At 72.0% G+C, this 54,524-nt stretch carries 57 protein-coding genes and 2 pseudogenes (1 of these 59 running past the window's edge); 29 read left to right on the top strand and 30 right to left on the bottom strand.

Annotation, left to right across the window (positions count from 1 at the left end; genetic code table 11):
- Positions 1-19 carry the 3' end of a succinate dehydrogenase/fumarate reductase iron-sulfur subunit gene (locus tag ACFVST_RS00295; protein ID WP_390145267.1) on the top strand. It extends 770 nt beyond the left edge of the window, so the window shows 19 of its 789 coding nt (coding positions 771-789); the start codon falls outside the window, past its left edge; its stop codon occupies positions 17-19.
- A 37-nt stretch (positions 20-56) separates the two neighbouring features.
- On the opposite strand, the gene ACFVST_RS00290 is transcribed toward ACFVST_RS00295, so the two are convergent.
- Positions 57-710, bottom strand: a complete 654-nt coding sequence (locus tag ACFVST_RS00290; RefSeq protein ID WP_390145265.1) for a maleylpyruvate isomerase N-terminal domain-containing protein — start codon at positions 708-710, stop codon at positions 57-59.
- A gap of 59 nt (positions 711-769) precedes the next feature.
- Complete coding sequence (locus ACFVST_RS00285) at positions 770-1,432, bottom strand: nucleoside/nucleotide kinase family protein (protein WP_390145263.1); 663 nt, start codon at positions 1,430-1,432, stop codon at positions 770-772.
- Between the two features lie 314 nt (positions 1,433-1,746).
- Between ACFVST_RS00285 and ACFVST_RS00280 the strand changes: the two genes are divergently transcribed.
- Positions 1,747-2,445: a VWA domain-containing protein gene (locus ACFVST_RS00280; RefSeq protein WP_390145261.1), complete on the top strand. Its 699-nt coding sequence runs from the start codon at positions 1,747-1,749 to the stop codon at positions 2,443-2,445.
- 11 nt (positions 2,446-2,456) lie between these two features.
- Here the strand turns inward: ACFVST_RS00280 and ACFVST_RS00275 are convergent, their stop codons facing one another.
- Positions 2,457-2,837, bottom strand: coding sequence for a fic family toxin-antitoxin system, toxin component (locus ACFVST_RS00275; RefSeq protein ID WP_390145259.1), 381 nt, complete (start codon positions 2,835-2,837; stop codon positions 2,457-2,459).
- Positions 2,838-3,471: 634 nt separating this feature from the next.
- Between ACFVST_RS00275 and ACFVST_RS00270 the strand changes: the two genes are divergently transcribed.
- From ACFVST_RS00270 to ACFVST_RS00260, 3 genes are read left to right on the top strand one after another with little or no spacing between them, the layout of a single operon-like run.
- Positions 3,472-5,019, top strand: coding sequence for a sodium:solute symporter (locus tag ACFVST_RS00270; protein ID WP_390145257.1), 1,548 nt, complete (start codon positions 3,472-3,474; stop codon positions 5,017-5,019).
- Positions 5,016-5,633, top strand: coding sequence for an RNA polymerase sigma factor (locus ACFVST_RS00265; RefSeq protein WP_390145255.1), 618 nt, complete (start codon positions 5,016-5,018; stop codon positions 5,631-5,633). Before ACFVST_RS00270 ends, ACFVST_RS00265 begins: the two co-directional genes overlap by 4 nt.
- Positions 5,620-5,874, top strand: coding sequence for a hypothetical protein (locus ACFVST_RS00260; protein WP_390145253.1), 255 nt, complete (start codon positions 5,620-5,622; stop codon positions 5,872-5,874). Before ACFVST_RS00265 ends, ACFVST_RS00260 begins: the two co-directional genes overlap by 14 nt.
- Before the next feature lie 67 nt (positions 5,875-5,941).
- Here ACFVST_RS00260 and ACFVST_RS00255 read toward each other — a convergent pair whose 3' ends face one another.
- Complete coding sequence (locus tag ACFVST_RS00255; protein WP_390145251.1) at positions 5,942-7,363, bottom strand: aminotransferase class V-fold PLP-dependent enzyme; 1,422 nt, start codon at positions 7,361-7,363, stop codon at positions 5,942-5,944.
- Positions 7,364-7,444: 81 nt separating this feature from the next.
- Positions 7,445-7,975: a RidA family protein gene (locus ACFVST_RS00250; RefSeq protein WP_390145249.1), complete on the bottom strand. Its 531-nt coding sequence runs from the start codon at positions 7,973-7,975 to the stop codon at positions 7,445-7,447.
- Positions 7,976-8,199: 224 nt separating this feature from the next.
- Between ACFVST_RS00250 and ACFVST_RS00245 the strand changes: the two are divergent.
- From ACFVST_RS00245 to ACFVST_RS00230, 4 genes and pseudogenes are all read left to right on the top strand, one after another.
- Positions 8,200-8,439: pseudogene (locus ACFVST_RS00245) on the top strand (aldo/keto reductase); the annotation flags it as partial.
- A 124-nt stretch (positions 8,440-8,563) separates the two neighbouring features.
- Entirely contained in the window at positions 8,564-9,631 is a 1,068-nt protein-coding gene (locus ACFVST_RS00240) for a DUF2993 domain-containing protein (RefSeq protein WP_390145247.1), read from the top strand.
- Positions 9,632-9,724: 93 nt separating this feature from the next.
- On the top strand, positions 9,725-10,291 hold the full coding sequence (locus ACFVST_RS00235) for a Chromate resistance protein ChrB (RefSeq protein ID WP_390145246.1): 567 nt from the start codon (positions 9,725-9,727) through the stop codon (positions 10,289-10,291).
- Positions 10,288-11,451: an MFS transporter gene (locus ACFVST_RS00230; RefSeq protein ID WP_390145244.1), complete on the top strand. Its 1,164-nt coding sequence runs from the start codon at positions 10,288-10,290 to the stop codon at positions 11,449-11,451. Before ACFVST_RS00235 ends, ACFVST_RS00230 begins: the two co-directional genes overlap by 4 nt.
- Before the next feature lie 8 nt (positions 11,452-11,459).
- Here ACFVST_RS00230 and ACFVST_RS00225 read toward each other — a convergent pair whose 3' ends face one another.
- The gene (locus ACFVST_RS00225) at positions 11,460-12,401 is read right to left on the bottom strand and encodes a M56 family metallopeptidase (RefSeq protein ID WP_390145242.1); all 942 of its coding nucleotides are present in this window, start codon (positions 12,399-12,401) and stop codon (positions 11,460-11,462) included.
- Positions 12,402-12,417: 16 nt separating this feature from the next.
- Positions 12,418-12,810: a BlaI/MecI/CopY family transcriptional regulator gene (locus ACFVST_RS00220; protein WP_390145241.1), complete on the bottom strand. Its 393-nt coding sequence runs from the start codon at positions 12,808-12,810 to the stop codon at positions 12,418-12,420.
- Between the two features lie 201 nt (positions 12,811-13,011).
- Here ACFVST_RS00220 and ACFVST_RS00215 point away from each other — a divergent pair, with 201 nt between their 5' ends.
- Together ACFVST_RS00215 and ACFVST_RS00210 are read left to right on the top strand one after the other, a co-directional pair.
- Positions 13,012-14,283, top strand: coding sequence for a glycosyltransferase family 4 protein (locus ACFVST_RS00215; protein WP_390145239.1), 1,272 nt, complete (start codon positions 13,012-13,014; stop codon positions 14,281-14,283).
- 97 nt (positions 14,284-14,380) lie between these two features.
- Entirely contained in the window at positions 14,381-15,388 is a 1,008-nt protein-coding gene (locus tag ACFVST_RS00210; protein WP_390145237.1) for a hypothetical protein, read from the top strand.
- A gap of 78 nt (positions 15,389-15,466) precedes the next feature.
- Here ACFVST_RS00210 and ACFVST_RS00205 read toward each other — a convergent pair whose 3' ends face one another.
- The gene (locus ACFVST_RS00205; RefSeq protein WP_390145235.1) at positions 15,467-16,207 is read right to left on the bottom strand and encodes an HAD family hydrolase; all 741 of its coding nucleotides are present in this window, start codon (positions 16,205-16,207) and stop codon (positions 15,467-15,469) included.
- A gap of 336 nt (positions 16,208-16,543) precedes the next feature.
- On the opposite strand from ACFVST_RS00205, the gene pgm reads away from it, so the two are divergent.
- Positions 16,544-18,184, top strand: coding sequence for a phosphoglucomutase (alpha-D-glucose-1,6-bisphosphate-dependent) (pgm, locus tag ACFVST_RS00200; protein ID WP_390145234.1), 1,641 nt, complete (start codon positions 16,544-16,546; stop codon positions 18,182-18,184).
- Between the two features lie 39 nt (positions 18,185-18,223).
- Here pgm and ACFVST_RS00195 read toward each other — a convergent pair whose 3' ends face one another.
- The 3 genes from ACFVST_RS00195 to ACFVST_RS00185 form a co-directional block, all read right to left on the bottom strand.
- A complete protein-coding gene (locus ACFVST_RS00195; RefSeq protein WP_390145232.1) occupies positions 18,224-18,457 on the bottom strand; it encodes a hypothetical protein in 234 nt (77 codons plus the stop codon).
- Between the two features lie 7 nt (positions 18,458-18,464).
- Positions 18,465-19,223 (bottom strand): TNT domain-containing protein, encoded by a 759-nt coding sequence (locus ACFVST_RS00190; RefSeq protein WP_390145230.1) that lies wholly within the window; start codon positions 19,221-19,223, stop codon positions 18,465-18,467.
- A gap of 137 nt (positions 19,224-19,360) precedes the next feature.
- A complete protein-coding gene (locus ACFVST_RS00185) occupies positions 19,361-19,942 on the bottom strand; it encodes a GNAT family N-acetyltransferase (RefSeq protein WP_390145228.1) in 582 nt (193 codons plus the stop codon).
- 194 nt (positions 19,943-20,136) lie between these two features.
- Between ACFVST_RS00185 and ACFVST_RS00180 the strand changes: the two genes are divergently transcribed.
- Entirely contained in the window at positions 20,137-20,580 is a 444-nt protein-coding gene (locus ACFVST_RS00180; RefSeq protein WP_390145226.1) for a hypothetical protein, read from the top strand.
- A gap of 95 nt (positions 20,581-20,675) precedes the next feature.
- On the opposite strand, the gene ACFVST_RS00175 is transcribed toward ACFVST_RS00180, so the two are convergent.
- Positions 20,676-20,993: a DUF3040 domain-containing protein gene (locus ACFVST_RS00175; protein ID WP_390145224.1), complete on the bottom strand. Its 318-nt coding sequence runs from the start codon at positions 20,991-20,993 to the stop codon at positions 20,676-20,678.
- A 300-nt stretch (positions 20,994-21,293) separates the two neighbouring features.
- On the opposite strand from ACFVST_RS00175, the gene ACFVST_RS00170 reads away from it, so the two are divergent.
- Positions 21,294-22,106 (top strand): response regulator, encoded by an 813-nt coding sequence (locus tag ACFVST_RS00170; RefSeq protein WP_390145222.1) that lies wholly within the window; start codon positions 21,294-21,296, stop codon positions 22,104-22,106.
- An 87-nt stretch (positions 22,107-22,193) separates the two neighbouring features.
- A complete protein-coding gene (locus ACFVST_RS00165; protein ID WP_390145220.1) occupies positions 22,194-23,495 on the top strand; it encodes a hypothetical protein in 1,302 nt (433 codons plus the stop codon).
- 7 nt (positions 23,496-23,502) lie between these two features.
- Here the strand turns inward: ACFVST_RS00165 and ACFVST_RS00160 are convergent, their stop codons facing one another.
- From ACFVST_RS00160 to ACFVST_RS00140, 5 genes are all read right to left on the bottom strand, one after another.
- Entirely contained in the window at positions 23,503-23,661 is a 159-nt protein-coding gene (locus ACFVST_RS00160) for a hypothetical protein (RefSeq protein WP_390145218.1), read from the bottom strand.
- A 133-nt stretch (positions 23,662-23,794) separates the two neighbouring features.
- Positions 23,795-24,745, bottom strand: a complete 951-nt coding sequence (locus ACFVST_RS00155) for a cytochrome c oxidase assembly protein (RefSeq protein WP_390145216.1) — start codon at positions 24,743-24,745, stop codon at positions 23,795-23,797.
- A gap of 116 nt (positions 24,746-24,861) precedes the next feature.
- Complete coding sequence (locus ACFVST_RS00150) at positions 24,862-25,887, bottom strand: 6-phosphofructokinase (protein ID WP_390145214.1); 1,026 nt, start codon at positions 25,885-25,887, stop codon at positions 24,862-24,864.
- Positions 25,888-26,030: 143 nt separating this feature from the next.
- Positions 26,031-26,759 (bottom strand): type 1 glutamine amidotransferase, encoded by a 729-nt coding sequence (locus ACFVST_RS00145; protein ID WP_390145212.1) that lies wholly within the window; start codon positions 26,757-26,759, stop codon positions 26,031-26,033.
- A 30-nt stretch (positions 26,760-26,789) separates the two neighbouring features.
- Positions 26,790-28,028 carry a MurT ligase domain-containing protein gene (locus ACFVST_RS00140; protein WP_390145211.1) on the bottom strand — a complete coding sequence of 413 codons (1,239 nt, stop codon included), beginning with the start codon at positions 28,026-28,028 and terminating at the stop codon, positions 26,790-26,792.
- A gap of 176 nt (positions 28,029-28,204) precedes the next feature.
- On the opposite strand from ACFVST_RS00140, the gene def reads away from it, so the two are divergent.
- A complete protein-coding gene (def, locus tag ACFVST_RS00135) occupies positions 28,205-28,756 on the top strand; it encodes a peptide deformylase (protein ID WP_390145209.1) in 552 nt (183 codons plus the stop codon).
- Positions 28,757-28,774: 18 nt separating this feature from the next.
- On the opposite strand, the gene ACFVST_RS00130 is transcribed toward def, so the two are convergent.
- Positions 28,775-29,419 carry a TetR family transcriptional regulator gene (locus ACFVST_RS00130; RefSeq protein WP_390145207.1) on the bottom strand — a complete coding sequence of 215 codons (645 nt, stop codon included), beginning with the start codon at positions 29,417-29,419 and terminating at the stop codon, positions 28,775-28,777.
- A gap of 175 nt (positions 29,420-29,594) precedes the next feature.
- Here ACFVST_RS00130 and ACFVST_RS00125 point away from each other — a divergent pair, with 175 nt between their 5' ends.
- The gene (locus ACFVST_RS00125) at positions 29,595-30,812 is read left to right on the top strand and encodes an acyl-CoA dehydrogenase family protein (protein ID WP_390145205.1); all 1,218 of its coding nucleotides are present in this window, start codon (positions 29,595-29,597) and stop codon (positions 30,810-30,812) included.
- A gap of 24 nt (positions 30,813-30,836) precedes the next feature.
- Here ACFVST_RS00125 and ACFVST_RS00120 read toward each other — a convergent pair whose 3' ends face one another.
- The 7 genes from ACFVST_RS00120 to ACFVST_RS00090 all read right to left on the bottom strand — a co-directional run bounded on the left by ACFVST_RS00120 (position 30,837) and on the right by ACFVST_RS00090 (position 38,092).
- Complete coding sequence (locus ACFVST_RS00120; RefSeq protein WP_390145203.1) at positions 30,837-31,397, bottom strand: cupin domain-containing protein; 561 nt, start codon at positions 31,395-31,397, stop codon at positions 30,837-30,839.
- A 49-nt stretch (positions 31,398-31,446) separates the two neighbouring features.
- Positions 31,447-32,700, bottom strand: coding sequence for a cytochrome P450 (locus ACFVST_RS00115; RefSeq protein WP_390145201.1), 1,254 nt, complete (start codon positions 32,698-32,700; stop codon positions 31,447-31,449).
- Positions 32,697-33,782: a type III polyketide synthase gene (locus ACFVST_RS00110; protein ID WP_390145199.1), complete on the bottom strand. Its 1,086-nt coding sequence runs from the start codon at positions 33,780-33,782 to the stop codon at positions 32,697-32,699. Before ACFVST_RS00110 ends, ACFVST_RS00115 begins: the two co-directional genes overlap by 4 nt.
- Positions 33,783-33,974: 192 nt before the next feature.
- On the bottom strand, positions 33,975-34,214 hold the full coding sequence (locus tag ACFVST_RS00105; protein WP_390145197.1) for a DUF6213 family protein: 240 nt from the start codon (positions 34,212-34,214) through the stop codon (positions 33,975-33,977).
- Between the two features lie 270 nt (positions 34,215-34,484).
- On the bottom strand, positions 34,485-35,876 hold the full coding sequence (locus tag ACFVST_RS00100; protein ID WP_390145195.1) for an NADP-dependent succinic semialdehyde dehydrogenase: 1,392 nt from the start codon (positions 35,874-35,876) through the stop codon (positions 34,485-34,487).
- A 210-nt stretch (positions 35,877-36,086) separates the two neighbouring features.
- The gene (locus ACFVST_RS00095; protein WP_390145193.1) at positions 36,087-36,563 is read right to left on the bottom strand and encodes an NUDIX domain-containing protein; all 477 of its coding nucleotides are present in this window, start codon (positions 36,561-36,563) and stop codon (positions 36,087-36,089) included.
- The gene (locus ACFVST_RS00090; RefSeq protein WP_390145191.1) at positions 36,560-38,092 is read right to left on the bottom strand and encodes an ATP-dependent DNA ligase; all 1,533 of its coding nucleotides are present in this window, start codon (positions 38,090-38,092) and stop codon (positions 36,560-36,562) included. Before ACFVST_RS00090 ends, ACFVST_RS00095 begins: the two co-directional genes overlap by 4 nt.
- Before the next feature lie 190 nt (positions 38,093-38,282).
- Between ACFVST_RS00090 and ACFVST_RS00085 the strand changes: the two genes are divergently transcribed.
- The 4 genes from ACFVST_RS00085 to ACFVST_RS00070 all read left to right on the top strand — a co-directional run bounded on the left by ACFVST_RS00085 (position 38,283) and on the right by ACFVST_RS00070 (position 40,610).
- The gene (locus ACFVST_RS00085) at positions 38,283-38,780 is read left to right on the top strand and encodes an FBP domain-containing protein (protein ID WP_390145704.1); all 498 of its coding nucleotides are present in this window, start codon (positions 38,283-38,285) and stop codon (positions 38,778-38,780) included.
- A 172-nt stretch (positions 38,781-38,952) separates the two neighbouring features.
- Positions 38,953-39,387 carry an MgtC/SapB family protein gene (locus ACFVST_RS00080; protein ID WP_390145189.1) on the top strand — a complete coding sequence of 145 codons (435 nt, stop codon included), beginning with the start codon at positions 38,953-38,955 and terminating at the stop codon, positions 39,385-39,387.
- 337 nt (positions 39,388-39,724) lie between these two features.
- On the top strand, positions 39,725-39,880 hold the full coding sequence (locus tag ACFVST_RS00075; protein ID WP_390145187.1) for a hypothetical protein: 156 nt from the start codon (positions 39,725-39,727) through the stop codon (positions 39,878-39,880).
- A 178-nt stretch (positions 39,881-40,058) separates the two neighbouring features.
- Complete coding sequence (locus tag ACFVST_RS00070; protein WP_390145185.1) at positions 40,059-40,610, top strand: isochorismatase family protein; 552 nt, start codon at positions 40,059-40,061, stop codon at positions 40,608-40,610.
- A 74-nt stretch (positions 40,611-40,684) separates the two neighbouring features.
- Here ACFVST_RS00070 and ACFVST_RS00065 read toward each other — a convergent pair whose 3' ends face one another.
- Positions 40,685-41,674, bottom strand: coding sequence for an acetylxylan esterase (locus ACFVST_RS00065; RefSeq protein ID WP_390145183.1), 990 nt, complete (start codon positions 41,672-41,674; stop codon positions 40,685-40,687).
- A gap of 184 nt (positions 41,675-41,858) precedes the next feature.
- On the opposite strand from ACFVST_RS00065, the gene ACFVST_RS00060 reads away from it, so the two are divergent.
- The 3 genes from ACFVST_RS00060 to ACFVST_RS00050 all read left to right on the top strand — a co-directional run bounded on the left by ACFVST_RS00060 (position 41,859) and on the right by ACFVST_RS00050 (position 43,859).
- Positions 41,859-42,332 (top strand): hypothetical protein, encoded by a 474-nt coding sequence (locus tag ACFVST_RS00060; protein ID WP_390145181.1) that lies wholly within the window; start codon positions 41,859-41,861, stop codon positions 42,330-42,332.
- A gap of 343 nt (positions 42,333-42,675) precedes the next feature.
- Entirely contained in the window at positions 42,676-43,260 is a 585-nt protein-coding gene (locus ACFVST_RS00055) for an RNA polymerase sigma factor (RefSeq protein ID WP_390145179.1), read from the top strand.
- Positions 43,251-43,859 (top strand): Asp23/Gls24 family envelope stress response protein, encoded by a 609-nt coding sequence (locus tag ACFVST_RS00050; RefSeq protein ID WP_390145177.1) that lies wholly within the window; start codon positions 43,251-43,253, stop codon positions 43,857-43,859. The genes ACFVST_RS00055 and ACFVST_RS00050 overlap by 10 nt, the downstream gene beginning before the upstream one ends.
- A 139-nt stretch (positions 43,860-43,998) precedes the next feature.
- On the opposite strand, the pseudogene ACFVST_RS00045 reads toward ACFVST_RS00050, so the two are convergent.
- Positions 43,999-45,140: pseudogene (locus ACFVST_RS00045) on the bottom strand (acyltransferase family protein).
- Between the two features lie 177 nt (positions 45,141-45,317).
- Positions 45,318-46,508, bottom strand: coding sequence for a D-alanyl-D-alanine carboxypeptidase family protein (locus ACFVST_RS00040; RefSeq protein ID WP_390145175.1), 1,191 nt, complete (start codon positions 46,506-46,508; stop codon positions 45,318-45,320).
- 548 nt (positions 46,509-47,056) lie between these two features.
- Here ACFVST_RS00040 and ACFVST_RS00035 point away from each other — a divergent pair.
- Together ACFVST_RS00035 and ACFVST_RS00030 are read left to right on the top strand one after the other, a co-directional pair.
- Positions 47,057-47,845 carry a L,D-transpeptidase family protein gene (locus ACFVST_RS00035; RefSeq protein ID WP_390145173.1) on the top strand — a complete coding sequence of 263 codons (789 nt, stop codon included), beginning with the start codon at positions 47,057-47,059 and terminating at the stop codon, positions 47,843-47,845.
- Positions 47,846-48,017: 172 nt separating this feature from the next.
- Positions 48,018-49,121 carry a PP2C family protein-serine/threonine phosphatase gene (locus tag ACFVST_RS00030; protein ID WP_390145171.1) on the top strand — a complete coding sequence of 368 codons (1,104 nt, stop codon included), beginning with the start codon at positions 48,018-48,020 and terminating at the stop codon, positions 49,119-49,121.
- A 7-nt stretch (positions 49,122-49,128) separates the two neighbouring features.
- Here ACFVST_RS00030 and ACFVST_RS00025 read toward each other — a convergent pair whose 3' ends face one another.
- On the bottom strand, positions 49,129-51,057 hold the full coding sequence (locus ACFVST_RS00025; RefSeq protein ID WP_390145169.1) for a galactose oxidase-like domain-containing protein: 1,929 nt from the start codon (positions 51,055-51,057) through the stop codon (positions 49,129-49,131).
- A gap of 350 nt (positions 51,058-51,407) precedes the next feature.
- Between ACFVST_RS00025 and ACFVST_RS00020 the strand changes: the two genes are divergently transcribed.
- Positions 51,408-51,950, top strand: a complete 543-nt coding sequence (locus tag ACFVST_RS00020; RefSeq protein ID WP_390145167.1) for an RNA polymerase sigma factor — start codon at positions 51,408-51,410, stop codon at positions 51,948-51,950.
- The gene (locus ACFVST_RS00015; protein WP_390145165.1) at positions 51,934-52,791 is read left to right on the top strand and encodes a DUF4232 domain-containing protein; all 858 of its coding nucleotides are present in this window, start codon (positions 51,934-51,936) and stop codon (positions 52,789-52,791) included. Before ACFVST_RS00020 ends, ACFVST_RS00015 begins: the two co-directional genes overlap by 17 nt.
- A 97-nt stretch (positions 52,792-52,888) precedes the next feature.
- On the opposite strand, the gene ACFVST_RS00010 is transcribed toward ACFVST_RS00015, so the two are convergent.
- Entirely contained in the window at positions 52,889-53,716 is an 828-nt protein-coding gene (locus ACFVST_RS00010; RefSeq protein ID WP_390145164.1) for an endo alpha-1,4 polygalactosaminidase, read from the bottom strand.
- Between the two features lie 209 nt (positions 53,717-53,925).
- On the opposite strand from ACFVST_RS00010, the gene ACFVST_RS00005 reads away from it, so the two are divergent.
- Positions 53,926-54,387, top strand: a complete 462-nt coding sequence (locus tag ACFVST_RS00005; RefSeq protein ID WP_390145162.1) for an ATP-binding protein — start codon at positions 53,926-53,928, stop codon at positions 54,385-54,387.
- Positions 54,388-54,524: the final 137 nt, after the last annotated feature.

Genomic DNA, 54,524 nt, shown 5'->3' with positions numbered 1-54,524 from the left:
CAAGTCCGTCGCCCGATAAGGGCAGTTGGCAGCAGCCGGTCGAAAAGGTTCGCCGATCAGCCGATGGAGAACGGCACTTGGGCGCCCATCGTCCGGAGCCCGGCCGCCTGCTCCGGGTCGGGGGTGCGGCGGCCGGTGCCGAGTAGCAGGGCGTCCCGGTCGGAGAACGCGGCCGGGAAGGGCGCCCCGGCGATCGCCTCCAGCAACTCCCTTGACCGGCCCAGCCCTTCGGCGGGCGGCGGCGGCACCTTCGGCAGTTGGGCCTGGAGGTCGAGGTGGTGCAGGGTGCACTCCAGTACATACGCGGTGAGGTAGTCGCCCGCGGTGAGCACCTGGTCCTGGGTGCTGACCGGCGCGGCGGGATCGGCCAGACCGGCGGCCCGGCCCGCGGCCGAACCGACATCGTCCAGATGGAACAGCAGCAGCCGCGGATCCTGATACGCCGCCGCCAGCCGCACCGTCAGCGCGTCCAGCGGATCCTCCCCGGTGGGCTCCGGCACGATCTGCCAGTACGACACGGCGTCCCGGGTGGGTGCGGTGTCCGCGGGGGTGGCGAGGGTGATGAGGACGTCCTGGGCGTCGATCACCAGATGGCACACCAGGTCGCGCACCAGCCATCCGGCGCATCCGGAGGGCCGCCCGAAGTCCTCGTCGGACAGCTCGGCCACCGCGGAGAGCAGCGCGTTCCAGGAACGGGAGAAGGGATTCACCCGTGCAAGCTAACAGCCCCCCGCTCCCGCCCGCGACCGCGATCTCCGCGCACCGCCTATCACGGTGCGGGTGCCGGGCCGGGCTCGAACTCCACGACGAGATCGGCGAGTTGACGTCCCGGGGCGACCCGGCGCGCATTGGCCTCGTCGGAACGCAGTACAAAACCGCGGGCCTCACCGGGCGGCTTGCCGAACCGCTCGTGGCGGGCGATCAGCCGCCGCACCCGCTCGGCGTCGGGCAGCTCGACCCACCACACCTCGTCCAGGAGGGGACGCAGCATCGGCCACGGTTCCTCGTCGAGCAGCAGGTAGTTGCCCTCGGTGACGATGAGCGGGGTGCCGGGGGAGACGGGCAGCGAACCGGCGACGGGCTGCTCCACCTCCCGGTCGAAGGCGGGCGCGTAGACGGTCTCGCCCGGGTGCGGGGTGCGCAGCCGGTGCAGCAGCGCGGCGTAGCCATGGGCGTCGAAGGTGTCCGGCGCGCCCTTGCGGCCCAGGCTGCCGTGCGCGCGCAGTACCGCGTCGGCGAGATGGTGCCCGTCCATCGGTACGAGCGCCGCCCGCGGGCCCAGGGCGGCGGTGAGATGCGCGGCCAGGGTGGACTTGCCGGCGCCGGGCGGACCGGCGATACCGAGGATGCGGCGACCACCCTCCCGTTCCGCGGCATCCGCCAACCCACGGGCGCGTTCCACCAGTTCGTCCGGGGTGAGGGGAGAGGTCATCTGGTCCCTTCGGCTCAGGTGATGTGAGATGTGTGCGGTGCGGGTCAGGGGCGGCGGCCGGTGGCGGCGGCGATCCGGTCGATGAGCGGGGGTCCTCGCCGAGGTGAACGGGCGTGCCCCACGGCTGCGGCAGCGGTGCCCTGGGCGCGAAGTCGAGCACATGCGTGCAGGCCGTGTCCCATCCTCCAGTGCAGACAAAACGGATCCCGGTAACTCATCGCGGTCACCCGGCCGTCCCGTCGCGTGGCCGGAAACGTACGGTGGGCGCAGGGCAGCCTGTACCGGAGGGCGCGCCGGGCGAAGGAGACATGATCATGGCCATCAGCCTCGACAAGGTGCCCGAGGGGCTTGTGTCCCTGGTGAAGACCGCCGCAGTCAGCTTGGAGAAGCGGGGCCTGAGCGGGCAGCGGGCCGCGGTCTACCTGGTGCTCGACCGCTCCTTGAGTATGAGCAAGTTCTACCGCAATGGCAGTGTGCAGCACCTGGCCGAGCAGACCCTCGGCCTCTCCGCGAATCTCGACGACGACGGTGTGGTGCCTGTGGTCTTCTTCGACACCGACGCCTATGAGCCGGTGGACCTCCAACTCGACGCCTACCAGGGCCGGATAGCCGCCCTGCACAAGTCCTTCGGCAGGATGGGCACCACCAACTACGCCGCCGCGATGGACGAGGTCATCACCCACTACCTGGACAGCGAGGCGGCGGACCCGGCGTTCGTGGTGTTCCAGACGGACGGCTCGCCGGACTCCCGCCGGGCCGCGGAGCAGATGCTGTGCAAGGCGGCCGGGCTGCCGATGTTCTGGCAGTTCGTCGGCTTCGGCCGGGACCGCTTCGACTTCCTGCGGAAACTGGACGAACTGGCGGTGCCGCAGCGGCGTGTGGTGGACAACGCCGGTTTCTTCGCCGCGGGCCGCAAGCCGAGCGAGCTGTCCGACGCGGAGCTGTACGACGCGCTGATGAACGAGTTCCCCGACTGGCTGCGGGCGGCGCGAACGGCCGGGATCCTGCGGTGAGTTGACCTGGGTCAGGTGGTCCAGGTGCGGAGTCGGCGGGCGATCCCGGGGACTCCGAGTGCCGCCTCGGCCGCGTCGTGGACCAGGGCCACCGCGTCCTGTGGCGGATAGCGCAACCGCAGGCCCTGGAGGGACAGATAGGCCTCGCAACTGTGCCAGGCGAAGGCCGAGTTGGAGTGTTCCAGCGCGGGCAGCCGTACCAGGTGGTGGAGGAGTGCGGCGGCCTTGAGGTGGGGCGAGCCGTAGACATCGCGGCCCAGGGCGTGGGCGTTGACCCGGGCGACCGCCGCGTAGAGCAGCCCGTAGTCGTCGACCTGCGGGTCGCCCTGGAGCAGCTCGGCGGCGTGCAGCAGGAACGGCACGTCGAGTCGGCGGGGCTCGGGATGGTTCACTCGGCGCGCCCTTGTCTGTGTCCGGATGCCGGTCCGTGGCCAGGGAGTTGACGATCCCGGCCATCGGACTCGACATGGTACCCGTGGTACCACGCCCGGTCGGCCCGGTACCCGGCGGCGCCTGGTATCAGACGCCTCTCGCAGGTGAAGTAGGCCGTGATGCCGGCGAACCCGGCCCAGGCCGAGAGATACGGATGCCGCCGGAGGGAGCCCCGGAGCGCGGGCGGAATGCGCGGGTCGGTCGGGGACGGCCGGTGCTGTATCGCCCGGGTGCGGTCAACTGACCGCGCGCCAAGACCGCTTGGGTCCGGGGAAGGCCAACCGGCGGCGCTCCCAGGCCAGTCCGCCCCGAGTGCGTGCGAACCTCCCGGCGCCACCGGTCTGTTCAAGCCACGCAATGCGTGGTTCACTCCTCAACGGTCCACGCTGACCGCACTGAAGACGCCTCACCGGCCCGGCAGCGGCCTCCCCGGCACGGGGGCCGTACCGGGTAGTTGCGGACGACCCCACGAGGGTTTACCGCGGCGGCCGGTTTTTTCCACCCCCCTCGAACGGTGCTGACCGCTGCCCTCAAGCGCGGGACGTACCGGCACCGAACGGATGGATGACGGACGGCATCAAGTGTGGAGGAGCCATGGACAACCTCGCCCCCGTGATCACCTGCGCGACCGTCGTACTCCTCGCCTCGGCCATCGCGCTGACCGGCGCCCGCAGGGGGCCGCGCCGCACCGGGGCCAGGGCGGATCTGGAGGACTGGGCCCTGGCCGACCGCAGGCACGGCAGCGGACTCGTCTGGTGCCTCCTCGGCGGCACCATCTACACCGCGTACACCTTCACCGCCGTCCCGGGCGCCGTCTTCACCTCCGGCGGTATCGGCTTCTACGCCCTGCCCTACACCACCGTGGTCTGCGCCGTCGCCTTCGTGCTGCTGCCCCGGCTGGCGGCGACCGCGCGCGCCCACGGGCACATCACCGTCGCCGACTTCATCCGGGTCCGCTACGGCTCACCGCTGCTCGCCCTGGCCGTGGCGCTCACCGGGATCTTCGCCACCATGCCCTACCTCGCCCTCCAACTCCTCGGTCTGCGGGCAGTACTCGGCGTGCTGGGCCTCAAACAGGACGGCATGGCGGGCGACTTGGCGCTCACCGCCGTGTTCGCGGTACTCGCCGTCTCCACCTACCGCTACGGGCTGCGCGCCCCGACCGCCGTCTCCGTCGTCAAGGCGGTGCTGGTGGTCGGCTCGACGATCGCCCTCGGCTGGCTCGTCCTCAGCAGGACCGGCAGCCCGGCGGACCTCTTCCACCGCGCCGGCGCCGCGCTGGAATCCACCGGGACCACCTCGGCCCTGGTCCCCGACCCCGCACTGGCGCCCGCCTACGCCTCCCTGGCCGTCGGCTCGGCGCTCGCCCTCTTCGCCTTCCCGCACGTCCTGCTCACCGCCTTCGCCGCCCGCAGCGGTGACGTACTGCGCCGCACCTCCGTCACCCTGCACGGCTGGACCGCGATGCTCGGTGCCTTCGCGCTCTTCGGGCTGGCGGCACTCGCGGCCGGGGTACGGCCGCCCCCGGGCCGCAGCGAGCGCGCTATCCCGCTGCTCGTCCTGGACCTCGCCCCCGGCTGGGCGGCGGGCCTGCTGCTGGGGGCCTTCGTGGTGGCGGCGCTGGTACCGGCCGCGGTGATGTCCATCGGCGCCGCGACCCTCTTCGCCCGCAATGTGTACCTGGAGTTCGTCAACCCCACGGCCACCGAGGCACAGGTGACCCGGATGGCGCGGCTGATGTCGCTGGTGGTGAAGATCGGTGCGCTGGCCTTCGCCCTCGGGCTGCACGACCAGGCCGCCATCAACCTCCATCTGCTGGGCGCCGTATGGGTGTTGCAGATCCTGCCCGCCATCGCCCTCGGCCTGCTGCACCGCGCCCCGCACCGCCTCGCGCTGCTCGCCGGCTGGCTCCTCGGCATGGTCGCCGGTACCGCCCTGGTCAGCCACGGCGGCTTCGCCCCGCTGGTACGGCTGCCGTTCGGCCACATCCCGCTGTACGCGGGGGTGGTGGGCCTCGCCGTCAATCTGGCGGCGGTCGCGGTGGCGGGCCCGCTGCTGGACCGGCTCGGAGTGCCGCGCGGGCTCGCCGGGGTGCTGCTGCCGGCGGGAGCGGGACGCGGCAGAGAGGCGGCGTCCTCGTGAGCAGACGGACCACCCGGCCCGCCGTCAGCAGGCCGACCCCCCGCACCGCCCCGGCCGGCCCCGCCGCGGAACCAGGCGTCGATCTGCGCGATGTGGAACGGGAGTCGGCGATGATCCGTCTCTTCGACGGGCACCATGCCCAACTGGTCCGCCTGGCCGTGCTGTTGGGCGCCGAGCAGGACGCGGAGGATGTGGTGGCGGAGGCGTTCTGTGTGCTGCACAGCCGCTGGTACCGGCTCCGGGCCAGCGAGTCGGCACCCGCGTACCTTCGGTCCGTGGTGTGCAATCTGGTGCGGATGCGGATACGGCGGCTCCAGTTGCTGCGGCGCCATACGCACGTGGAGGCGGCGCCGATCGCCTCCGCCGAAGCCACCGCGCTGCTGCACGAGGACCAGCGGCAGGTGGTCGGCGCACTGAAGAACCTGCCGGCGCGGCAGCGGGAGGCACTGGTGCTGCGCTACTGGATGGACCTCAAGGAGAGGGAGATAGCGGAGGCGATGGGCATCAGTGCCGGTGCGGTGAAATCCCATGTCTCCCGCGGTATGCAGGCACTGGCCCGGGCCATGGAGACCCCCGGGGGACCTGGCGGGACAGATGAGTGTGGACGACCCTGAGACCCGGCTCCGCGACACCCTCGACTCGCTGGCGTCGACGGTGGTGCCGTCCCCGGACACCTACGCCAGGGCGCGCACCGAGTGGCAGCGCCGGGACCGGCGCCGGCGGCTGGTCATGCTGGTGCTGGCGGTGCTGATCGTGGCGGCGGCCGACGTGGTGGGCCTCTGGGCGCTCAACTCCCGTACCGAGCCGGACCGTCCGCCGGGCAAGGAGCAGATCGACGTGGTCGTCCAGCCCTGAGCGGGCACGGCGGGGGCCGGGGCCGCGGAGATCGTCCGCGGTCCCGGCCCCGTACCGTGCCGGTGGGTCAGGCCATCGCGCGGGAGACCTTCCACATCGCGTCCACGGCCCGGTCCACGTCCTTGCGCTGGTGGAACAGGTGGGTGGAGACCCGGACCACCTGGTGGTTGCGGGACGAGCCGATCACCGGGAAGTCACTGGTGCGGATCACCAGCCCGTGCTCGTCCTTGAGCCGCGCCACATACGCCGTCGCCTTGGCGCCGTCGTACACGTCGGCCGGGTTGCTGAACGGCGCGAAGGAGGTCAGGCCGCACACCAGCCTGGGGTCGTCCTTCGGCGAGTACAGCGAGTTGACCCCCCAGCGCTCCACTATCAGGTCCTTCAGATAGGCGGAGAGGTCCAGCACATGCTCCTGGATCCGGTCCCGGCCGATACGGTCCCAGACCTCGAAGACCTTGGACACACCCGCCATGGCGGCGAAGCTGCCGTTGCCCACCGACTGGAGCTGCGCGGCGATGTCGTAGCTCTCCTTCGGCCCGGTCGCCCGCGGCGGCACACCGCCCTCGGCGGGGTAAGCGCTGGACACCACCGGCCAGAACTCCGGCAGCGGGTTGGGGTTGTAGCGGTTGATGACCTTGTTGCGGATGTAGAGGATGCCGGTACCGCCGGGCCCGCACTGCCACTTGGCGGCCGAACCGGCGAGGAAGTCCACCCCCAGCTCATGGAAGTTGTAGTTCATCATGCCGGGGATGTGCGCCCCGTCGACGACGCTGGTCAGACCGTGGTCCTGGGCGAGCTTCGCCAGCATCGCGATGGGCAGCATGGTGCCCGTCTTGTAGGTGGGCGCGGAGAACAGCAGCACCTTGGTCCGCTTGGTGATGGCCGCGCGGAACAACTCCACGTAGTCCTCGGCCCGTTGGCGGTTGCCGACCGGCAGTTCGACCTTCTTGATGACGATCCCGTGCCGGTCCCTGGCCATCGACATGGGCACGATGCCGCCACCGTGCTCATGGTTGGTGGTGAGGATCTCGTCGCCCGCCTTCAGACCGAGCCCGGCGACGATCTTCGACATCCCGTCACTGGTGTTGTGCGAGATGACCACCTCGTCCGCGTCGCACCCGAAGGCACGCCCGGCCGCCTTCCGCTCGTCGAGGAAGTTGCTGTACGCGGACAGCGCTCCGGCGGACACCTCCCGGTACTTCTTGTCGATGGCGTCCAGCACCTCGCGCGGCGGGGAGCCGACGGTGCCGACGTTCATGAACAGGAGGTCCTTGTCGATGGTGAACAGCCGCCGCACGGCGTCCCAGTAGGCGCTGGAGTTGGGCGGCGGCAGAGTGCCGGAGGTCGGCCCGCTGCCGGTCGCGGCCGCCGCCGGGGACACCCCGGCCGCTCCGATGCCGGCGGTCGCCGCTCCGGCGCCCACCAGTCCGACGAATCCGCGCCGGGAAACCCCGGCCTTTCCACGGGTGTGCAGTCTTGGCACGGCCATGTCCCTTTCCGTTTCTGTTCCTTGAGTGACTTCGCTGAGTGAGTTCGCTGAGTGAGTTCGCTGAGTGAGTTCGCCGATGTCTCAGCGGACGGCGATGGCGGAGATCTCGACCTTGGCGTCCTGCGGCAACCGCGCCACCTGCACGGTGGCCCGCGCGGGCGGATCGGATTCAAAGAACTCGGCGTAGACCGCGTTGAAGCGGGCGAAGTCATTGAGGTCGGCCACATAGACGGTGGTGCTGGTGATGTGCCGCAGCGACATACCGTCGGCCCGCAGCACCGCCTGCACATTGCGCATCGCCTGCCGCGCCTGGTCCTCGATGGAGGAATCGGCGGGGATCTTCCCGATCTTGGGATCGATCGGCAACTGCCCTGACACGAAAGTAAGTTGACCTGCGGAGATCCCCTGTGAGTACGGCCCGATCGCGGCCGGAGCCTCCGGGGTACTGATGGCCCGGTGCCGCCCGCCACCCTGGTCGGACACGGCGGAAGCCCCACCGATCCCGCCGACCAGCAGTACGGCCGCCCCGAGCGCGACCAACCCGCGGCGCATACGGCGCCGACCGGACCTGTCCTCGGGCGGTGGGTGGAATGGGGAGTGGTGCGCTGTCATTACGGCTGTCCTCCCGAACGTCGACCGCACGCCTGCACGCCGGCGTTTCCTATCTGGTGCGGTGTTTGTTTGTTGCGGACGGCGGCGGCTTGGTTTACCGCAAGCGGAAAAAGACCCGCACGGCTTTTCCGGACGGCGGCCGCCGGGCGGAATCACCGCCGCGGCCGGGTTGTTGACCAGGGGCATGAGTTCCGTACAGAAACTGGGCCCCGTCCGATCAGCGGGCCGGCGACCATCTGGAGACCGAGCGCGGCCGCCGGGTGCTGACCGCCCTCGACGAGGTCGCCGCGGCCCACGGCGCGGAGCAGGCCACCGTCGCCCTGGCCTGGCTCGCCGCCCAGCCGACGGTGGTGGCACCGATCGCCTCCGCGCGCACCGTGGAGCAGTTGCCGGCCCTGCTGAAGGTGGCCGAACTACGGCTGACCGAAGCGGAGTTGGCCCACCTCACCGCGGCCTCCGCCTGACCGGGCACAGGAAGTGCCGCACGGCCGGCCGCTCCCGCGGAGGGACCGGCCGCGCACCGGGTGGGATGCCCGCACCGCGGCCCGCGACTTGGATCACGCCGCCGGAATATGTTCGAGTGGGCCGGTGAACGAGAACGTGACGCCGTCGTACGGGACGGCAGAGATACCCGCGCAGACCGCGGCGGGAGCACCGGCCGAGACGGAGACCGACCGCCCGGCGGCACCGGACACCGAGGCCCCGGCCGCGCCGCGCGACTCCCGCTCCACCCGCAGAAAGGTGCTGCGCAGAACCGCCAGGACGGTCGCCGCGCTGGCCGTGGTGACGGCCTTCCTGGCCATCGCCGACCGCTGGGCCGTGCTCTACGCGGAGAACCTCGCCGCCGAGCAGGTGCAGAAGGCCCTCAAGCTGCGTGCCGAGCCCGAAGTGCACATCGACAGCTTCCCGTTCGTCGCCCAGATCGCCACCGGGAGCCTGGACCAGGTCCAGGTCAACATCCCCCATGTGCCCGCGGGACCGGTCTCCGTCGGCCAGGTGCAGGCCACCGTGGACGACATCAGCATCGTCGGCAGCCTGCCCAGCTCGGTGGAGGGCGCGGACCTGGGCCGGGTACGCGGTGACGTGTATCTCGACTTCGACGATCTGAACCGTGAAGTCGGCGCCTCCCAGGTCACGTTGGAGCCCGGCCCGGAGCGGAACACCATCCGTGCGCACGGCGGGCTGCCGGTGGCCGGCACCCGGGTCGACGTGCAGTCCCGGGCCCATGTCCGCCGGGTCGGCGACCGCGGTGTCGCCCTCACCGTCGCCGACACCCGCCTCGTCGTCCCCGACCTGCTGACCTACACCCCCGGCAAGGGCGGCGGGCTCCAACTGGCCGCGCCCGCGGCCGGGAAGATGGACGAGAACGACTTCCAGCAGACCACCGGCCAGCGGCTGCGACCGGGCCGGATGCTCAAGGGCCGCGCCCTGGACGCACTCATCGACCACCCCGCCCTGCTGAAGCCCGCCGGTATCGACCCCAAGCTGGTCCGCGGCCTGCGCGGCACCGAGAAGCCCAAGGTGGCCGAGGCCATGGAGTTCTCCGCCGAACTACCCCCCGAGGTCCCGCCCGAACTCCACCTCTCCGACCTCTCCATCACCAAGCGCGGCATCCACGCCGAGCTGACGGGGGACGACGTACCGGTCCGCCCCTGAGCCGCCCACCGGCAGGTGGTGGTGCTCCTCGCGGCGCTGGTCACGCACACTTCACGGCAGCACCGGACATGTAACACGTGTTACTTTCACGGGGTGAGTGGTGAATCTGTCACGCGGTGGGTGGTCCTCATCGTGCGGCTGCCGGCGCGGCCGTCCCGGCATCGGGTGGCCGTGTGGCGGGAGTTGCGCAAGGCGGGGGCGCTGTCGCTGGGGCAGGGGGTGTGGGCGGCGCCCGAGGTGCCCGTCTTCGCCGACGGGCTGGATCGTGCCGTCTCGCTGACCGGGCGGGCCGGGGGTGAGGCGGTGGTGCTGCGGGCGTCGGGGCGCGGGCCGGGGGACGCCGAGCGGTTCCAGGCGATGTTCACCGCGGCCCGCGAGGAGGACTGGACGGCGTTCCTCGCCGACTGCGGCAAGTACGCCGCGGAGCTGGACCAGGAGATCCGCCGGGAGAAGTTCACCCTGGCCGAGCTGGAAGAGGAGGAGCAGTCCCTGGAGCGGTTGCGCCGCTGGCACCGCGACCTCAAGGCCCGGGACGTCTTCGGTGCGCCGGGCGCCCCGGAGGCGGAGCGCGAACTGGCCCGCTGCGCCCGCCGGTTCGAGGAGTACGGCGAGCTGGTCTTCGCCCGCCTGCACGCCTTCGGCGAGGGGGACACCCCATGAGCGAGCCGACGACGGCGCCGGCGCGGGTGATGTGGCCGCTGTACGCGGCCGGGTTCACCACCGCCTTCGGCGCCCACGGCATCGCCGCCAACCTCGGCGCCGGCGACCACGAACTGATGCGGTCGGTGCTCTACCTCGGCGTCCTCCTCGCCCTGTACGACGGGGCCGAGGTGATCCTCAAGCCGGTGTTCGGCACCCTGGCCGACAAGGTGGGCGCCAGGCCGGTGCTGCTCGGCGGCCTGATCGGATTCGCCGCCGCCTCCGCCGTGTTCGCCGTGGTCCGGGACCCGGGGTGGCTGTGGGCCGCACGGCTCGGGCAGGGGGCGGCGGCCTCGGCGTTCTCCCCGGCCGCCTCCGCGCTGGTGGCCCGGCTCAATCCGGCCGCCAAACACGGGCGCGCGTACGGGAGTTACGGCTTCTACAAGAGCATCGGCTACACCGCGGGCCCGCTTCTCGGCGGGGTACTCGTCTGGGCCGGGGGACTGGCACTGCTGTTCACCGTGCTGGCGGCGCTCGCCGCGGTGGTGGCCGGGTGGGCGGCGGTGGCCGTGCCCGCGGTGCCGCCGCTGCCGAAGTCCCGGCAGACGGTGCTCGGGCTGGTGCGGCGGCTGACCGACGCGGCGTTCGTACGGCCGGTCGCCGCGCTGGCCGCCGCGACCGCCGCGCTCTCGGTCGGCGTCGGCTTCCTGCCGCTGTCCGGTGCGGCGGCCGAGCTGCCGCCCGTCGCCACCGGTGCGGCCGTGTCCGTGCTGGCGCTGTGCGCCGCAGTCACCCAGCCGTGGGCGGGGCGCGCCCTGGACGCGGGGCGGTTGCGGGCGGGTACCGGGATCGCGGCCGGGCTGCTGATCACCGGCTGCGGGGTGGCCGCGGCGATGCTGCCCGGCCTGGGCGGAGTGCTGGTGGCCGCGGTGCTGATCGGGTGCGGCACGGGCCTGATCACACCGCTGGGCTTCGCCGCGCTGGCCTCGGCGACACCGCCGGAACGCCTGGGCCAGACCATGGGCACCGCCGAGCTGGGGCGCGAACTGGGCGACGCGGGCGGCCCGCTGCTCGTCGCCTCGATCGCCGCCGCTGCCACCCTGACCTGGGGCTACGCTGCCCTCGCCGTGGTGACCGTACTCCTGGTCCCGGTACTGGCCGTGCGTCGGGCGGCCCGGTGAGCCGACGGCTATCCGGCGCCGACCGCGGTCAGCAGGAGGTGCAGGTCGTGCACGGCCTCGGCGCTCGCCCAGGTGGTGGCGGCCAGGACGGCGCCGGTGGCGAGGGTCAGGCCCGGGTGGCGGGTGAGGGGCGGGGCGAGCAGGGCGGCGACGCGGCGCGGCACCGGGCCGGCGGCGGCGAGCGGGTTCCGGCGGCGCGGGCCGAGGACGCCCAGGGTGGCGCCGGGGGTGCGGGCCGGGGTGTGCCGGGTGGCGAGCGCGGCCTTGCCGACGGCCCGCGCGACGCAGGTGCGGTCGCCGGTGGTCTCGGCGGCACGCTCGTCGGCCCAGCGTTCGATGGTGTACGTCACCGTGGTGGCGAGCGGACGCAGGAACGGGTTGACGGTGGCGCCGAGCTGGGCGAAGGCGACGAACAGATGGTGCTGGGCGGCCAGATGGGCACGTTCGTGGGCGAGCAGGATGTCGTGCTCGCCCGCTTCGAGTGTGTCCAGCATCCCGGTGGAGACGACGATGCGGCCGGGCAGTCCTGGCACGGCGAAGGCGTCGGGGGCGGCGTCCTCGACCACGACCAGACCGTTGTGCGCCGGCATACACGCCGCTTCCACGGCGGCCGCGACGATCGCCCGGGTCCGGCGCGCCACCATCCGCATCCCCGCGAGTGCCGCGCCGCCCACCAGCAGTGCGGCGAGCAGCGCGACGGACAGCTCGGTCGGGTCGTCTAGCTGCGCGGACCGCGCCGACCAGTGGCCGAGCTGCGCGAAGAGCGGGATTCGGATCACCGCGGTGGCCGCGAGCAGCCCCAGGCACAGGGTGCTGGCCGCGCCCAGGACCACCGAGGACAGGGTCAGCAGCCAGGTGGCGAGCCGGGGTTCGCAGCGTGTGGCGAGCAGCCGCGCACCCCAGGTGGCGAGCAGCGGCAGCAGCAGCGGCAGATAGACGGCGTAGAGCATGGCGGGGTCCCGGTGCCTACCGGCCGGGGCCGTCGGTGGGGCCGAGCAGCCGCCGCAGCAACTCCTCGTCCGTGGTGGACAGTTCGTCGACGAAGCGGCTGAGGACGGCCCGGCGGTCGGGCCGCTCCTCCAGGGCGCCGCGCATCCGCCGGGCCGCGAACCCGTCCTCGTCGGTGGCGGGGGCGTAGGCGTAGGCCCGGCCGCGGGGGGTGCGGGTGAGCAGCTCCTTGTCGTACATGCGGGTCAGGATCGTCACCACGGTGCTGTACGTGGGCCCGCCGGTGAGCCGCTCGGCGACCTCGCGGGGGATCAGCGGCTCGCCGGCCTGGTGCAGCAGCGCCAGGATCTCCGCCTCGCGTTCTCCGTTGGCCCGCTTGGGGGTGGGTTTGTCCTGGCCGGGTGCACTCATGGGTTTGGCGTTCCCTCATTCATCTTCTACAGTCGTGTAGAACTTCTACAGCGGTGTAAATGCCGCCGTGGTCGAGTGTGCCATGCGCCCACCCCCGACCGGCAACCCCCGGTCGGCATCGGCGCACGGCAGGAAAGGACCCCCGGAGCGCATGACCGAGTCCGCGACCGCCACCGAGAACGAGACGCCACGGCAGACCGCATGAAAATCACCTTTCTCATCCACAACGTCTACGGCATAGGCGGCACCATCCGCACCACGCTCAACCTCGCCTCGGCCCTCGCCGAACGCCACGAGGTGACGATCGTGTCGATGCTGCGCCACCGCGCCCGCCCCCAGTTCGCGATCGACGAGCGAGTACGGGTCGTGCCGCTGGTCGATCTGCGCAAGGAGTCCGCCGACACCGGCGACCCCCTGCTGCACCAGCCGTCCGAAGCGTTCCCCACCGCCGAGAAGCGCTACCGCCAGTACAACCGCCTGACCGACCTGCGCGCCGAGGGGTATCTGCGCGACTGCGACGCCGACGTCATCCTCGGCACCCGCCCCGGCGTCAACGTCTACCTGGCTCGCTTCGCCCCGCATCGCGCCCTGCGCATCGCCCAGGAACACCTCACCCACAACAGCCACAGCAAGCAGTTGCGCGCCCAACTGGCCCCCCACTACCGGACGTTGGACGCGGTGACCACCACCACCGAGGCGGACGCCGCCGTCTACCGGGCCCGGATGCGCCTGCCCGGCGTGCGCGTCCAGGCCGTCCCCAACAGCGTCCCCGAACCTCGTGTGGCGCCCGCCGACGGTGAGGCGAAGGTGATCGCCGCCGCCGGACGGCTGGTCCGCGCCAAACGCTTCGACCTGCTGATCGAGTCGTTCACCGAGGTCGCGGCCGAACACCCGGACTGGCGGCTGCGCATCTACGGCGCCGGCACCGACAAGGAACGCCTCCAGTGCCTCATGGACGAGCACGGTCTGGCCGGCCGGGCGCACCTGATGGGCGTGGCCTCCCCGATCGAGGCCGAATTCGCCCAGGCGTCCCTGGTGGTGAGCGCCTCCGAGGCCGAGTCGTTCGGGATGACCCTGGTCGAGGCGATGCGCTGCGGTGTCCCCGTGGTGAGCGCCGACTGCCCGCTCGGCCCCGCCGAGATCATCCGCGACGGCGTCGACGGACGACTGGTCCCGGTCGGCGACCGGGCGGCCCTCACCGCCGTCCTGCTCGACCTGATCGCCGACGACGCCGCCCGCCGCCGGATGGGAGAGGCCGCACGGACCGCCGCCCGCCGCTACGACCCCGAGCTCGTCGCCCAGAACTGCGAAGCCCTCTTCGCCGACCTCGCCGCGACCCGCCGCACCCGCGCCTGGACCCGCCAACGAGCCGTCTGGCGCGGTCGGTTGAGGCGGAGGGTGCCCGCCGCGTTCCGTCCCCTTCTGCCTCTCGTGTCGAGCTTGCCCCGCCGGTTGCGGCACAGGGCCTCGTAGGCGGTCGGGCTGGGGCGGGTGGTTTTCCGGTTCGCGCGGTTTCCGGTTCGCGTGTTCGAATACGTGTTCGGTAACGTGGAGGCGAGGAGGCGCCGCCATGACCACCGAACCGCTCCCCGCGCACCGGGCGAGCATCGTCCACATCCGCTGCCCGGAGGGGCTGCGGGCCGACGGGTACCGTGCGGTGCTGGAGCTGCTGAGCGAGTTCTCGTCCGTTGTACAGGCGCTGCCGCCCCGAGCCGCGCTGGTCGAACTACGCGGCGCCGCCCGCTACTTCGGCACCGCCCCCGAGCGGCTCGCCGAGATCGTGAGGCTGCGCGCCCTGGTCCGCCTCGGCACCGACCTGCGGATCGGCGTCGGCCCGACCGTCACGGTGGCCGCCACCGCCTCCGCGCGGGCACCCCACCCCGGCGGAGTGCTCGCCGTCAGCCCCGGACAGGTCCCCGGCTTCCTCGGCCCGCTCCCCGTCGAGGCCCTGCACGGCTGCGGCCCGCGCCACGCCACCGCACTCGCCGAGTACGGGCTGCACACGGTGGGCGCGCTCGCCGCCGCGCCCCCGGCCACCGTGCAGCGCATCCTCGGCGGCCGGACCGGGCGGCTGCTCGCCGACCGGGCGCACGGCGTCGACCCCCGCCCCGTCGTCCCCCGGCGCCTGCCGCCCCGGGCGAGCGTCCGGCACCGCTTCGACGGCCAGCGACTCGACGGCGCCAGCACCAGGGCCGCCCTGCTCGGCCTGGTGGTACGGCTCGGCCGCCTGCTGCGCGACCGCCGGCAGAAAGCCCAGGCCCTCACCCTCCGGCTGGACTTCGCGGGCGGCACCGGATGGGAGAAGACAGTGCGCCTGCCCGAGCCCTCCGCGCACGAGGACGATCTGCGCACCGGCGCCTACCGGGCCATGGACGCCGCCGGACTGCAACGCGGCCGGCTCACCGCCATCGTGCTGCGCGCCGAGGACCTGCTGGCGGCCGAGCACACCGCCGAGCAGATCTCCCTGGACCCGGCCCGTGACGCCCGGCTCCGCGCCGAGGCCGCCATGGACCGCGCCCGCCACCGCTTCGGCCCGACCGCCATCGGCCCCGCCACCACTTTTCCGCGGGCTTCGTGACGGGGGAGGGGGCGGCGGTGGGGTTTGGCCGGAGGTGGCCGGGGGCTCCTCGGACCTCGGTCCGGTGCGGTCGCCGGTTCAGGTCGCCGTTCCGGTGAGCCAGGCCCAGGCCGCGTCCGCGGTGAACTCGTCCTGCCCGCCGGGGAAGAGCAGCTCGGCGCGGGCGAAGACGTCGGCCCCGGGATCTGTACCGGTTCCTGGGCCGGCGGGATCGTCGCCGCCGGGACCGGCACCCGCCGCCCCGCCCACGTAGGGCACCGCGACGCACCGCATCCCGGCCGCATGGGCCGCGGCCACACCCGGTGCCGCGTCCTCCACCACCACACACCGGTCGGGGGCGGTACCCAGCCGGTGGGCCGCGGCGAGGAACACATCGGGGGCGGGTTTGCCCCGGGCGACCTCCTCGGCGGAGACGGTCACCGGCAGCAGCGGCGCGAGCCCCGTGCCCTCCAGGACCGCCTCGATCGCGGCCCGGGAGGAACCGGAGGCCACCGCCATCGGCACCCCCGCCGTACGCAGCCGCTCGACCAGGACCCGCATCTGCGGGAAGACCCGGGTACCGGCGGCCGCGAGCCGCAGATAGTCCCGGTTCTTCTCCGCCAGCAGCTCGTCCAGCGGCGCCGCCAGACCGTACCGGGCCTTGAGGTGGGCGAGGGTCTCGCGGGTGCCGATGCCCACGAAACGCTGGTGCTCCTCCCAGGTGAGGGTGGCACCGTGCCGGGCGAGGGTCTGCCGCCCGGCCTCGAAGTAGTGGGGTTCGCTGTCGACGAGGGTGCCGTCGAGGTCGAACACGACGGAGGGGATGTGCGGGTGCGGCATGTCCCCAGGATGCCAACGCGCCCCCAGCGGCCGACCCCCGCCCCCTTTCCGTGATCCGCCGCCAGGCTCCGCTCCGGGCAGCGCGCCGTCCGCCGCTTGGCCGGTCGCCAGGCTCCGCCACGTCACCAGGCTGATCAACTGCCGTATGGCGTCCTCGACTTGAGACGAGCGCCGACCGGGCCGCGATCTCGTTCAGAGGCCGCCGCCGGGGGACAGGGCCGGACCGCCCCTGGGCGCCCAGGCGGGAGGGCGGCCCGGTCCCGGGGTGAGGGCGGTGCCGGCGGGGGAGGATGGTCCGCGGACAGTGAATCGACAAACCGATGCCGAGGAGCGGTCATGCCCCACCCCAGAGCGGGACAGCCCACCACCCCCGAGGACCTCATCGACGTGGCACGGCTGGTGACCGCGTACTACGCGCTCCACCCCGACCCCCGAGAGCCCGGCCAGCGCGTCGCGTTCGGCACCTCGGGGCACCGCGGCAGCTCGCTCGCCACCGCCTTCAACGAGGACCACATCGCCGCCACCAGCCAGGCCATCTGCGAGTACCGGGCGGCGCAGGGCGTCGACGGGCCGCTGTTCCTCGGCGCGGACACCCACGCCCTGTCGGAGCCGGCGAAGACCACCGCCGTGGAGGTCCTCGCCGCCAACGGGGTGACCGTCCTCCTCGACCAGGCCGACCGCTACACCCCCACCCCCGCCGTCTCGCACGCCGTCCTCACCAGCAACCGGGGCCGCACCGCCCACCTCGCGGACGGTATCGTCGTCACGCCCTCGCACAATCCGCCGTCCGACGGCGGCTTCAAGTACAACCCGCCGAGCGGCGGCCCGGCCGGCTCGGACGCCACCGGCTGGATCCAGGACCGGGCCAACGCGATCATCGCCGGCGGCCTGAAGGACGTACGCCGCACGCCCTGGGCCCGCGCCCTGGCCGCGGACACCACCGGACGGTACGACTTCCTCGGCAGCTACACGGCCGACCTGCCCTCGGTGCTCGACCTGGACGCGGTGCGGGCCGCGGGGGTGCGGATCGGGGCCGATCCGCTGGGCGGCGCCTCCGTGGACTACTGGGGCCGGATCGCCGAGCAGCACCGGCTCGACCTGACCGTGGTCAACCCGCTGACCGATCCGACCTGGCGCTTCATGACGCTGGACTGGGACGGCAGGATCCGGATGGACTGCTCCTCGCCCGCCGCGATGGCCTCCCTGATCGGACAGCGGAACCGCTACGCCATCGCCACCGGCAACGACGCCGACGCCGACCGGCATGGCATCGTCACCCCCGACGCCGGCCTGATGAACCCCAACCACTATCTGGCCGCCGCCATCGGCTATCTGTACCGCCACCGCGAGCAGTGGCCGGCGTCGGCCGGGATCGGCAAGACACTGGTCTCCTCCGGCATGATCGACCGGGTAGCCGCCGACCTGGGCCGCCCCCTGGTCGAAGTACCGGTCGGATTCAAGTGGTTCGTGGACGGACTGTCGGACGGCACGCTGGGCTTCGGCGGGGAGGAGTCGGCCGGCGCCTCCTTCCTGCGCCGCGACGGCTCGGTGTGGACCACCGACAAGGACGGCATCCTGCTCGCCCTGCTGGCCGCGGAGATCCTCGCCGTCACCGGCCGCACCCCCTCCGCGCACTACACGGATCTCACCCGGCGTTTCGGTGAGCCCGCCTACGCCCGGATCGACGCCCCCGCGGGCCGGGAGGAGAAGGCCGTCCTGGCCCGGCTCTCCCCGGAGCAGATCACCGCGGACACCCTGGCCGGGCAGCCGGTGACGGGCGTCCTCACCGAGGCACCCGGCAACGGCGCACCCATCGGCGGGATCAAGGTGACCACCGCCGACGCGTGGTTCGCGGCCCGCCCCTCCGGCACCGAGGACGTGTACAAGATCTACGCCGAGTCCTTCCAGGGCCCGGACCATCTGGCCCGGGTCCAGGAAGAGGCAAAAGCGGTGGTGGACACGGCACTTGGAAGCTGACCCGACCACGCCCGACGGCAGCTCACCGGACCCCGGGGCTCAGGTCAGCAGCCGCAGCAGATGGGCGCAGGCGGCCGCCTCGTCGGGATGCCGCCCCACCACCTCGTACCGCCCCCGCTCGTACACACCCGTCTCCCAGCCGCCCCCGGCGGAGCGGCGCAGGAAGGCGAAGTCGGGTGGGGTGGGCGCCGGTTGGTGGACGCCCTCGATGAAGTAGTGCCCATCGGGGACACCCGCCCGGCGCAGGGTGGTGAGCAGAGCGGCGCGGTCCACCGGCCGCTCAGCCCAGCCCGGAGGCCGTGGCCGCGGCGCCCGCGACTGCCGGAGCCGGCTCCGCTCTCGGACCCTGCGCCGGCCGCGGCCCGCCCGCGGCCGGGGTGTCCACCTCGGTCAGATATCCGTGCTCCAGCAGCCACTTGACGTTGAGCCGCTCGCCCTCGCCCGGGTCCAGGAACTCCGCGTCGAGCTTGATCTGCTGCCCGCCGCCGGGCTGCTCGAACCAGGGCGCGATCCCGCCCTGCCAGGCCGCGAACGATCTGGTCACCCGGTACAGGTGGTAGTCGCAAACGGCCGCCGCGTCACGGGTGTTGAGATTCTGCGGCGGCAGCGCACGCGCCGAGTACGGGTCCCCGGCCGGGGCGAGATAGCCGCCGTAGACAGAGCCGAAGCGGTCCAGCAGCTCCCCGGCGTGCAGTCCCTCCGGGTGCTTGTCCACTTGGCCGTTGACCTCGGCGAAGCCGTCGTTCGGCGGGTACTTCCAACCGCCGGACTCCGCCGGGCCCTCCCAGTACTTCTTCAGGAACTGCGACGGGGTGAGCTGCCCGGTGCGCTGCCAGTCCCTCAGCAGCGGTCCGACCGGGCGCTCCCACCGTTCGGGCAGGACGGCGGGGCCGAGTCTGGCATCGCCCTGGTGGGCACCGGTGCAGGGGGCGGCGAACGAGGCCGGGCGCTGTGGACGCTCGGAGGCGGCCGCGGGGGACGCGGCGATGGTGGCGGCCGTGACGCCGAGAGCGGCGAGCACAGCGGAGAGGCGGTTCACGCAGGGGCTCCTTGCAGTAGATGAAGACGCCTCACACCCTACTCTGCGTAACTGACAATGCACTCACGGTGATTGAAGGGGATCGGATCCGATCGGCTCGGACCGGACCAGGCCGAATGGGACCGAGGTGGAGCGACTCAGACCGAACCATCCGCCGCACCCGAACCGTCCCCCGCGTCCAGCGGATCCCCCGCGTCCGTCACTTCCGCTGCCTCCGTCACCGCCAGGCAGTAACGCAGTCTGTCCTGGGCGCGGGCGCCGAGGCGGTCGTAGAAGCGGAGAGCGGCCTCGTTCCAGGCGGGTGTCTGCCACTGCAACTCGGTGAGGCCCAACTCCCGGGCCCGTGCCCGCACCGCCGTCATCAGCCGGGAGCCCAGCCCGCGGCCCCGGTGCCCGGAGCGCAGGAAGAGGCAGTCCATGAGTAGATACTCCCGGCCCTCCCAGGTCGACAGCGCGGGCATACACGTCGCATAGCCGACCACCTCGCCGTCCGGTAACTGCGCGACCAGGCACCGCAGTTGCGGGGCGCCGCAGTCAAAGAGCAGGGCGTCCAGCCGTTCCGCGAGGTCGGTCGCCGGGGGAGCGGCCCGCTCGTACACCGCGTGCTCGGTGGCGAGTTCGACGATCCGGGGCAGGTCGGCCCGGACGGCGGGCCGCACCACCGCCGTCCGCCGGGCCTCCTGCTCCACCGTCGCGGCCGCGCGCTCGTGATCGCTCATCCGCCCATCATGCAGTCCAGGACCGCCCGTTGGGACGGGTCCGGGCACATCCGGGTCCCGCTCGTGGGAGCGCTTCCGGTCACCCGTGCGGCGGGTCCGCGTCACTCGATCACCTCGTGCCCGCGGCCCGGCGGTCACCGTTTCATCCGATGAGAGGCCGTCAACCAGCGGCTGACGAACGGAAGGTGACGGATATGAGAGCGAGACGGTTGACCACGGCACTGCTGGTGCCCGGTCTGCTCGGCGGCACGGCGACGGCGGCCGCCGCCCACAGCGGCCCGGTGTCGGCCCCGGTGCGCCTGGTGGTGGCGGACGAACGCCCCACCGGCGAGGCCACGTTGCGGGCGCGCCCGCTGGGGCAGGGGCGCTGGCAGGTGACGGCCGACGTCACCAAGCTGTCGGAGCACCGCGGTTGTGTGGTGCTCCAAGCCGACGACGGCCCCCGGCCGGGCGAGTGGGGCACGCCGCGCGGCCAGGTCCTCGGGATGCAGTGCGGCACCGCGAACACCACGACCCGCATGGTGGGCCAGACCGGTCACCGTGAACTCCGGCTGCGCTGGCTGCCCGTGGGCTCCGCCACCACCGCCTCCCAGGCCTGGGTGAGCACCGACCTGCGTACCGTGGCCGCCCATAGCTGAACCGGCGGCTCCGGCCGGCGCACACCGCGGCGCAAGGCCGCGATCCACCTGTGACGGTGGATCGCGGCCCGCCCGCAGCGACCGTCAGCGCCGCCTCAGCGGCGCTTGCCCTGCGGTCTGCGCCGCAGCACGCTGCACGCGCAGAGCAGCGCCAGCGGGCAGGCCACCGAGAACGCCCAGATCACCCCGGTGTCGGCGGTGCGCAGCCCCACCACCAGCAGCACCAGCGCGGTCAGCGCCAGGACCGCGGTCAGAAAGGCGCGCGGTATGTACGACGCCTCCCAGATCAGCTGCCCCAGCCGGCGGGTGCGCAGGGCGCGCAGTCGCAGGCTGAGCCGGTGATCGTGGCTGAGCGCGGCCTCCATCTCGTCGAGGATGCGCTGCTCGCGCTCGGGGAGCCGGCCGGCCGCCATGGTCCTTACCTCCCACCGCTCATGTCGGCTGCGCCGCACGGGTGCCCCACCGGCCCGCCGCCTAACGACCCCACCCCGGCCGCAGACCCCCGCCCCGGACACCGTCCGCCGCACTACGGGCACAAGCCGGACCCCGCTCCCCGCCCGATCCCCTCCGACCTGCGGGAACGTCCGACCGAAACGGGCGCACCCGGGCCGGATCAAGAGCGCGCACCCGCTGGCGCCGCCCCCGTACGCCTTGTTGAATCCGTCCATGGCACCGCGGTCCACCCCTCCCGCGCTCACGTAAGGACGCCACCCGTGCCGGACGCCACCACCCACCACACCGAAGCCACCGCGCAGCCCCGGCCTCTGCGCGTCCTGGTCGCGGACGACGACCCGGTGGTACGGGCGGGTCTGCGCTCGCTGCTCGCCGGCCGTCCCGATGTGCTGGTCGCCGCCGAGGCCTCCGACGGCCGGCAGGCACTGGCCGCCGCCCGGCGGCACCGCCCCGACGCGGTACTCCTCGACGTCCGGATGCCGGGCGCCGACACCCTCGGCGTGCTGCGGCCACTGCTCCGGCTCGCGCCCGTCCTGATGCTCGGCCACAGCGATGCCGTGGAGGAGGTACGGCGGGCGCTCGGCCTCGGCGCGAGCGGATATCTGGTGCACGGCGAGTTCGGCGCCGGTCAACTCGCCGCCGCCGTACGGGACATCACCCAGGGGTGGCCGGTCCTCTCGCTGTCCTCGGTGCGGGTCCTGGTCGATGAGGTGCGGCAGCGGGCCGCAGCCACGCCGGTGCGTCCGTTACCCGACGGGCTCGGCACGGCCTGGCCCGAACCGGTCGCCGCCGCCCCGAATGTCCCGGCTGCGTACCGAAGCGACGGGTTCCCTCGGCAGTGCCCCGGGCCGTCTGCGATGCTTCGTGCGGGGGAAGCCGGCTTCGGGCTGACGGGGAGGGAGCAGCAGATCATGGACCTGGTCGCCACCGGGATGACCAATCGGGAGATCGCCGCCGCCTGCCTCGTCACGCGCAAGACGGTCAAGAACCACATCAACCGGATCTTCACGAAGCTGGAGTGCACCGACCGTGGCGCGGCCGTCGCCCGGTGGACGCACGGCCGGCTGCCGTGACCGGCAGGGGCGGAACGGCTTTGGGGCGGCAGGGTGTTCAGGAAGTCTGAGAGGCGGTGGCGGCCGGGTACCTCGGTGCGCCGCCGGGTGGTGCGCACCGCACTCGGTGTGGGGGTACTGGTGCTGGCGATGCTGGGCGTGCTGGCCACCTGCGGAGGAAAGAAGGGCCAGCAGTCCGTACGCGAGGGCTCGCCGGTCTCCCGCTTCGCCGCGCCCGCCGGGTACGACAACGGCAGGGGCTGGGATCTCTCACCCGTCGGCGACCAGTACACGCTGGCCCGCGAGGCCGGGGTGCTCGCCTTTCTGACGCCCGCCGACGACGGCCGCTTCACCGTGCACGCCGCCGCTCTGGACGACGGCCGCGCCCGCTGGACCTCCCCGCCCTTCACCCCCCTCACCGGCGACGACTCGGCGCCCCGCCTCTTCACCGTCACCACCGGCGCCCGCCAGTTCTTCGTCACCTGGACCTACGGCACGGTCCAGAAGGGCAGTTCGGTGAACGACACCGAACGAGTCGTCTCCCTCGATGTGTACGAGGCGCTGCACGGCACCCGGCGCCATCTGGACGTGCCATGGCCGCAGGCGCCGGACGTCACCGGCAGCGGCCCCGGCATCCTCATCGGCCGGGGCAGCGCGGACACCGCCGTCGTCGACCCGACCGACGGCTCCGTCACCCGTACCTCGGCCAAGGAGCTGAAGTACCCCGGGGGTTGTGCCGACTGCCGCAAGCAGACCGAGGTCCGCGGGCTGGCGAACAAGGGGCTGCTGGTCCGCGGCGACCACGGGTTCTGGCTCCGCGGCGGCTGGTACAGCCGCGGGCACGCGCCCAAGGGCACCCGGGCCGAGAGCGGAGTGCCCACCTCCGTCACCGGTGACCGGGTCCTCGCCAAGTGGGCCCGGCAGCCCGCGTCGAAGCAGTGGCGCGAGAAAAGCGGGGGCGCCGCCGAGCCGATGGAGACCTGGGCCGTGCACGACGCCGCCACCGGCAAGGTCCTCGCCACCACCGACTGCCGCAAGCCGGCCATAGAACCGGGCCAGTACCCGGAGTTGGTCACCTCGCCCTCCGGCCGGTACCTGGTCTCCGGCTATGTCGCCTTCGACCTGAAGACCCATCGGGGCCACTGCTTCGACGGCGGCAGCGGGCAGCCCCTCACCCTGGTCTCCGTCGCCGACGACGGCACCGCCTACGCCGCCACCGGGGTCCGCGATCCGGACGACGCGCTCGGCGGCCGCGGCCGCCCCGTACAGGTCTCGCTGGAGAACGCCGAGGCCACCCCGCTGGCACCGGCCACCCATGTCCCCTTCGCCGACATCAGGGGCCAGGGCCTGTTCGACTACTCGGACAACAAGGACGTCCGGCACCTGGTCGCCTACCCGGTGGCCGGGTAGGCCTGGCTCAGGCGCTGCGGGTGGCGACCATGCCCAGGGTGACCAGGCCGAGCACCACCCAGCCGAACCAGAGCCAGCCGTTGCTCCCCAGCGCCACCGTGTAGGCGGTCACCACGACCAGCCCTCCGACGGTGACGACCCCCATGGCCTTCGTGGATCCGGGCATCTCGGCACCCTCCTCCCGGCGGCCGGGCGCCACGGGGCGCGGCCGCGGTCCGATCCCCATGGTCGCCCACCGGAGTCCCGCTCCGCCAGCCCGCCTCCGGGAAGAACTCCCGGTCCGTCCCGGTATCTCCCGGTCAGCCGCCGCGGGCGTGCAGTGAGGCGAGGTAGGCGTTGTACGCCTCCAGGTCCTTGTCGCCGTCCCGGTCCGCGGCCCGGTCGATACGGCGGGCCTGGCGCTGCTCGGAGCGGTGCCACTGGAAGAGCAGCGCCAGCAGCACCACCACCGACGGCACCTCGCTGAACGCCCAGGCGATACCGCCGGCCGCGGTCTGGTCGGAGAGCGCGTCGATACCGAGGGAGGCGGGCGGATGGCTGTAGGTGCCGATCATCGGGCCGGAGGCCATCATCAGCGCGATACCGAAGAAGGCGTGGAACGGCATCCCCGCGAACAGCTCCAGCATCCGCATCACATAGCCCGGCCGGTGCGGTCCCGGGTCGACGCCCATGATCGGCCAGAAGAAGACCAGTCCCACCGCGAGGAAGTGCACCATCATCGCGATGTGCCCCGTCCGGGACTCCATCAGGAAGTCGAAGATCGGGGTGAAGTAGAGGGCGTAGAGGCTGGCGATGAACAGCGGGATGGTGAAGGCGGGGTGCGAGACGATACGCACCAGGCGGCTGTGCAGCAGCTTCAGCAGAAGCTCCCGCGGCCCGGTGCGCCCGCGTCCGGCGACGGGCAGCGCGCGCAGCGCCAGTGTGATGGGCGCGCCGAGCAGCAGCAGGATCGGCGACAGCATACTGATCACCATGTGCTGCACCATGTGCACGCTGAACATGACCATGCCGTAGTCGTTGAGCTGGGTGCACATCACGAGCAGCACCGTCAGCACACCCACCACGAACGAGATCACCCGCCCCACCGGCCAGCGGTCCCCGCGCCGCACCAGCCGCGCCACCCCCCAGCCGTACAGGGCGAGGCCCACCAGGCAGGAGACGAGGAAGAACGGGTCCGTGGACCACTCCAGGCCCCGGCCGAGCGTGAACGGCGGCAGATCCGTCATCATGCCGTGCCCGCTGTGATCCATCCGCCGGCTCCTGGTTCGTGCTGGTGGTGCCCGTCTGTCCGCACCAGACTAGAGCCGCCCCCGAGGGGCCCGGCCGCCGGGGGCGTGATCTGGGACGACGGGGAGCGATCAGCCCGTCACAGCACGCAGTCGGCCTCGCCGTAGCGTTCCGCGGGCACCGTCTTCAGCGTCTCCACGGCCTCGGCGAGCGAGACCATCACGATGTCGGTGCCGCGCAGTGCGGTCATCTGCCCGAACTCGCCGCGGTGCACGGCCTCGACGGCGTGCCAGCCGAAGCGGGTGGCGAGCACCCGGTCGTAGGCGGTGGGGGTGCCGCCGCGCTGGACGTGGCCGAGGATCACCGGCCGGGCCTCCTTGCCGAGGCGCTGCTCCAACTCGACGGAGAGCTGCCGGGCGATACCGGCGAACCGCTCGTGGCCGTAGACGTCCTTGCCGCCCTCGTCGAAGGCCATGGTGCCGGGGCGCGGCTTGGCGCCCTCGGCGGCGACCACGATGGCGAACTTCTTCCCGGCGGAGAACCTCTCACCGACCCGGGCCGCCAACTCCTCGATGTCGAAAGGCCGTTCCGGCACCACGACGGCGTGGGCGCCCGCGGCCATCCCGGAGTGCAGTGCGATCCAGCCGGTGTGCCGGCCCATCACCTCGACGATCAGCACCCGCTGGTGGGACTCGGCGGTGGTCTTCAGCCGGTCCAGCGCCTCGGTGGCGACACCGACCGCGGTGTCGAAACCGAAGGTGACATCGGTGACGGCGATGTCGTTGTCGATGGTCTTGGGGACGCCCACGATGGGCAGGCCCGCGTCGGACAGCAGCCGCGCCGCCTTGAGGGTGCCCTCGCCGCCGATCGGGATGACCGCGTCCAGGCCCAGGTCCGCGACATGGCCCCGGGCGCGCTCCACCCCGTCACGCAGATGCGCGGGCTGCACCCGGGAGGAGCCGAGGATGGTGCCGCCACGGGACAGGATGCCGCCGACGGCGTCCAGATCAAGCTTGCGGTAGTCGCACTCCAGCAGGCCTTTCCAGCCGTCTTGGAATCCGATGACGTCGTCGCCGTGGTCGACCACGGCGCGGTGCACCACGGACCGGATGACCGCGTTCAGGCCGGGGCAGTCGCCGCCGGAGGTGAGGACACCAATACGCATAGCCCGAAATACCTTTGCAACGTGGGCCGACGGCCGGACGGCCTCGTCCGGCTGGACCCCCGCCACCCTACCGGCGCCGGGGGTCCCCGCCGAACTGCCTGTCCGCCTGCTGGACGCCTCCGCTCACCTGTGCGGACGGGCCGTCAGGCGGGCTGCTGAGCGGCCGCGATCCGCTCCTTGCGCAACTCCTCGTACCAGCGGTCGTCGGTGGGCGGCAGCGCGTTCACATCGAGCGCCAGCTTCAGCAGCAGATCCGCGATCAGCGGATTCCGCGCCAGCACCGGGCCGTGCATATACGTCCCGAACACGGTGTCGTTGTACGCGCCCTCGGTGCCGTCGCCGGTGCCGTTGCCCCGGCCGAGGCGGACCTGGGCGAAGGGGCGGGCGCTCGGCCCGAGGTGGGTGACGCCCTGGTGGTTCTCGAAGCCGGTGAGCTGCGGCAGATTGAGCCGCGGGTCGATGTCGCCGAGTACGTCGCCGACGCAACGGGCGCCCTCGCCGCGGGTGGAGACCACGTCCAGCAGGCCGAGGCCGGGCTCCTGCTCGCCGAGGTCGTTGACGAACTCATGGCCCAGGATCTGGTATCCGGCACAGACGGAGAAGACGATCGCGCCGTTGGCGACGGCCCGGCTGAGGCCACCGTCGCGGCGCAGCCGCTCGGCCGCCAGCCGCTGCGGCCGGTCCTCGCCACCGCCGATCAGATAGATGTCGCCGGAGGTCGGCACCGGCTGGTCGCTGCGGACGTCGATCCGGGTGACGTCGAGGCGGCGCTGCCGGGCCCGGCGCTCCACGACCAGGGCGTTGCCCTGGTCGCCGTAGGTGCTGAGCAGGTCCGGGTAGATCCACACCAGACGCAGGCTGTTCTCGCTCATGGTCAAGTAGTCCTTCTCGGGGGCCGGCGGTCAGTTGCCGACGCGGCGGCGCAGGTCCTGGAACGCGGTGTAGTTCGCGATGACCTCGATCCGGCCGGGCGGCGCGGACTGCACCGCCTGGTCGATGGTCTCGCAGACCTGGAACGTCTGGCCGGCGACTTCGAGGCGCACCGCCAGATCCAGCTTGCGGTCTCCGAGTACGAAGATCGGGTGGCCGGTGAGGCGGGTGTAGTCGACGTCCCACAGCCAGGAGGTGTCGGTGCCGTCGGCGCCGCGGGCGTTGACGGAGAGGATCACCGGGGCCGGGGGCTGGTCGATGAGGGAGAAGGTCTCCAGCCAGCCCGCCGGGTTCTTGGCGAGCAGCAGCCGCAGGTCGCGGCCGAGGAACTGCACCACGTCATAGCGCCCGGCGACGGCCTGCACCTGGTACATCCGCTCCAGGGCGACCTGCGGCGGGACACCGAAGGCGGCGGCGACGGCGGCGGAGGTGGCGGCGTTGGCCTTGTTGGCGCGGCCGGGGAGCTGGAGGCGGATGGGCCAGGCCGAGCCCTGCGGGTCGAGTACATGCTCGCCGTTGAGCACCCAGCTCGGGGTGGGCCGGCGGAAGCCGCACTCGCCGCAGAACCAGTCCTCGCCGGGCCGCTGCATCACACCGCCGCAGGACGGGCAGGACCAGGCGTCGTCCTTCCACATCTGGCCGGCCGCCACCCACACCACGTTCGGTGAGGACGACGCGGCCCACACCACCAGCGGGTCGTCCGCGTTGGCGATGACGACGGCCTTGGTGCCGGAGAGGCCCTCGCGCCAGTGCTCGGCCAGCATCCGCGTCTCGCCGGCCCGGTCGAGCTGGTCGCGGGAGAGGTTGAGCAGTGCGATCGCCTTGGGCTCGACGTCCCGGGCGACACCGGCGAGATACTTCTCGTCGACCTCAATCACCCCGAACCTCGCGGCCGAGCCACCCGCCAGGGCGGAGGTGATGCCGGCTGGCATATTGGCGCCGAGGGCGTTGGAGACCACCTCGCCCGCGGCGCGCAGGGCCTCCGCGATCAGCCGGGTCGTGGTGGTCTTTCCGTTGGTGGCGGAGACCAGGACCACATCGAGGTGCTGGGCGAGCCGGCCGAGGAGCTCGGGGTCGAGCTTGAGGGCCACCCGGCCGCCGATCACCGAACCGCTGCCGCGGCCCGCGGCGCGGGAGACCGCCGCCGCCGCCTTGCCCGCCGTCACGGCCAGCTTGGCCCGCGGCGTCAGCGGCTCCGAGTTGCCTGCCATCGTTCTGCGTCCTCCTTGCGTCCGGCGCCGCGCCTGCCCGGGCGGGAGCGGCCCGGGATCGCGTGGCACCTCAGCCTATCGAGATCCGGTCAGCAGCCCGAATCACGGGATACCGGCCGCTGCTGCGCCGCCCTCGCGCCCCGGCGTCGCGGCCCGCGAACCGTACCCTTGCCGCCATGCGACACGGTGCGATTCCCGGCGCCTCCGGGCGCGTTCGGCCTCTGACCCTGCTCGGTGACCCGGTGCTGCACACGGCGTGCGCCGAGGTGGCGGACGGGGCCGCGGGGCTCGACCGGCTGGTGGAGGACATGTTCGCCACGATGTACGCGGCCCAGGGCGTCGGCCTCGCGGCGAACCAGGTGGGCGAGGGCCTGCGGCTCTTCGTCTACGACTGCCCGGACGACGAGGACGTGCAGCACCGCGGCCATGTGGTCAACCCCCGGCTGGTGGAGACGGGCGGGGTGGTGGTGCGGGGGCCCGAGGGGTGTCTGTCGCTGCCGGGGCTGGAGGCGGCGACCGAGCGGCACGACCATGTGGTGGTGGCGGGGCGCACGCTGGACGGGGCGCCGGTCCGGGTGCAGGGCAGCGGGTTCTTCGCGCGCTGCCTCCAGCACGAGTGCGACCACCTGGACGGGACGGTGTTTCCGGAGCGCGTCACCGGCTGGCGCCGGCGCCGGGTGCTGCGGCAGGCGGCGCGCGCACCCTGGGGCCGGGGCCGCCGCGGGTGAGGCGCGGCCGCGGCGGGTTCAGAAGCCGGGGCCGCCCGGGCGGTCGTCGGCCACGGCCAGCCGGCCCCAGAGCAGATCGGCCAGGCTGCTCACCAACTGGGCGCGGGAGCAGGGCCGTTCACCGAGCCACCAGTCGCCGGCGGCGTGCATCATGCCGACGATGCCGTGGCCCCAGACGCGGGCCAACTGCTCGTCGCCCGGGCCGAGATCGACCCGCTCCTCGATGACCTTGGCCAGTTCCTCCCCGAGGCGGCGGAGCAGCGGGGCGGAGTGCCGTCCGACGTCGAAGCCGGCCTCGGCCTGCGGTCCGGCCTCGGCGGGGTGCATCAGGAAGCGGTAGACCTGCGGGCGGGCCTCGATGGCGGCGAGGTAGGTGTCGAGGGTGGCCTCGACGCGGGCGCGGCGTTCGGCCGGGGCGTCCAGCGCGGCGCGCAGGGCTTCCAGCAGGGCGTCGGTGTGCCGTTTGGCGAGGGCCGCGTAGAGGCCGCCCTTGTCGCCGAAGTGGCGGTAGAGGATGGGTTTGGTGATGCCGGCTTCGGCGGCGATGGCGTTCATGGAGGCGCCGGGGCCGTCGCGGAGCACGACCCGGTCCGCGGCTTCCAGCAGTTCGCGTCGCCGACGCTCGGCAGACCGCTGCTGCTCGGTCCGCTGCGTGGTTTCCATGATCTCTCCCCACCCCGTGCTGATTCGGCCCCGCCTGCGCAAACTAACACTTGCCGCAGGTGGTCCCGGTCGCCGCGGGGAGCGGTCCGGGGGGAGTTGACATCGCTTACTGGCGGGTAACAGACTCCTGTTACCGTTAGTAACGCTTGCCGGGAACGGATCCGCTGGAGGGGCCATGGCCGAGTTCACGATGGAACTCAACGACGAGCAGAAGGAGATCCGGGACTGGGTCCACGGCTTCGCCGCCGATGTGATCCGGCCCGCGGCCGCCGAGTGGGACGAGCGCGAGGAGACACCCTGGCCGGTCATCCAGGAGGCGGCCAAGATCGGCCTCTACTCCCTGGACTTCTACGCCCAGCAGTACTTCGACCCCACCGGCCTCGGCATCCCGATGGTCATGGAGGAGCTCTTCTGGGGCGACGGCGGGATCGGCCTGTCCATCGTCGGCACCGGCCTCGCCGCCGTCGGCGTCCTCACCAACGGCACCGACGAGCAGATCGGCACCTGGATCCCGCAGATGTACGGCGACGCCGACGATGTCAAGGTCGCCGCCTTCTGCTCCTCCGAACCCGACGCCGGCTCCGACGTGGCCTCCCTGCGCACCCGCGCCGTCTACGACGAGGCCAGGGACGAGTGGGTGCTCAACGGCACCAAGACCTGGGTCACCAACGGCGGCATCGCCAACGTCCATGTCGTCGTCGCCCAGGTCGAACCGGAACTGGGGTCCAAGGGTCACGCCTCCTTCATCGTCCCGCCGGGGACGCCGGGCCTGTCCCAGGGGCAGAAGTTCCAGAAGCACGGCATCCGCGCCTCGCACACAGCCGAGGTCGTCCTGGAGGACGCGCGCGTCCCCGGCCGCTGCCTGCTCGGCGGCAAGGAGAAGCTGGACGAGCGGCTCGCCCGGGCCCGCGAGCGCGCCGCGTCGGGCGGCAGGAACGCGGCGATGGCGACCTTCGAGGCGTCCCGGCCCGCCGTCGGCGCCATGGCCGTGGGCACCGCCCGCGCCGCCTACGAGGTGGCCCTCGACTACGCCAGGACCCGCGAGCAGTTCGGCCGCCCCATCATCGACAACCAGGGCGTCGCCTTCCAGCTCGCCGATATGCGCACCGGGATCGACGCGGCCCGGCTGCTGGTGTGGCGGGCCTCCTGGATGGCCGTCAACGGGCGGAAGTTCACCGCCGCCGAGGGCTCCCAGTCGAAACTCTTCGCCAGCGAGACCGCCAAGAAGGTCACCGCCCAGGCCGTCCAGATCCTCGGCGGCAACGGCTACACCCGCGAGTACCCGGTGGAGCGGATGCACCGGGACTCCGCGATCTACACCATCTTCGAAGGCACCAGCGAGATCCAGCGCCTGGTCATCGCCCGCGCCCTCTCCGGGATGCCGATCCGCTGACCCGGGCGGTGGTGCGTACGCCGGTCACGGGCCGGCCGGGGTGACGTTCTCGGCCGGTCCGTGCCGCAGCGGGGTGAGCTGCTCGATGTCGTAGCGGGCCCGCAGTTCCTCGATGGCAGCGTGGTCGGGCGGCCCGCCCCGGTCGAGGATGGCCAGCAGTTCCTCGAAGTACCGCTCGTGGTCGGGGGGCGGGGAGGCCTGGAAGAACATCTTGGCGGGCTCGCCGGTCGGGTTGGCGAAAGCGTGCGGGCAGCCGGGCGGCACCACGATCACGGTGCCGGGGGTGGCCCGCACCACCCGGTTCCCGCTGCTGGACTCCCAGCGCTGCCAGCGGTCCGCGGTCCGCACCACCGGCTCGAACGCGAGCATGTCCAGCTCCCCTTCGAGGACGTAGAACAACTCCTCGCTGCGGCTGTGCACATGGGCGCCCACATCGAAACCGGGCGGCACCAGCACCTCGAAGCTGGAGGCGCTGCGCGAGTGGGAACCGGTCACCTTGAAGGTGACCTGCTGGGCCGCGGTCCGGATGGCCCGGCCGTGGCCCGGCGGCACCAGCAGGCCCTCGGGCGGAGTCAGCGCGGTCATCGCTCTCCCTGACGGCATCGGCACGGGTACGGGGTGCGCACGGCGGGCCTCACCAGGTGACCGGCAGGGCCTCGGGCCCCCGGATCAGCGCGCCCTTCCGCCACGGCACATCCTCGGCCGGCACCCCGAGCCGCAGCCCGGGCAGCCGGTCCAGCAGCGTGCCCACCAGCAGCTCCGACTCCAGCCGGGCCAGCATCCCGCCCGGGCAGTAGTGCGGCCCGAAACCGAACGACACATGCGGGTTGGGGCTGCGGTCGAAGTCGATACGGTCCGGGTCGGGGAACACCTCCGGATCCCGGTTGGCCGCCAGATACGAGACGTACACCGCGTCACCCGCGTTGATCCGCACCCCCCGCACCGCCACGTCCTCCAGTGCGATCCGGGAGAGGCCGACGGCCGAGCGGTGCGGGATGTAGCGCAGCAGCTCGTCCACCGCGGCCGGCCGCACCTCCGGCTCCGCGCGCAGCCGTTCCAGCAGTGCCGGCCGGGTCAGCAGCAGATAGAACATCTGGCCGCTGTTGTTGGTGACGGCCTCGCCGCCGATCTGGATCAGCACCGCGAGCCCCACCGCCTCCTGCTCGGTCAGCTCCCCGCGCCCCAGCGCCGCGCCCAGCAGCGAGCACACGTCCTCGTCCGTACTGCCGCGGCGCGCACCGATCAACTCGGCGAAGTACGCGGACATTTCATCCCGGGCGCGCTCGCTGACGTCGGCGCCGTGAGTGGACGAGAGGATCAACTGCGTCCAGGTGTGCAGCGTGGTCCGGTCCTCCTCGGGCACGCCCATCACCTCGCACACCACGGCGATCGGGAACGGGCCGAGGACCCGCTCGGTGAGGTCCTGCGGCGGGCCGTCCGCGACCATGGCGTCGACCAGTTCGTCCAGCATCTCCTGGGCCCGCGCCCGCAGCCGTTCCACGCCCCGGGAGGTGAACGCGGGCGCCACCGCGCGCCGCAGCCGGGTGTGGTCCGGCGGGTCGGCGAAGCCCACGGCACCCGCGGCGGGGATGAAGTGCGGTGCCAGCCTGGTGACTTGGCGCCCGAGCACGGCCTCCCGGCTGAAGCGCGGGTCGTTGGTGACGGTGCGCACATCGTCGTAGCGGGTCACCAGCCAGGCCCAGCCCTCGCCGTTGGGGAGCTGGATGCGGGTGACCGGGCCCTCCCGCATCAGCTCGGCCAGCATCGGGTCGAAGTCCACGGCGGTCAGATCGAGCGCCGGCCAGAACCGCACCGGCGGCAGGAACGGCACGCCCGCGCCCGCGTCCCCGGCGTGCTCGGCGGTGGTGGTGGTCTCCTCGGCGGTCATACGGCGGCTCCCACGGGGGGTTCGGCGGCTCGGTCGTCGGCGGTCCAGCGGCCCAGGGACATCTCCGCGGTGATGCCCGGGCCGAAGCCGGCCAGCATCCCGCGCGCACCGTGCTCGGCCCCGCCCTCGTCGAAGAGCCGGCGCAGCGCGTCCAGGACGACGGCGCTGGCGATGTTGCCGTACTCGGTGAGCGTGGCGCGGCTGAAGCGGAACGCCTCCGGGGGGACCCGCAGGAAGGTGCTGAGGTCGTCCAGGATGCGCGGGCCGCCCGCGTGGATGATGTAGAAGTCGAGGTCGGAGGCGTCCCAGCCGTGGTTCCCGGCGAGTTGGGTCAGGGCCGGGGCGAGGGGCTCCATGGTGGTCGGCACCCGCTTGTCCAGCAGGAAGTGGAAGCCGGTGGCGCGGACGTCGTAGGCGATCCAGTCCTCGGTCTGGGGGATGAGGTAGGAGCCGTTGCGGACCAGTTCGATGCCGGTACCGCCGGTGCCGCGGACCACGGCGGCCGCGATGCCGTCGCCGAACAGGCCGTTGGAGAGCAGCGAACCGATGCCGAGGTCGGTCGGCTGGTAGCAGAGCGAGCAGAACTCGCAGGCCACGATGAGGGCGTTGGCCTGCGGGTAGGCCGTGCAGAAGTCATGCGCCCGGTTGACGGCGGCGCCGCCCGCGGCGCAGCCGAGCTGGGCTATGGGTATCTGCCGGGTGTGGCTGGGGAAGTCCATGGCGTTGATCAGCCAGGCGGTCAGCGACGGCATCATGAAGCCGGTGCACGACACATAGATGATCACGTCGATGTCGCCGGCGCGGAGCCCGGCGTCGTCCAGGGCGCTGCGCACCACGGCCGGTACCCGCGCCTTGGCCTCGGACTGGTAGAGGCGGTTGCGCTCCTCGAAGCCGGGGTGCTTCAGGGTCTCCTCGATGGGCTGCACGATGTGCCGGGTGCGGACCCCGGTGTTCTCGATCAGCCGTAGGGCCAGCGGGAGTTGCGGGTGGTCGGAGTGGAGGCGGCGCGCCAGTCGGAGCGTCTCCTCCATGGTGATGACGTGTTCCGGCACGGACACCGTGGGCCTGCACAAAGTCGCCATGAACCTGAGCCCCTGTCTCGCCCCCCGGCGGTGAAGGATGACGCTCTCCACGATTGCGCGGGCCGGTCCGGATCTCGCGCCGGACTGCTCCGTCTGCGGGATCGCGGACGGCCCGGCGCCGCGGCGAAATCCCCGCTCGGGGCGGGGATACGGGGGAAGCGAGTCGGCCCGCAGGGGTGACGGGCGGGCGGGTCAGTCGCCGGTGGTGGTGCTGCGGTGGGCGATGCAGGCGACGTCGATCCGGTCGGCCAGCTTGGCGAGTTCGATGGTGAGCGCGGCCACGGTGTCCTCGTCCAGGTCGCTGCGGCCCGAGTGCACCAGCCGCAGCCAGTGCCCGCCGACCGCGCGGAGCAGGGTGCTCACATCGTCGGCCGCCATCCGCAGCTTGCCGTTGCTGTCGACGATCGGGGGCGGTGTCATCTCTCGGCCCACTGGACCTCCGGGGGACGGGCGCTGGCGGCGAACCTGCGGATGCTAACCGCCGCCCATCTGCGGAAGGCGCCGCCGCACGGGGGGAGAGGTGAGGAAGGCCCCGGCCGGAGGGGGATCACGGCCGGGGCGGCCACGGGTGGACGCGGCAGTGGCCTCCCGCACCCACATATAGGTGAATATTGAATCAACATCCGCCGTTCCCCCGTCCCGTCCCCACCCGAGGTGAGCTGTGTCACCGGGCGCCCGGGAGGGCCCCCGGCCGCCGTCGTCTCACGCCCCGTGCCAGACGGTCGTGATGTTGCAGAACTCATGGATGCCGTGCCCCGACAACTCCCGCCCATAACCGGAGCGCTTCACCCCGCCGAAGGGGAACGCCGGGTGCGAGGCCGTCATCCCGTTCACATACACACCGCCCGCCTGGAGATCGCGTACACAGCGCGTGACATCCCCCTCGTCGCGGGTCCACACATTGGAACTCAGCCCGAACTGTGTGTCGTTGGCGAGCAGCACCGCCTCGTCCAGGTCCGCCACCCGGTACAGCGTGGCCACCGGTCCGAACGCCTCCTCCCGGTGGATACGCATCTGCGAGGTCACCCCCGCCAGGACCGTCGGCTCGTAGTACCAGCCCCGCTCCAGCTCCTCGGGACGGCGCCCGCCGCACAGCACCTCCGCGCCCTGCTGCACCGCGTCGTCCACCAACTCCTCCAGATCGGACCGGCCGCGCTCACTGGACAGGGGCCCCACATGCGTCGCCTCGTCCCGCGGATCGCCCACCCGCAGCGCCCGCATCCCCGCGGTGAAGAGCTTCCCGAACTCCTCGTACACATCGCGGTGGACGATGAACCGCTTGGCGGCGATGCAGGACTGGCCGTTGTTCTGCACTCGCGCGGTGACCGCGGTCTCCGCGGCCCGGGGCACATCCGCCGAGGGCAGCACCAGGAACGGGTCGCTGCCGCCCAGCTCCAGCACCGTCTTCTTGATCTCGTCACCGGCGACCGAGGCCACCGCACGCCCGGCCGGTTCACTGCCGGTGAGCGTCGCCGCGGCCACCCGCCGGTCCCGCAGCACACCCTCCACCGCGCCCGACCCCACCAGCAGCGTCTGGAAGCAGCCCTCCGGGAAACCGGCCCGGCGGAAGAGATCCTCCAGATAGAGCGCGGTCTGCGGCACATTCGAAGCGTGCTTCAGCAGCCCCACATTGCCCGCCATCAGAGCCGGCGCCGCGAACCGCACCACCTGCCACAGCGGGAAGTTCCACGGCATCACCGCCAGTACGACACCCAGCGGCCGGTACACCACCCGTGCAGCGCGCCCGCCGGAGTCCTCCACATCGGTCGCCGCCGGGTGCTCGTCCGCCAGCAGCGACTCGGCGCGCCCGGCGTACCAGCGCATCGCCTTCACACACTTCGCCGCCTCCGCACGGGCCTGGGTGACGGGCTTGCCCATCTCCCGGGTCATCAGCCCGGCGATCTCGTCCTGGTCCGACTCCAGCAGATCCGCGGCCCGCTCCAGCAGGATCGCCCGGTCTCCGACGGAGGTGGTGCGATAGGCGGCGAAGGTCGCGTCGGCCGTGGCCAGCCGCCGCTCGATCTCCTCACTCCCCAGCGCCTCGTACGTCTTCAACGTCTCACCGGTGGACGGGTCGACCGTTGCGATGGGCATGGCTGTGACACCTCCTGTGACGCGGATGGTTCCGACCTTCGCGCCGCGGCCCGGATACCGCCACCGCAGTACGGCCCGATGCCGCTGGACGGCGGTGGCCGGGTCGGGCGTGGTGGGGTCGGGCGGCCGGGATCCGGTCGGGCGGTCCAGGGTCAGTCCGGGTACCCAGGCGCCGGGCGGCCATGCCGGAACGCGGCCCCGAGGCACCCGCTACGGCGCCGCCCCGTCCAGCCGTTCCAGGAGCCGGTCCAGGAAGACCCGCTGGGCCGCCACCATCACCTCGCGTGCCCGCTGCGGCCCGAACCACGCCACCCGGTCCAACTCCGGAAACTCGACCGTCCGGCCCGAACGCGGCGGCCACTCCAGCGTGAACGTGCCCGGCACCACCGCCGCCGGATCCACCTCACCCGCCACCGCCCAGGCGACCACCCGCTTCCCGCCCGACTGCCGCACCTCACCCAGCGGCAGCGCCTCCCCCCGCGGCACCGGCAGCCCCAACTCCTCGGTGAACTCCCGCCGAGCCGCGTCCCAGGCCTCCTCCGGCGGCTGGTACTCGCCCTTGGGCAGAGTCCAGGCACCCGCGTTCCGGCGCGCCCAGAACGGGCCGCCCATATGCCCGAGCAGCACCTCCACCGCACCGCCCCGCCACCGGTACACCAGCAGGCCCGCGCTGCGCCGCCCGCTCACCGGTGCGCCGCCAGCACATCGTCCACCGTGTCCGCCTCACTGGCCGACTTGTCCTCCCGGTAGCGCACCACCCGGGCGAAGCGCAGCGTCACCCCCGCCGGATAACGGGTCGACCGCTGCAAGCCGTCATAGGCGATCTCCACCACCAACTCGGGCCGCACGGTGACCATATGACCGTCGTCCGACACCGCCAGCTCCCCGAGCCGCCCGGTCTGCCACTCCAGCATCCGATCGGTGAGCCCCTTGAACGTCTTGCCCAGCATGGCGAAGCCGCCCTCCGCACGGCGCGCCCCCAGATGCAGATTGGACAGCTTGCCGGTACGCCGCCCATGCCCCCACTCGGCGGCCAGCACCACCAGATCCAGGGTGTGCACCGGCTTCACCTTCAGCCAGGCCGCCCCGCGCCGACCCGCCTGGTAGGGCGCGTCCAGGTCCTTCACCACCACACCCTCCTGCCCGCGCGCCAGGGCCTCGGTCCAGAACGACTCCGCCGCCGCCCGCGCCTCCGGCAGCGCCGGATCCACCACCAGCCGCCGCACCCGCAACGCCTCCGGCACCAGCGCCGCCAGCCGCTCCTGCCGCAGACGCGCAGGCAGTCCCAGCAACTCCTCGCCGTCCACCGCCAGTACATCGAAGAAGACCGGGGAGACCGGCAGCCCGGCCGCCGCCCCCGTCACATCCAGCCGCGACCCCACCCGGCCCGCCGTCTCCTGGAACGGCCGCGGCCGCCCGTCCTCCCCGAGCGCCAGCACCTCCCCGTCCAGCACCAGCCGCCGCGCCCCCATCTCCCTTACGGCGGCGGCCACTTCGGGCAGCCGCTCGGTGATGTCGTCCAGCGTCCGCGTCCACACCCGCACCCCGTCCGCGTCGCGGTGCACCTGGATCCGGATCCCGTCGAGCTTCTCCTCCACCGCACACGGGCCCAGCCGATCCAGCGCCTCGCCCACCGAGCCCGCACTCTGCGCCAGCATCGGCTGCACCGGCCGGCCCACGGTCAGACGGAACGACGCCAGTACGCCCGGCCCCTCGGCCAGCAGCGCCCGGCCCACCGGCGCCACCGCACCGGTCAGCATCACCGCCCGGCGCACCTCCGCCGCCGATGCGCCCGCCGCCTGCGCCAGCGCCTCCACCGCCAGCGCGTCCAACGCACCCTGCCGGACCTCCCCGGTCAGCAGCCCGCGCAGAAAACGCTGCTCCTCAGCGGTGGCCGCACCCGTCAACTCGCCCAGCAGACGCCGCCGTTCGGCCTGCGAACCCGGTCCGCCGACCGCACCCAGCGCGCTCAGCGCCGCATCCACCCCCGACACCGTCAACGTGGCCTTGGCCGCCGGCGGCGGAATATCACGCAGCGAACTCCAGCCGACACCGAGCCGCCCCTGCCGCAGCCGCCCCGAGAGATAGGCGATCACCAGCGGCACATCGGCGGGCTCGGCCTGCGCGAACAACTCCGCCAGCAGCGCCGTCTTCCGGGACCGCGCCGAGGCGGCGGCAACCTCCCGGGACACTCGCGCAAGCCGCACAAACAACATGCAGCCATGGTGCACCTGCCCACGCCCGGCCGCCTGGGCGGCGGGGCGCGGCCACGGACGATCTCGACGGGGCGCCGGGTCGACTTCGGACGGCCGGGCGCAGCGTCTGCTGCAGGTCCGCTCGGTCCGGCCCGCGTGCGGCAAAAACCGCACGACAGTCCGATACGGGGCTTGCTAACGTCCCATGACCATGGAACCGCTCGCCGAGAAGGACATCCGCGCGTCCTTCATCAACTGCTCCAAGGGCGAGGCGAAACGCATCGACCTGCCACGCGACCTCGCCGACCGGCCCTGGGAGCATCTCGACTTCCTCGGCTGGCGCGACCCGGGCGCCCCCGACCGCGGCTATCTGGTCGTCCAGCGCGGCGACCGGCTCACCGGCATCACCCTCCGCGCCGCGCAGGGAGTGCGGCGCAGCTTCACCAAGACCACTGTCTGCAGCCTCTGCCTGACCGGGCACCCCGGCTCCGGAGTCGCCCTGCTCGCAGCCCCGAGAGCGGGCGTCGCCGGCCGCCAGGGCAACACCGTCGGCGCCTACGTCTGCGCCGACCTGGCCTGCTCCCTCTACCTCCGCGGCCGCCGCGAAACCGGCCTCGCCTTGCGCTACGAGGAAACCCTCACCCTCGACGAACGCATCCACCGCACCCTGACCAACCTCGACCACTTCCTCACCAAGATCCTCGTCTGAGGGGCCCACGCGGCGGTTGGACGCGCACGACTGCGGGAGTGTGGCCGGCCCCGTGGGGAAGACGGGCCCCATGTCCGTCTCGCCCTTCCTCGTCCCGACGGCCGCCGCCCCGCCCGGCGCCGCCTTCCTCTTCGACCTGGCTTCGGGCTAAGGACTGCGGAAGTTCACCGAGTTGGGCTTCGCACTCCTGCTGTCCTCGCTGATCGGCCTGGAGCGCGAGGTACGGCAGAAGGGCGCCGGGCTGCGCACCCACACCCTCGTCGGTGTCGGCAGCGCACTCTTCATGGAGGTGTCCGTACGCGGCTTCGGCGGGGTCCTCGGACTGGAGAACGTCTCCTTCGACCCCTCCAGGGGCGCCGCACAGGTCGTCTCCGGTATCGGCTTCATCGGCGGCGGACTGATCTTCGTCCGCCGGGACGCCGTCCGGGGACTCACCACCGCGGTCACCGTCTGGCTCACGTGTGCCATAGGCATGGCCTGCGGCGGCGGGCTGCCACTACTCGCCATCGGCGCAACAGCCGTGCACTTCCTGGTGATTCGCGGCTTCCCCGGATGTTCACCTGGCTGCCGTCCAGCCTCGCCCCCGGCCAAGTCGAACTCCGGCTGAGTTACCAACCCCGCCGAGGACTCCTGGGCCGCACCCTGGAACTCCGCACCGGCCGAGGATTCCGAGTGGTGGACGTGCAGGTGGACAACCACGAGGGCGACGAACGGGAACCCGCCGAAGTAGCCCTCCACCTGGAAGGCACCGGCACCGCAAACGCCTTGTCGCCGAACTCACCGAATGGCCCGGCGTCACCTCCGTAGGCCTCGGTGCCACCACCGCCGCCCTGGCCCGCGCCGAGTACGTACGCCCCCAGTCGATGCGGCTCACCCTCGGTGTCCTCGAAGAGCGCGGCCTCCTCCAGCGCAGTCCGGACCCCGACGACGGTCGCCAGTCCGTGATGTCAATCACCAAAGAGGGCGAGAGCGTTCTCAGCGATGTCCGCGCCGCCAAACAGGGCTGGCTCGTAGAAGCCATCGACCACCGCCTCGACCCGGCCCAGCGCCGGACACTCACCGAAGCCGTGACCTTGGTGGAACGGCTGGTCGCAGAGTGACCGAACCATCCATGTCCGGCGAGCCACCACCGAGGACGAAACGAGCAACACCGGCCGCCGACTGGGCAATTGGAGGAGCCCAGCCACTCAGGCTTCCGCCGCTCGACTGCACGACAGAGTCCACCGGCACCGGGGCGTCCGCACCGTGTATCACCGCATCACCCCCAAGGAGATCCATATGCCGGCCACCACTCTCGACCCGCGCACCGCTCTGGTCGTCGTCGATCTGCAGAAGGGCATCACCAGCAGCGACACCGCACATCCCGCCGCCGACATCATCCGGCGCTCCGCGGATCTCGCGGAGGCCTTCCGGGCCAAGAACCTTCCGGTGGTCCTGGTCCGCGTGACCGGAGGCGCCCCGGGCCGCACCGAAGGCCCCGCTGGTGGCGGGCAGCGGCCTGCCGACTGGGCCGATCTGGTGCCCGAACTGGGGCGCCACGACGAGGACATCATCGTCACCAAGCAGCAGTGGGGCGCCTTCTACGGGACCCAACTCGACCTCGAACTGCGGCGCCGAGGCATCACCCAGCTCGTCCTGACCGGGATCGCCACCAGCATCGGTGTTGAGTCCACCGCCCGGGCCGCCCACGAGCACGGCTACCACGTAACCGTCGCCACGGACGCGGTCACCGACAGGGATGGCGACGCACACCGCAACAGCGTGGAGAAGATCTTCCCGAGGCTCGGTGAGACCGAGACCACCGAGGCCATCCTGAAGCTCCTCGCCTGAGCGGCTGCCTGTAGGCGGTGTACCTCGCCCGGTCGGTATCGGCTGATGCGGCACTCCCGCCAGTCGTTGCCCCGTCAGCCTTGTCGGACGTGCCCCTGACCGAGCCGTTGCGGAAGCCAGCGCAACTGCACTGCCTCCTGGAACGGCCCACCGCCCTCGTGGTCGTTGAAGTCGTAGACCTCGATGGACTTGTCCTGGTGCGGATACGCGTTGTAGGCCGCGAAGACCGTCGACGGCGGGCATGTCTCGTCTTCCAGTGCGGTCGAGAACAGCGCAGGTGCTCGGCCCCGTGCCGCGAAGTGCACCCCGTCGAAGTAGGACAGCGTCCGACGCACCTGCTCGCTGCGTCCCCGGTGAGCCTTGAGGTAGTTGCCCAACTCGCGATAGGGGAGGCGGTCGGTGAGGGTGAGCGCGCGTGGGAAGTCGCAGAGGAACGGCACATTCGGTGCCACCGCCGCCAGATCCGGGACCAGCCCGGCCACCGCCAGGGCCACGCCGCCGCCCTGGCTGACCCCAGTCACCGCTGTGCGCGAGGCGTCCGTCAGCGGATGGGAGCGGGCGGCCTCCACGGCACGCACCCCGTCGGTGATCAACCGCCGGTAGTAGTAGTCCTCCGGATCTTCCACTCCTCGTGTCATGAACCCGGGGTGCGCGGGGCCGCTCCCCACCGGATCCGGGGTGTCGCCAGGGCCCCAACCACTGCCCTGGCCCCGGGGGTCCATCACGAAGTGGGCGAACCCGGCGGAGGCCCACAGCAGATGGGCATGGGCCAGACCGCGCCCACCGCCGTACCCGATGAACTCCACCACCAGCGGCAGCGGTTCCGTCGAAGCCGCCGGTACGGTCAACCAGCCGCGCACCGGGTGGCCGCCGAAGCCCGCAAAGGTCACGTCGTGCACCTGGACGGTGCGGAGCCCTGTATCGACTGCTTCGAATCGGGCGTCCAACGGATGGGAGCGGGTCTCGTCCAACGTCCTGGCCCAGAAGGCGTCGAAGTCCGGTGGCTCCACGGATGCACTTCGGTAGCCACGAAGCTGGTCGAGAGGCAGGTCGAACAGGGCCATATCGGACCTCCTTGCTGAGATGAAACGGCTGCTGACAGCCCGCAACCGTACGTGCTCCGCCTCCGCCAGGGGAGGGGAGGGGGCCGCTGGCCTGCGACGCAGGGGCCGCGCGTACATCGAGCGCGGCCCGCTGGAGCATCGGAGTAGCATCCGGCGACAGGATCCCCACGGCGAAGGGAACACGGTGCCGCACAGCGAGGAGCCGGGTGTGCTCGCCCGTACCGCGGACTGGTCCGAGGTCTTTCCCGACGGGTGGCGGCTCGGTGCCGAGCCGCGGCACTTCGACGCCGCGCTGAGCAGGCTTGCCCCTGGTGCCGAGACCGAACTCGGCATGGCCGCCGAGCAGGATCTGCTGCTCTGCGTCACCGAGGGGAACGGCCGGTTCGGCTCCCCTTCTGAAGCCGAACCGATCGCGGCCGGAGACGTGGCCTGGGTGCCCCGGGGCCGGCGAACCATGCTGGCGGCCGGAGCTGACGGGCTGGCCTACCTCACCGTCCTGGGCAGGGCACCGCTGCCGATCGCGGGCACGGCCATCTCGTCGCCCGGCGGTGAGGCGGCCTGCCTGCTCCACCGGGTCTGCCCTGCGTGTGGCCGTATGGCGCAGGAGTCGGATGCGCGCTACTGCAACCGCTGCGGTGACCCACTGCCCGCGGAGTGATCCACTCCGTTCTCGGCACCCCACCGCGCGTACCAATCGCCGCACCACACCTTGCAGAGTCAACGGCTCTCTGTGAGCTGACGCAGCGTCAACCTGACGTTTCCTCATGCGAGTTACTCCCTTTCGTCTGATCGGTACTTCCTGACCGTCTGTGCGTTGGACACGGCAGGACGCCGATCGTCACGGGCCGACCCGGAATTTCTTCAAGATTTTTCGGAGGAAAAAAATCGCCCGTTCCGCGTGACACTTCGCCACGCGCTGTGTCGGAAGGGAGAGGCGTCCGGAAGACGCATATGAACCTAGGCGGGCCGATGGGCGCGCCGAGATGCAGAGGAGCAGTCGATTGCCCTGGGAAGGTGCTGGGCCCCCCACCCCGAAGTCGGATGACGGGCCCGAGGAGTCACAACTGGTCTTGCGCGCGAAGGACGGGGACGAGCGCGCGTTCGGGATACTGGTGGACGCCCACGGATCCGTGCTGATCGGTGTGGCCCACCGGATGCTCGGAGACCGGGCGGAAGCCGAGGACGTGGTGCAGGAGGCCTTCTTCAAGGCCTGGCAGCGGCTCTCCCAATTCGACGGCCGATCGGCCTTCCGTACCTGGATGTACCGCATCGTGATCAACTGCTGTCTCAACGCTCTGCGCAGAGTTCGGCCCAGCCTCGTACTCGACGTACTGCCGGAGCAGCCGACACCTGCCCGGCATGGCTCACCCGAGAGGTCCGCGGAGGCGAACGCTGCACTGCGGGCCCTGACGGAGACCCTCCAGGAGTTGCCGGCGGACCAGCGGGCCTGCTGGGTGCTGCGAGAATGGCAGGACCTCTCGTACGAAGAGATCGCGGACGTGGTCGGGGTCAGCCGCGAGGCGGTCCGAGGTCGCATCTTCCGGGCACGGCGCTACCTGACGGAGGCGATGAGCGCATGGCGATGAACAGCAACGCGGTTCCGTCCGACGGCCCACCCGAGGACGAACTGCTCCCGTGCGGGCGGAGGTTGGAAGAGGTCTGGGAGGCGGATGACACGGGTGACGCCGAGTCGGATCCGCATCTGCAGGACTGCACATACTGCTCGGCCGCGCTGCGGGAGTTGAATGATCTGCACCAGGTGGTCCGTCAGGCGCGGCGGACCGAGCAGGACGAGCCGGTGAGCGAGGACTTCACCGACCGCGTCATGGGCAGGATCCGGCGTCATTCCCAGCCCGAGTTCAGCGTTTCCCTCCTGGACTACGACTCGGACCCGTGGACTCTGGAGGCCGTGGCCGCCCGGCGCTTCAGAGCGGCAGCCGATTCGCTGCCCGGTGTGGCGGCCGGGAGCTGCCAGGTGCGGCCGCTGACCGAGGGGGCGTTGGAGGTCACCGGTCCCGTCGAGGTCCGGTTGGAGGTGTCCGCGTCGCTCGGGATGAACTTCCACAGTATTGCCGATGCCATCCGCACCCGTGTGATGGCGGCCGCCGATGAACGACTTGGGATGGAGGTGCAGCGGGTCGATGTCACGGTGACGGACATCCTGGAGGAGAAGAGCGACGCGTAACGGGACAGGCCTTGCCCGTTCCGTATAGCGCCGGTAGCCGTTACCGCCCTCGACGCGGGCCCCACCCCCTTGCTCGCCCGCTTCACGCACTTTTCGCGGAGGTACGGAGACGGTGAGGCTGGGGGAGGGGCAGCTTGGCTCAACTTGGGCTGCGGAGTGTGCGGGTGGGGGCGGAACTGCCGCCGCGGAACGCCCAGGGCAGATTCGGCTCCACCACCGGACGGCACACCCGTCGGACCGGCTCGCTGCACAACAGGGTGATCATGGCCAGAGCGGCGGCGCTCACCACCAGCGCACCCAAGGGAGTGCGCACCCAGTCATGGTCGTACCAGCCTTTGAAACGGGAGGTCTTGATGAGGAAGCCGTGCAGTAGATAGGCGTAGAGCGTGCCGGTGCCCAGGGCGGTGTACCAGTGGGAGCGCGTCGGTACGCAGGCGAGGAAGCAGCCGGTGAGCAGCAGTGCCACCGCGAAGAGCAGGGGTGTGGTGATCAGCCCGACCCAGCGGGAGGCTCCGTCCACCCCGGCCACACTGCCGCGGTGGTAGAGCCACTCGGCACTGAAGCGGGGAGCGGCCCAGTAGGCGGCGCCCAGTGCGGCGGCGAACAGGGCAGCGCGAGCGGCCGCAGTGCACTGTGGCGCAACCGCTCGAAGTGCTCGCGGCGCAGCACCAGTCCGAGGACGAAGCAGGGCAGGAAACCGAGGACGCGCTGGAGTGCTAGATCCCCGCCGAGGTCGGGGGAGATCGATGCGATCACCGCGATGGCGAGTGCCACCGGCACCGGGTGGCGCAGCGTCAGCCAGATCGGTGTGGTGATCCGCCAGATGAAGAGCGCCAGCAGGAACCACATCACGTAGTACGGGTCGAGGAGGCTGATCGGATAGCCCGCATCGTGTGTCGCAAGCCGGTTGTACATCGTGTATGCGATCTCGAAGACCACATAGGGCAGGGCGACTTGGGTGAGGAGGCGGCGCACACGGCCGGGTGACATATCGAAGCTGCGGGAGAAGTAGCCGGAGACCAGGGCGAAGGCCGGCATATGGAAGGCGTAGACGACGAGATAGACGGCGGTGGCGGTGCGGCTGGAGTGGGTCAGCGGCTCCCAGGCGTGACCGCAGGCGACGAGCACGATGACGAGGTACTTCACATTGTCGAAGAAGGGGTCCCGGGCCCGGGGAGCGGCGACGCCCTTCGGCTGTGCGGTGGCGTCGTCCGCCTGTGGTGAGGCTCGGCTCCGGGCGGGCTCGGTGGCGGTGGGTACGGGACCGTTCGGCTGCTCCATGGTGCGTTGCGGCGTCTTCCTTGAGGCTGTGGGGGAACGACATTGTCCCTCGCCGCCCTGCCCGTACGCCGAATTCCCGACGGCCTCCGTTCGAGTGAACTCCCTTTCTGTACAAGCCTCGTGGCCGCTGACGGGCTCAACTCGGATACCGGTCCCGCCCCACCTCGACGATTCGGCTCAGCCGTGGTGACCGTTGCCCCGGGCCGCGGCGCGGCGGCGTAGCGACACCAGGATCCCGGCGGCGAGCAGCAGTGCCCCGACCACTCCGGCCGCCACGGTGAGCGTGGTCCGGGAGCCGAACAGGGTGGAGTGGTCCGCGGGCACGGCGGCGGCCGCGGCCGGTGCCTGCGAGGGACGCGGGTCGGCGGAGTGCGGTGGCAGCAGCGAGCCCACCGGACGCACCTGGCCGTCAGCGGCGAAGCCCCAGTCGAGGAGGGCCGCTGCCTCCGAGTAGACCTTGGTGGGGCCGCCCTCGGGGTGCATCAGGGTGACCAGAAGGGTGCGGTTGCCGCGGTGGGCGGCGGCGATCAGGGTGTGGCCGGCGTTGGTGGTGTAGCCGTTCTTGACGCCGACCGCGCCCGAGTAGCGGTCCACACCGCCGGCGCCGGTGAGAAGCCGGTTGGTGTTCTGGATGCCGTACGAGTCGCCGTGGTCGCCCGGGAACTGCGCGTGGGCCGTGGAGCAGTAGCGGGCGAACTGCGGATCGGAGAGCCCGGTCCGGCCGAAGATCGCCAGGTCGAAGGCGGAGGAGACCTGGCCCGGCATGTCATAGCCGTCCGGCGAGACGACATGGGTGTCTCGGGCGCCGAGCCGTTTCGCGGTGGCCTGCATCTGGCGCACCGCCGACCCGGTGCCGCCGATCATCGAGGACAGGACGTGCACCGCGTCGTTCCCGGAGCTGAGGAAGACACCGCGCCACAGGTCCGCCACCCGGTAGCTGTGGTCGGGGGCGACGCCGACCAGGCTGCTGCCCTCGCCCATCCCGGCCAGGTCCGCGGTGCGCACCCGGTGCTCGGTCGTGGAGTCCAACTGGGGCATCGCGGTCAGCGCGAACAGGGACTTGAGGGTGGAGGCCGGTGGCAGGCGGCGGTGGGCGTCGTGTGCGGCGAGTACGTCGCCGGAGCGGACGTCGGCCACCAGCCAGGATCTGGCGGAGAGTTCGGGGGGCAGTTCGGGGGCGCCGGTCAGGGGGTGTACCCGGGTGCCGGATCCGTCGAGTTGGTCGCCGGGAGGTGCCGGCCGGGGGTGCGGGGGCTGGGGCTCGGCGCGGACAGCGGCGGTCGCGGGGCCGGGCAGGACGAGAAGGGCGCCGACGGCGAGTGCGGCGGCGCGTCCGAAGCGGTGGCGCAGACGTGAACTGAGGGCCATTCCGCCACGGTAGAAAGAGCCGCGGCGGTGCGCAGATCGGGATGCGCCGCTCGGAGGTAAGCCCTCCGGGTGCCTTGCCCGGGCGCCGCCGCCGCGGGCCCGGCCCGTTGTCAGTGCTGCTCGCTAGGGTCGGGAACCGAACGTGACGACGCCGCTGTGCCGTTCTCCGGCGCCCGCCCCTGGCGGGCGGAGGGGCGTGATGCGGACAGAGTGGCCATACCCCCGTGTCCTGGTGCGGCGCCGCGACGTTTTCCGAGGTGACGGTGGATGAGCTAGCGGGACATGGATCGGCGGCCCCTGCCGGGGCGCCGGTAGGTGCCCTACCGGTCGGGAGTGACGCATGGTGATCCGCGAAGAGCGGCAGAGGGGAACGGAGGGCACGGCCTCCGGTCCACGGACGTCCCGGTGGACTTCTTGGCCGGCGCGGCGCCGTGGAGTCCGGCGGCCGGTGGACGACGTGCGGCGCCCCATATCGCGCCCGACCCCCGGGTCTCCGCAGACCGCATCCGACCGCGTGATCGACTTCTCGGAGCAGAAACGGACCAGTCATGCCACCCAACGGTCTTCGCGCCACCACACCGGTCACGGCGCTCGCCCTGCTGGTCACCCTCGCCGGGTGCGGTGCTCTGACCAGTACCCATGAGCGGCCGACGGACGCGGCCACGGACGCGAAGCGGCCGGGCACCCACACGGTCGCCGCGGCCCCGCCGCCCGCCGCGCTCCCGGCCGCCGGTCCACCGCGCGGGCTGCCCGAGCGGCTGCCGGGGCTCGGCCTCGGCACCCGGGCGCGTATCCCGCGGTCGGCGGAGCAGGTGCTGATCGTGACGGGCGACGGCTACGACGACTCGACCGCCACCGTGGTGCTGCATCAGCGGACCCCGCAGGGCTGGAGGCCCGGCACGACCTGGGCCGCGCACAACGCCCGGGACGGCTGGACCACCGACCACCGCATCGACGATCTGCGGTCCCCGATCGGGGTGTTCACGCTCACCGACGCGGGCGGCCGGCTGCGGGATCCGGGGGCCCGGCTGCCGTACCACCGGTCGCAGGACTTCACCGTGGAGGGGCTCGGCTTCAACGGGGAGTCGCTTGATGGTTCCTTCGACTATGTGGTGGCGATCAACTACAACCGGGAGCCGGGTACTTCGCCGCTGGACCGCGCCAGGCCATTGGGCGCCGACCGGGGCGGCGGTATCTGGCTGCATGTCGACCACGACGGTCCGACCCATGGCTGTGTGGCGCTCAGCGAGCGCCATATGCGGCAGTTGCTGCTGCTGCTCGACCCGGCCAGACATCCCGTGGTCGTCATGGGGGACAAGGCGTCGCTGGCTCGTTGAGCGGCGCCGATGTACGAGCTGTGCGCGCGGCCTCGATTGGGTAACGAGCATCAGCACCCGATATGTACGGACCACAGGGCGCGCCTAGCCTGTGGGGGTGAGGGGCAGGGGAAGCGGAGCGAGACCGTCCGCGGCGGCGGCCGGGAGCGGCTCCGACGGAGGGCACAACGGCATGGCCGACGGTGAGCGGACGCTGCTCGCGGTGCTGCCGGTCGCCGTGATGACCCTGGTCGCGCTGATCGACCTGTCGATGGGACCGGGCGGCGGGCTGCTGCCGCTGGTCTCGCTGGGCCCGGCCTTCGCGGGTCTGGTCGGCGGCTGGCGCCGTACCGTGCTGATCGGGGTGCTCGCCCTGCTGCTCTGTGTCGGTCTCGGTATCTACAACGGGCTGTTGCAGGAGCGGCGCGGTTTCACGGCCATGGGGTCGGTGGCCGGTGTCACCGGGGCGGGTGTGGTGGCCGCGGTGATGCGGCGCCGGCGGGAGGCGGAGCTGGCCAGTGTCCGCTCCATCGCCGAGGTCGCGCAGCGGGTGCTGCTGCGTCCGGTGCCGCGTACCGCGGGGCCGGTGCAGGTGGCCGTCTCGTACACCTCGGCGGTCGCGGAGGCGCGGATCGGTGGGGATCTGTACGAGGTGGTGGCCTCGCCGCACGGGATCCGGGTGATCGTCGGCGATGTGCAGGGCCATGGGCTGGCGGCGGTGGAGATGGCGGCCGTGGTGCTGGGGGCCTTCCGTGAGGCGGCGCACGACGAGCCGGATCTGACGGGGCTGGGCGCGCGGCTGGAGCGGAGTGTGGAGCGCGCCCTGGACGGGGAGCGCTTCGTCACCGCGATCCTCGCCGAGATCGCCGCCGATCGCGGCATCGTCTTCCTCAACTACGGCCATCCCGCACCCCTGTTGGTGCGCCGCGACGGCACGGTGGACTTCCCGCGGCCCCCGGTGTACGCGCTGCCGCTGGGGCTGACCGCGCACGGCGGGGACCGGCCGGAGCCGTACCGGGTGGACTTCGCCCCGGGGGAGCAGGTGCTGCTGTACACCGACGGGGTCAGTGAGGCGCGGGGCGAGGACGGGGTGTTCTATCCGCTGGGGGAGCGGGCCGCGCTGCTGAAGGAGCCGGAGGCGGAGGCGGCGCTCGCGGCGCTGCGGGCCGATCTGGTGGCCCATGCGCAGGGCCCGCCGCAGGACGACGCGGCGCTTCTGCTGCTGCGCTACCACGGACATGAGAAGCCGGACCCGGCGCCGGAGGGGGCACCGGATCCGGCCGAGGAGGACCGGTAGCCGCCGGTTACCTGATGTGCACCCACTGGGCTTGGGACGGGGTGTTGTCCTTGTCGGTGGCGAAGACCATGTACCAGCCGGCGGGGACCAGTGACTTGTCGGTGGGGACGGTCACCTTGATGCGGTCGCCGGACTTCTTCATGGTGAGGGCGATGGACCGCTGGTCGAAGTCGGTGACATGGGTGACGGAGCCGGGGTGCATCAGCCGCATCCGGTCGATGTCCGCGGTGTTCTCGCTGCGGAAGTCGAGGGTGTCGCCGCGGGCCACGTCGGTGTCGCCGGTGGCGGTGAGCGCGGGCCGGTCGCCGTGGAAGAGGTAGGGCGGGGAGAAGACCTCCACGCGCTGCTCGAAGGTGCCGGGCCGGGTGTTGGCCTTGTCGGAGAAGAGCGGGTCGGAGCCGAAGACGGCGATCCGTCCGTCGGGCAGCAGCAGTGCCTCGGTGTGGTAGTTGCGGCCGACGGTCGGGGCGGCGGCGGGGGTGAAGGCGTTCTTGGTCTGGTCGTAGATCTGGGAGCGGAGGATGTTGCTCTCGCCGCGGCCGCGGTAGTCCTTGCTGCCGCCGGTGGTGAAGACGGTGTCGTCGGGCATCAGGACGCTGTTCAGATAGCGGGTCTGCTCGGGTAGCTGGGGACCGGTGCGGAAGGCCGGCTTGTCCTTGCCGAGGTCGATGATCGAGGTGCGCGCGGTGGACTTGTGCGACTCGCCGACCCCGCCGCCGCCGAGCACCATCACGCGCTTGTCCTGGGCGGGCGGCAGCAGTACCGAGGCGGAGGTCTCCAGGATGTCGGGGTGGGTGAGGCCGGACACCGGGGTGAAGGCGTTGGTCTTCAGGTTCCAGAGGCCGGGCTCGCGGCCCTTGTCGGCGGGCCCGTAGCCGGCGTTGGAGCCCGAGTAGAAGAGGGTGTCCTTGCCGGTGACGAAGAAGGACGGGTAGGTGGGGAAGTAGCGGGAGGGCCCCTTGGACCAGGTCCTGGTCTTCGGGTCGTAGATCTCGTTCTTGCCGGGGACGACCTGGCCGATGTCGTCCAGGCCGGAGACGGCGAGGACGCGGCCGTCGGTGAGGGTGGTGAGGGTCGGGTACCAGCGGGCCTCGCTCATCGGGCCGACCTCGGTGAACTTCTCGGTGACCGGGTCGAATTCATAGCTGTTCTTGATGCCCTGGAAGTCCTTCTTGTCCAGGCCGAGTTTGTTGGCGATGCCGTAGAGGTTGTCCGCGTCCTTACCCTTGAGGCCCTTGATGCGGTATTGCTCGGTGGCGTTGGTGATGCCCTGCGGGCCGTTCTCGGTGGCCTCGACGAAGACGCGGGCCTCGCTCGCGGTGACCTTGGGGGTGCCGGTGCGTCCGCCGCCGGTCTTCTTCGCGGCCGGTACGCGGACGGCGTGTTCGGAGCGGTACTCGACGCCGGACGGGGAGCGGAAGACGGTCCCCTTCGGGAAGGATCGGGCCCCGTTCGGGTCCTCGTTCTTCACCAGCATGGCGCCGCCGGCCCGCTTCACATCGCCCTTGAGGGCCTCGTAGGCGCCGGTGCCGCCGGCCACCAGGATTCTGCCGTCGGGGAGTTGGGCGTGCCCGGCGCAGAACAGGTCCTCCGGGGTGTCGATCTTCTTGAAGGTGTTCTTCGCCGGATCCCAGAGGGTGCTGCGGAAGGAGCCGCCGTGGAAGTGCTTGACGTCGTTGCCGGAGCCGGCGATCAGCAGCACCTTGCCGGTGTGCAGCATCACCGCGTGGATCGAGTTGAGTTGATAGGAGCCCGGCATGTCGGCCAGCGCCCAGTGGCCGTGCTTCGCCTTGTACTCGGGCCGGTTGATCTCGTACTTGTGGTACTGCTCCTCGGTGAAGCCGATCAGCGCGGGGGCGTTGAGGCCGGCGAGGACGACGACCACTCCGGCGCCCAGCCAGGTCTTGCGTGCCTTGAGTCGGGAACGGCGCTGCATCGGGCGGGCCTCCGGCGAATACGGGAACAGAATCTCCCGACGACTACCGCACCCCTGATGGGGACTGTCGCAGACACTCGGCGCAACTCGGTCCCCGTAACCGGAATTGGGTCGAATTGAGCAATGGTGCAGGTGGGGTGGGTACGGCTGCCGGTTCGCGGTCCGAGGTCGCCGGTGAAATGTCCGCGGCGTCCGCAACTCCCGGGAACCGGACCAGACTTGACCCGGTCTTTACAACCGGAGACCCCGGAGCGGGCTCTGAGGGGGTGACCGGAAAAACGTCCAGGAGGACGGCACGACAGGTGGGAACTTCGACTGTGCATTCCGAGCCCGGGACCGGTGAGACAGCGATGGACACCGTGCGGCAGGCAGCACCGGCTTCCGCCACGGGCCGACCCGCCCCCGCGCAGGGCGGCGAGGCCGAGGCGGCGGCACTCTTCGCAACCGCCTATCCACGGCTGGCCGGTTGGTGCCGCACCCTGGTGCGCTCCGACGACCTGGCGCATGAGATCGCCTCCGAGGCGTTCACCCGCCTCTGGTCGCGCTGGCGCACCGTGGACGAGCCGGTTCCGTATCTCTACGCAGTCGCGTCCAACCTCGTCAAACAGCAGTGGCGCAGCGCGGAACGGGAACGCCGGGCACTCAGCCGGCTGACCCGGGACGCGACCGAGTCCGCACCTCCCGCCGACCGGGGATCCGCAGTCCGCTCCCTGGTGCAGGGGCTGCCCGTACGGCTGCGGACACCGGTCCTGCTGCACTACTACGCGGGGCTCAGCATCGAGGAGATCGCCACCGCCCTGCACCGCCGCCCCGGCACCGTAAAGAGCGACCTCTACAACGCACGCCAGGCCCTCAGAGCCGAACTGCGAGGACTCCATGAAGTCACCACGTGAACCCAGCCCGGGCCCCGAAGGTCCGGAGCCCACCGAACTCACCGACGTCTTCACCTCCCACACCGCACCGCTGCCCCCGCCCCCCGGGACCTTCGAAGCGGTACGCGACCGGGCCAGGTCGCGCCGCCGCGGCCGGGCGATGTGGGCCGGGGCGCTGGTCGCGGGCTGTGTGGCCGCCGCCTGCGTCGCGATCACCACCAACGGCGGCGGCGACCCCGAGCCGGCCACCGTCGCGGTCAGCCCCGCGAGCGACTCCGCCCGCCCCGCCTCCCCGCCCCCCAGCAGCGCACCCGCCACCACCCCGGACGGCACCCCCGACGCCGGTAGCGGCAAGCCCTCCGGGCCCGCCGACTCCAAGTCCGCCAAGCCGTCCGAGCAGAGCGCCACTCCGGACCGCGACAGCACCTTCGCGGGCGGGCCCCCGGTCTGCCGTACCGAGGAACTCACCATCACGCTCGGCCGGACCGACGGCGCGGCCGGCTCGCTGTACCGGCAACTGCGGGTGCGCAACGATGCCGACAAGCCCTGCACGCTCTACGGCTTCCCCGGGGTGTCCCTGGTGGACAGTGCCGGGCACCAGCTCGGCAAGCCCGCCGACCGCGCCGGTTCGCAGGCCGCCGGGCGGGTGGTGATGAAGCCCAACCAGCGGGAGCAGGTCACCCTGCGGTCCCTGACCGCGGCCGTCCAGACCACGCCCGGCTGCCACCGCGCCAAGGCCGCCGGATTCCGCGTCTACCCGCCGGGTGAACGCGCCTCCGCGGTGATCCACGCCAAGGGCCTGGAAGCCTGCACCAGTACCAAGGTCACGACCCTCACCGTGACCTCCTTCGGCGTCCACTGACCGGGACGCCGGGCGTGCTTCCCCCACGGCACGCCCAGGGGCGGTCGCCGTCTCAGGAACGGCGGCCGCCCGCAGACCCGCGGAGTGCGCCGGGGGCTCAACACCCCCGGCGCACATACCCGTTGGCGCCCGGCACCGACACCGCCACATCCCGCCGTATGACACTCAGCGACCGGCCGAAGCGGGTACAGGCGGCGCGCAGACCGGAGTCGGTGTACTCCACGTCCACCACCCGGCCGTCGAAGGCACGCAGATAGGTGCCGCACTCGCGGTAGGCGCCGCACTCCTCGGTCACCGCGAAGTCCAGCCCCACACGGGCGCGTTGACCCGCCAACTCAGCGGTGTTCTTCTGGCCGGCGGCCAGTCCGCGGCGGTGGGCACGGTCCGCGAGCAGCCGCAGATAGGCGGTGGCGTCCGAGGACCGCAGCAGGCCGCGGGAGCGGGTGTAGCTGTCGTAGTTGTCGAACTCGACCGCGTCGAAACCGCTGCGCGCACAGCCGTCGATCCACCGCCCGACCCGCGCGGCCGCGTCCCGGCGGAGGTCCGCCGAGGACAGGTCCAGCAGCCGCTCGTCCCAGTCGGTGTCGATCACCGGCCGTCCGCCCGGTATGCGCAGCAGCAGCCGCCGCGGCCACCGCTGCTCCGCCCCGGGCTGCACCTGGAAGGCGTTGACGTAGCAGATGTTGTAGCGGCCGGGGGCGGGGGAGTCGGTGCGGTCCCGGCTGAGGACGCGGGTGCCGGGTGGCGGCGGGTAGGCGCCGCCGATCTGGTAGTCGAAGGAGGCACCCCTCGGCGGCAGCCGCACCGGCGGGCTCGTCCGCTGCGGCTCGGCGGCGGAGCCCGTGCATCCGGTGAGTGCGCTCAGGGAGAACGCGAGCGCGGCCCCCGCCACCCCGCGGCCTGCCCTACTGCGGTGCGACGCCATGTCCCCCCTCGTGACCGTCCCCGAGCGTGGATCCAAGCCGGTGGATCGCCGCACGTCAAGCCGGTGATCACGGCCCTGTGTTGCGTTCATGGACAGGGGCGCCCACGCTGGAAGTCACGCATCGGCCACCATCGCTCACTCTTCGTGCTCGGGACCGTCCACCGCGACGGAACGCTGAGTCGGGCATCGCGGTGAAGGAGCAACCCACCATGACCGCTCCGGTCAACTGCTACTACGTCGTGGAAGTGGAGGCGTCCGGGGAGCGCCTCCGGCACATACGAGGCACCCTGGCCGCCCACCTCGGCTACTGGGGGCTGGAACTGCACACCGAACCCGTCTGCCGCGGGGTGCGCGAGCTGTTCCTGAACGTCGCCGAACATGCGGGGGAGAGCAAGACCTGTGTGATCGAACTCCGTTGGAACGGCCGCTTCGTCACGGCCGCCGTCTCCGACCGGGACCGGGCCCTGCCGCTGCCGCTGGGCCCCGCCCGAGGTGGCTTGTCCCGGGTCGCCGCCCTCAGCGACACCTGGGGCGCCTGCCCGCGGTCGGACGGGAAGATCGTCTGGTTCACCCGCCGCGCCACCGCGGCCCAACGCGAGCCGCTCGCCTGGCCGTTGCCCGACCCCGGCGCACGGGAGGCACTGCGCACCCCGGTCGCCGTACCCTGCTGACCGGCCCGCCGAACAGATCCTCAACCAGGCCGGGGGGCCCCCCGGTCGGGGGGGGCCCGGCCCCCCCGGAGGGCCGGGCCAGGCCGGCCCGGGGGCCGGGGCCCGGGCAGCGCCGGGTGGGGGGTGGTGGGGGGGAA

Origin of the sequence: Streptomyces sp. NPDC058045, from assembly GCF_042885635.1 — a bacterium.
Classification (GTDB): Bacteria; Actinomycetota; Actinomycetes; order Streptomycetales; family Streptomycetaceae; genus Streptomyces.
The sequence above is the reverse complement of the archived record's forward strand: the minus strand, read 5'-3'. Positions and strand labels throughout refer to the sequence as shown.

What these genes read in the sequence shown, in the direction of transcription:
- ACFVST_RS00285 (WP_390145263.1), bottom strand. Translation starts at nt 1,432, where the DNA reads ATGACCTCTCCCCTCACCCCGGACGAACTGGTGGAACGCGCCCGTGGG.
- ACFVST_RS00280 (WP_390145261.1), top strand. Translation starts at nt 1,747, where the DNA reads ATGGCCATCAGCCTCGACAAGGTGCCCGAGGGGCTTGTGTCCCTGGTG.
- ACFVST_RS00270 (WP_390145257.1), top strand. Translation starts at nt 3,472, where the DNA reads ATGGACAACCTCGCCCCCGTGATCACCTGCGCGACCGTCGTACTCCTC.
- ACFVST_RS00255 (WP_390145251.1), bottom strand. Translation starts at nt 7,363, where the DNA reads ATGGCCGTGCCAAGACTGCACACCCGTGGAAAGGCCGGGGTTTCCCGG.
- ACFVST_RS00250 (WP_390145249.1), bottom strand. Translation starts at nt 7,975, where the DNA reads ATGACAGCGCACCACTCCCCATTCCACCCACCGCCCGAGGACAGGTCC.
- ACFVST_RS00230 (WP_390145244.1), top strand. Translation starts at nt 10,288, where the DNA reads ATGAGCGAGCCGACGACGGCGCCGGCGCGGGTGATGTGGCCGCTGTAC.
- ACFVST_RS00225 (WP_390145242.1), bottom strand. Translation starts at nt 12,401, where the DNA reads ATGCTCTACGCCGTCTATCTGCCGCTGCTGCTGCCGCTGCTCGCCACC.
- ACFVST_RS00220 (WP_390145241.1), bottom strand. Translation starts at nt 12,810, where the DNA reads ATGAGTGCACCCGGCCAGGACAAACCCACCCCCAAGCGGGCCAACGGA.
- ACFVST_RS00215 (WP_390145239.1), top strand. Translation starts at nt 13,012, where the DNA reads ATGAAAATCACCTTTCTCATCCACAACGTCTACGGCATAGGCGGCACC.
- ACFVST_RS00210 (WP_390145237.1), top strand. Translation starts at nt 14,381, where the DNA reads ATGACCACCGAACCGCTCCCCGCGCACCGGGCGAGCATCGTCCACATC.
- ACFVST_RS00205 (WP_390145235.1), bottom strand. Translation starts at nt 16,207, where the DNA reads ATGCCGCACCCGCACATCCCCTCCGTCGTGTTCGACCTCGACGGCACC.
- pgm (WP_390145234.1), top strand. Translation starts at nt 16,544, where the DNA reads ATGCCCCACCCCAGAGCGGGACAGCCCACCACCCCCGAGGACCTCATC.
- ACFVST_RS00185 (WP_390145228.1), bottom strand. Translation starts at nt 19,942, where the DNA reads ATGAGCGATCACGAGCGCGCGGCCGCGACGGTGGAGCAGGAGGCCCGG.
- ACFVST_RS00180 (WP_390145226.1), top strand. Translation starts at nt 20,137, where the DNA reads ATGAGAGCGAGACGGTTGACCACGGCACTGCTGGTGCCCGGTCTGCTC.
- ACFVST_RS00175 (WP_390145224.1), bottom strand. Translation starts at nt 20,993, where the DNA reads ATGGCGGCCGGCCGGCTCCCCGAGCGCGAGCAGCGCATCCTCGACGAG.
- ACFVST_RS00160 (WP_390145218.1), bottom strand. Translation starts at nt 23,661, where the DNA reads ATGCCCGGATCCACGAAGGCCATGGGGGTCGTCACCGTCGGAGGGCTG.
- ACFVST_RS00155 (WP_390145216.1), bottom strand. Translation starts at nt 24,745, where the DNA reads ATGGATCACAGCGGGCACGGCATGATGACGGATCTGCCGCCGTTCACG.
- ACFVST_RS00150 (WP_390145214.1), bottom strand. Translation starts at nt 25,887, where the DNA reads ATGCGTATTGGTGTCCTCACCTCCGGCGGCGACTGCCCCGGCCTGAAC.
- ACFVST_RS00145 (WP_390145212.1), bottom strand. Translation starts at nt 26,759, where the DNA reads ATGAGCGAGAACAGCCTGCGTCTGGTGTGGATCTACCCGGACCTGCTC.
- ACFVST_RS00140 (WP_390145211.1), bottom strand. Translation starts at nt 28,028, where the DNA reads ATGGCAGGCAACTCGGAGCCGCTGACGCCGCGGGCCAAGCTGGCCGTG.
- def (WP_390145209.1), top strand. Translation starts at nt 28,205, where the DNA reads ATGCGACACGGTGCGATTCCCGGCGCCTCCGGGCGCGTTCGGCCTCTG.
- ACFVST_RS00130 (WP_390145207.1), bottom strand. Translation starts at nt 29,419, where the DNA reads ATGGAAACCACGCAGCGGACCGAGCAGCAGCGGTCTGCCGAGCGTCGG.
- ACFVST_RS00125 (WP_390145205.1), top strand. Translation starts at nt 29,595, where the DNA reads ATGGCCGAGTTCACGATGGAACTCAACGACGAGCAGAAGGAGATCCGG.
- ACFVST_RS00120 (WP_390145203.1), bottom strand. Translation starts at nt 31,397, where the DNA reads ATGACCGCGCTGACTCCGCCCGAGGGCCTGCTGGTGCCGCCGGGCCAC.
- ACFVST_RS00115 (WP_390145201.1), bottom strand. Translation starts at nt 32,700, where the DNA reads ATGACCGCCGAGGAGACCACCACCACCGCCGAGCACGCCGGGGACGCG.
- ACFVST_RS00110 (WP_390145199.1), bottom strand. Translation starts at nt 33,782, where the DNA reads ATGGCGACTTTGTGCAGGCCCACGGTGTCCGTGCCGGAACACGTCATC.
- ACFVST_RS00100 (WP_390145195.1), bottom strand. Translation starts at nt 35,876, where the DNA reads ATGCCCATCGCAACGGTCGACCCGTCCACCGGTGAGACGTTGAAGACG.
- ACFVST_RS00090 (WP_390145191.1), bottom strand. Translation starts at nt 38,092, where the DNA reads ATGTTGTTTGTGCGGCTTGCGCGAGTGTCCCGGGAGGTTGCCGCCGCC.
- ACFVST_RS00085 (WP_390145704.1), top strand. Translation starts at nt 38,283, where the DNA reads ATGGAACCGCTCGCCGAGAAGGACATCCGCGCGTCCTTCATCAACTGC.
- ACFVST_RS00075 (WP_390145187.1), top strand. Translation starts at nt 39,725, where the DNA reads ATGTCAATCACCAAAGAGGGCGAGAGCGTTCTCAGCGATGTCCGCGCC.
- ACFVST_RS00070 (WP_390145185.1), top strand. Translation starts at nt 40,059, where the DNA reads ATGCCGGCCACCACTCTCGACCCGCGCACCGCTCTGGTCGTCGTCGAT.
- ACFVST_RS00065 (WP_390145183.1), bottom strand. Translation starts at nt 41,674, where the DNA reads ATGGCCCTGTTCGACCTGCCTCTCGACCAGCTTCGTGGCTACCGAAGT.
- ACFVST_RS00050 (WP_390145177.1), top strand. Translation starts at nt 43,251, where the DNA reads ATGGCGATGAACAGCAACGCGGTTCCGTCCGACGGCCCACCCGAGGAC.
- ACFVST_RS00040 (WP_390145175.1), bottom strand. Translation starts at nt 46,508, where the DNA reads ATGGCCCTCAGTTCACGTCTGCGCCACCGCTTCGGACGCGCCGCCGCA.
- ACFVST_RS00035 (WP_390145173.1), top strand. Translation starts at nt 47,057, where the DNA reads ATGCCACCCAACGGTCTTCGCGCCACCACACCGGTCACGGCGCTCGCC.
- ACFVST_RS00030 (WP_390145171.1), top strand. Translation starts at nt 48,018, where the DNA reads ATGGCCGACGGTGAGCGGACGCTGCTCGCGGTGCTGCCGGTCGCCGTG.
- ACFVST_RS00025 (WP_390145169.1), bottom strand. Translation starts at nt 51,057, where the DNA reads ATGCAGCGCCGTTCCCGACTCAAGGCACGCAAGACCTGGCTGGGCGCC.
- ACFVST_RS00020 (WP_390145167.1), top strand. Translation starts at nt 51,408, where the DNA reads ATGGACACCGTGCGGCAGGCAGCACCGGCTTCCGCCACGGGCCGACCC.
- ACFVST_RS00015 (WP_390145165.1), top strand. Translation starts at nt 51,934, where the DNA reads ATGAAGTCACCACGTGAACCCAGCCCGGGCCCCGAAGGTCCGGAGCCC.
- ACFVST_RS00010 (WP_390145164.1), bottom strand. Translation starts at nt 53,716, where the DNA reads ATGGCGTCGCACCGCAGTAGGGCAGGCCGCGGGGTGGCGGGGGCCGCG.
- ACFVST_RS00005 (WP_390145162.1), top strand. Translation starts at nt 53,926, where the DNA reads ATGACCGCTCCGGTCAACTGCTACTACGTCGTGGAAGTGGAGGCGTCC.